Raw genomic sequence first — 57,671 nt, 5'->3', positions numbered from 1 at the left:
CAGGTTAGAATCGCTGGCACGCAGGCTGCATGGTCAGTCTGCGCCTCGCCTTAATTCCGGAGTACTGCCTTTGAATGCGACGACCATCAACAGCCTGTTCTTGATCGGCGCGTTGCTGGTAAGTGCGAGCATTCTGGTGAGTTCTCTTTCGTCCCGCCTGGGGATCCCGATCCTGGTGATTATCCTGGCCGTGGGCATGATTGCCGGCGTCGATGGCGGCGGGATTATTTTCGATAACTACCCTACCGCGTACCTGGTGGGCAACCTGGCATTGGCAGTGATCCTGCTCGATGGCGGCTTGCGGACCCGGGTCGCGAGTTTTCGCGTGGCACTGTGGCCGGCCCTGTCGCTGGCGACCGTGGGGGTGTTGATAACCACCGGCCTCACCGGTATGGCGGCGGCCTGGCTGTTTGACCTCAATATCATCCAGGGCCTGCTGATCGGCGCCATCGTCGGCTCCACCGACGCCGCCGCCGTGTTCTCGCTGCTGGGCGGCAAGGGCCTGAACGAACGGGTCAGCGCCAGCCTGGAAATCGAATCCGGCAGCAACGACCCGATGGCGGTGTTCCTCACCGTAACCCTGATCGACATGCTCGCCAGCGGCCAGACTGGCCTGCACTGGAGCCTGTTGACCCACCTGATCCGCGAATTCGGGATCGGCGGCATTATCGGCCTGGGCGGCGGTTGGTTGATGCTGCAACTGGTCAACCGGATCAACCTGGCAAACGGCCTGTACCCGATCCTGGTGATCGCCGGCGGCCTGTTCGTCTTCGCCTTGACCAACGCCCTGCACGGCAGCGGCTTCCTCGCCGTGTACCTGTGCGGCCTGGTGATCGGCAACCGTCCGGTGCGCAGCCGCCACGGCATCCTGCATATGCTCGACGGCATGGCCTGGCTGGCGCAGATCGGCATGTTCCTGGTGCTGGGGCTGCTGGTCACGCCCCATGACCTGCTGCCCATCGCCCTGCCGGCCCTGGGCCTGGCGCTGTGGATGATCCTGTTTGCGCGGCCGCTGTCGGTGGCGGTTGGCCTGCTGCCGTTCAAGGCGTTTCATGGCCGCGAAAAAGTGTTTATCGCCTGGGTCGGCCTGCGCGGCGCGGTGCCGATCATTCTTGCGGTGTTCCCGCTGATGGCCGGTTTGCCCCATGCCCAGCTGTATTTCAACCTGGCGTTCTTCATCGTGCTGGTGTCGTTGCTGGTGCAGGGCACCAGCCTGCCGTGGGTAGCCAAGCTCTTGAAAGTAACGGTACCGCCCGAGCCCGCGCCGATTTCCCGGGCGGCCCTGGAAGTACACGTCACCAGCGAGTGGGAGTTGTTCGTCTACCGCCTGGGGGCCGAGAAATGGTGCATCGGCGCCGCCCTGCGCGAGCTGAAAATGCCCGAAGGCACGCGGATCGCCGCCCTGTTTCGCGGCCAGCAACTGCTCCATCCGTCGGGTAGTACGGTGCTCGAAGCCGATGATTTGCTGTGCGTGATCGGCCATGAACACAACCTCGCCGCCCTCGGCAAGCTGTTCAGCCAGGCGCCGCAACGGGGCCTGGACCTGCGCTTCTTCGGCGACTTCGTGCTCGAAGGCGACGCCCAGCTGGGCGCGGTGTCGGCGCTGTACGGGCTCAAGCTCGACGGCATCGATCCGGACATGCCGCTGGGCCAGTTCATCACGCAGAAGGTCGGTGGCGCCCCCATCGTCGGCGACCAGGTGGAGTGGAACAACACCATTTGGACAGTCGCCGTGATGGACGGGAACAAGATCGGCAAAGTCGGCGTCAGATTCCCCGAAGGAAGTCGCCCGGCCCCCGGACTCTTCCTCTAAACTGCGGGGCGACGGTGTGCCATTGGCCATCAACACGCCCCCTATTCTTCATCTTGTTCGACCGGTCTCTATGACAATCCTGCGCACTTTTTTAGCCACTGCCCTGCTGGGCCTGAGTCTCTGCGTCAGCCCGGTATTCGCCGCCGACCCGCCAAGCATCGAAAGTGTGCAACAGACCCTGGACAAGCTGCCGGACCGCAAACTGCCTGACGCCGACATGAAGGCGCTGCAAAATGTGTTGCAGCAGACCCTGACGTTGCTGGGCAACAAGCAGGACTACGAGCAACGCCTGAGCGATCTCAAGCGCCAATTGCAAGACGCGCCACGCCAGACCACGGAAAACGCCCGTGAACTGGCCCGGCTCAAGGCCACCAAGGTGGTCCCGGTCGCCCAGCGCTACGCCAGCCTGCCAGTGCCGCAGCTCGAACAACTGCTGGTGCAGCGCAGCACCCAGCAAGGCGACCTACAAAAGGAGTTGGCCGACGCCAACAGCCTGAGCATCGCCGCCCAAACCCGCCCCGAGCGTGCCCAGACCGAAATCAGCAACAGCCAGACGCGCATCCAGCAGATCAACGGCATCCTCAAGGCCGGCAAGGACAATGGCAAACCGCTAAATGGCGACCAGCGCAACCTGCTGAACGCCGAACTGGCGGCGCTCAACGCCTTGATCCCGCTGCGCCGCCAGGAGCTGGCGGGCAACAGCCAACTGCAAGACCTGGGTAACAGCCAACATGACCTGGCGGTGGAAAAAACCGCGCGCCTGGAGCAGGAAATCCAGGACCTGCAAACCCTGATCAACCAGAAACGCCTGGCCCAGTCCCAGGAAACCGTGACCCAGCAGTCCATCGAAGCGCAGAAAGCCGGTGGCAGCAGCCTGCTGGCTACGGAAAGCGCAGCCAACCTGAAACTCTCTGACTACCTGCTCAAAAGCACCGACCGGCTCAATGAGCTGACCCAGCAGAACCTGCAAACCAAACAGCTGCTGGACAACGTGACCCAGAGCGATTCGGCCCTGGACGAGCAGATCAACGTGCTCAAGGGCAGCCTGCTGCTATCGAAGATCCTCTATAAACAGAAACAGGCCTTGCCGCGCCTGAAGGTCGACCGCGACCTGGCCGACGATATCGCCAACATTCGCCTGTACCAGTTCGAGGTCAACCAGCAGCGCGAACTGATCAGTTCGCCCAGCACCTACGTCGACAACCTGCTGGCCAACCAGCCCGAGGACCAGGTCACGCCACAGTTGCGCCGCACCCTGCTGGAGCTGGCCGTGACCCGCAGCGACCTGCTCGAACGCCTGAGCCGGGAGTTGAGCGCGCTGCTCAACGAATCCATCACCCTGCAACTGAACCAGAAACAACTGCTCAGCACCGCCGCCAGCCTGCGCGCGACCCTCGACGAACAGATGTTCTGGATCCCCAGCAACAAGCCGCTGGACGTCGAATGGCTCGAAGGCGTGCCCAACCGCCTGAGCAAACAGGTCGACACCCTGCCCTGGGCCTCCAGCCTCAGCGAACTGTATGACGGCCTGGCCCAGCGCCCGCTGCTGTTCCTGCCCCTGCTGCTATTGATCGGCGCGCTGTTGTGGCGGCGCAACAGCCTCTACGAGCGCCTGAAAAAAATCCATATGGATATCGGGCACTTCAAGCGGGACAGCCAGTGGCACACCCCGGTCGCGATCCTGGTGAATATCCTGCTGGCCTTGCCGGTAACCCTCGGCCTGGCGCTGTGCGGCTACGCCCTGCAGATCGATGCACGCGGGCAGAACGCCAACCTGGGCATGGCCCTGGTGCAAATTTCCCAGGCGTGGCTGGTGTTCTACACCGCCTATCGCATCCTCGCGCCGGGTGGCGTGGCCGAATTGCATTTCCGCTGGGAAAAACCCCAGGTCGAGTTTCTCCAGGGCTGGATCCGCAAGCTGGGGCTGGTGGTGCTGGCGCTGGTGGCCGTGGTGTCCATCGCCGAACACCAGCCGGCAGCCCTGGCCGATGATGTGCTGGGCATCGCCGTAGTCCTCACCTGTTATGGGCTGATGGCCTGGCTGCTCAGCCGCCTGCTGCTCAACAGCCCGACCCATGAAAAGGCCTCGCTGTTTCGCAAGGTCGTCGGCGTGGCGTTTACCGCGCTGCCCATCGCGCTGTTTATCGCCGTGTGTTTTGGCTACTACTACACCGCGCTCAAACTCAGCGACCGCCTGATCAACACCCTGTACCTGCTGATGTTCTGGCTGGTGATCGAAGCCACCTTCGTCCGTGGCCTGGGTGTTGCCGCGCGGCGCCTGGCCTATGCCCGGGCACTGGCCAAACGCCAGGCCGCCAAGGAAGCCGGCGACGGCGAAGTGGTGATCGAGGAACCGACCCTGGATATCGAGCAGGTCAACGAACAATCCATGCGCCTGATCCGCCTGGCCCTGCTCGGCGGCTTTATTGCGGCGCTGTACTGGGTCTGGTCGGACCTGATCTCGGTGTTCTCCTACCTGGACAACGTCACGCTCTACGAATACACCAGCGGCACCGGCGCCAATATCAGCATGGTGCCCATCAGCATCGGCGACATGCTGGGCGCGCTGATCATCATCGGCATTACCTTTGCCCTGGCGCGCAACCTGCCGGGCCTGCTGGAAGTACTGGTGCTGTCGAAGCTGGACCTGGCCCAGGGCAGTGCCTATGCCACCACCACCCTGCTGTCGTATGTGATCGCCGGCGTGGGCTTTGTGTCGACCCTGTCGACCCTCGGGGTGAGCTGGGACAAGTTGCAATGGCTGGTGGCCGCACTGTCGGTGGGCCTGGGCTTCGGCATGCAGGAGATCTTCGCCAACTTTATCTCCGGCATCATGATCCTGTTCGAGCGCCCAGTGCGCATCGGCGACACCATTACCATCGGCAACCTGTCGGGCACGGTGAGCAAGATCCGCATCCGCGCCACCACCATCACCGACTTCGACCGCAAGGACATCATTGTCCCGAACAAAACCTTCATCACTGGGCAACTGATCAACTGGTCGCTGACCGACACCATCACCCGGGTGACCCTCAAGCTCGGCGTGGACTACGGCTCCGACCTGGACCTGGTGAAGGAATTGTTGCTCAAGGCCGCCAGGGATAACCCACGGGTATTGAAAGACCCGGAACCCCACGTGTACTTCCTCAACTTTGGCGAAAGCACCCTGGACCACGAACTGCGCATGCATGTGCGCGACCTCGGCGACCGCAACCCGGTCATCGATGAGGTCAACCGCTTCATCAACCGCGAGTTCAAGAAGCAGAGCATCAACATTTCGTTCCGCCAGATGGAGGTTTACCTGAAGAACCTGCACGGCCAGGAATACAAACTGGTGGAAATCGAGCCCTTGAGCAAGCCGGCCAATGACGGCTCGCCGCAACCCACGCCGCCGGCCAAACTCGACTAACTGCGCTATCCCCAGCAGAATGCTCGGACATTCTGCTGGAGATGGCCGGTGAAAGCCCTCGACGACCTGACCTTCGACAACCGCTTCGCCCGCCTGGGCGACGGTTTCTCAACCCACGTATTGCCCGAGCCCATCGACGAGCCGCGGCTGGTGGTGGCGAGCAACGCCGCCATGGCCCTGCTGGACCTCGATCCAGCCGTCGCCCAGACGCCAGTGTTTGCCGAACTGTTCGGCGGCCACAAGCTGTGGGCCGAGGCCGAACCGCGGGCGATGGTCTATTCCGGGCATCAGTTTGGCTCCTATAACCCGCAACTGGGGGATGGTCGCGGCTTGCTGCTGGGCGAGGTGTATAACGCGGCGGGCGAACACTGGGACTTGCACCTCAAGGGCGCCGGGCAAACGCCGTACTCACGCATGGGCGATGGCCGCGCGGTGCTGCGTTCGTCGATCCGCGAGTTTCTCGCCTCCGAAGCCTTGCACGCCCTGGGCATCCCCAGCAGCCGCGCCCTGTGCGTGATCGGCTCGGACACCCCGGTATGGCGCGAGAAGCAGGAACGCGCGGCCATGGTCCTGCGCCTGGCGCCGAGCCATATCCGCTTTGGGCACTTCGAATACTTCTACTACACCCAGAAAACCGAGCTGCACCAGCAACTGGCCGAGCATGTGCTGAAGTTGCACTTCGCCCACTGCCAGGAGCAACCCGAGCCGTACCTGGCGATGTTCCGCGAGATCGTCGAGCGCAATGCCGAGTTGATCGCCAAATGGCAGGCCTACGGCTTTTGTCACGGGGTGATGAACACCGACAACATGTCGATCCTGGGCATTACCTTCGACTTCGGGCCGTTTGCCTTCCTCGATGACTTCGACGCCCACTTCATCTGCAACCACTCCGATCACGAAGGCCGCTACTCCTTCAGCAACCAGGTGCCCATCGGCCAATGGAACCTCAGCGCCCTGGCCCAGGCGCTGACGCCGTACATCAGCGTTGACGCCCTGCGCGAGACCCTGGGCCTGTACCTGCCGCTGTACCAGGCCCACTACCTGGACCTGATGCGCCGCCGCCTGGGCCTGACCACCGCCGAAGACGATGACCAGAAACTGCTGGAGCGCCTGCTGCAACTGATGCAAAACAGTGGCGTGGACTACACCTTGTTCTTCCGCCATCTGGGCGACGAATCCGCCGCACTGGCCGTAGCGCACCTGCGCGATGACTTTGTCGACCGCGCGGGCTTCGATGCCTGGGCCGACGAGTACAAGGCCCGGGTTGAACGCGACGGCACCGGCAGCGAGGCAGAACGCCGCGAGCGCATGCACGCGGTCAACCCGCTGTACATCCTGCGCAACTACCTGGCGCAAAACGCCATCACCGCCGCCGAATCAGGTGACTACAGTGAAGTGCGACGGCTGCATGAGGTATTGAGCCAGCCATTTGAAGAACAGGCCGGGATGGAGCAGTACGCGCAACGGCCGCCCGATTGGGGCAAGCATTTGGAGATCAGTTGTTCGTCCTAGGATCAAAAGCGCAGCGTGCTCACGCCACGTTAGTCTTCACTGTCGCCTATTCATCTGGCCTTGATAATCCCCGTGACGGGCGCCAGATTGAGCCCATAGGCCACACCCAAGGAGCCCATCATGTCCGATTCTCTTGTAATCCCCTGCCCACACTGCAACGCCCTCAACCGCATCCCCCACGAACGCCTGGGCGATGCCCCAAAGTGCGGGCGCTGCAAGCAGCCGGTGTTGCTCGGCAAACCGTTTGAATTAAGCCAGGGCGATTATTCCAGCCAGATCAAGGGCGATTTACCGCTCCTGGTGGATGTGTGGGCCGAATGGTGCGGGCCGTGCAAGTCGTTTGCGCCGGTGTTTGAACAGGCGGCCGGGCAGTTGGCCGGCAAGTGCCGGCTGGCCAAGCTCGATAGCGAGGCCAACCAGCAGCTTTCGGCGCAATTGGGCATTCGCTCGATTCCCAGCCTGATCCTGTTCAAGAACGGCCGGGAAGTGGCGCGCCAGAGCGGGGCATTTGCGTTACCGCAACTGATGAGCTGGTTGCGTAGCCAAGGGGTGTAACCCTGTAGGAGCGGGCTTGCCCGCGATGGCGAGGGGCAGCTTGATGGATATGCAAGCTGGCACACCGTCATCGCAGGCAAGCCAGCTCCCACATCGAGCGTGCTCATCCTTGATGATCAGGCGTTTTCCAGCAGGTTATGCAACTCCACAAACTGCTGGGTCAGCTTGTGGCGCGGGTCGAGGTGGATCAGCGGTTTGCTCTCCTGGTGGGATTCGCGCATGCGCACCGAACTGGCCAGGTACACCGGCAGTACCGGCAGGCCCTCGGCGATCAACTCGTCCAGCATCTTCTGCGGCAGGCTCGCCCGGGCCTGGAACTGGTTGACCACGATGCCTTCCACTTCAAGGCCTTCGTTGTGGTCCTCCTTGAGCTCTTCGATTTCCGCCAGCAGGCCGTACAGCGCCTGGCGCGAAAAGCTGTCGCAATCGAAAGGGATCAGTACCCGATCAGCCGCGATCAACGCCGAAACCGCATAGAAGTTCAGGGCCGGCGGGGTATCCAGGTAAATCCGGTCGTAATCCTCGGCCAGTTCATCCAGCAGCTTTCGCAGCTTGTTGATCTTGTGCTTGGCCTCGAGCTTGGGCTGCAGGTCCGCCAGTTCTGCGGTGGCGGTGATGACGTGCAGGTTGTCGAACGGGGTTTCGTAGATATCCACCTGGTTTTTCTTCGAAAACGGCCCGGATGACAGGGTCTGCTTGAAGAAATCGGCAATGCCCATGGGAATATCGTCACCCGTCAGCCCTGTCAGGTACTGGGTCGAGTTGGCCTGTGCATCGAGGTCCACCAACAGGGTTCGATAGCCTTCGCTGGCGCTGACCGCCGCCAGGTTGCAGGCGATGCTGGACTTGCCAACGCCACCTTTTTGATTGAACACCACGCGCCGCATGGAAAAACCTCCGTGTATCAATGAATGCCCGAGTGTAGAGGGCAAAAGCGCCCGCTCGCTACCTTGATCAAGCTTGTACTACAGCATCTGAAGACAGATCCCGCATAACTATCTCGTAATACGCCAACCAATAAAGAGTTGCCTGACACCAGCCCCCCGTAGCCATTGGCGGACAATCACTGATTCTTTTCGGCGAATTTGTAATTTCTCGTGAACAATTCTTTACCAAAGTTTGCTAGAACCCCACCGCACCGGGATAATGCGCGCCACTCGGCCATCGCGCCATGCCCCGGTTTTATGGGCAATTTGCAGCACAAGGAAGCCCGCAGGGGCGGGAAATCTTCTCAGTGATCAACTTCAACATCGCCCAATGGCGCGCCTGGGCCCCTGGGCTCGACAGCGTGGATGCCTGGCGCGACTGGTGCCAGGCCCCAGTGTTGGTGGCCCAAAGCGATGCCGCGCCCGATGTGTCGTTCCTGCCGGCCATGCAGCGCCGGCGCCTGAGCCGCCTGGCCCGGATGGCCTTCAGTGTCGGCTGGCCCTTGGCCGACGGCCTGCAGGACCTGCCGCTGGTATTTGTCTCGCGTCATGGCGAAACCCCACGCACCCTGGACATTCTCAGCGACCTGGCCAACGACCAGCCGCTGTCGCCCACCCAATTCAGCCTGTCGGTACACAATGCGGTGATTGGCCTGTGGTCGATCCTGCGTAACGAAACCAGCGAAATGACCGCCCTGGCAGCCGCGGGCGACGGCCTGGAGCACGGCATGCTCGAAGCCGCAGCCCTGCTCAACGAAGGCGCGCCGGTCGTTCTGCTGGTGATTACCGAAGAGCAGCCACCCCTGGCCTACGCGCGGTGGATCGATGATGTGCCGTTCCCCTACGCCCTGGGCCTGCTGCTGACCCCAGGCGACGAATGGCAACTGGCGCTGCACACCACAACGGTCCAACCCACCGAGACCCAGTGGCCCCACGCCCTGAACCTGCTGCGCACCCTGCTCACCGAGCAAGGTGCCTGCCAACATGCCTGGAAGAACCGAGTATGGAACTGGCAACGCAAACCCTGACCGACAAGCCCCGGGACGCCTACTACTGGCGCCTGTTCGCCACGGCAGCCAGCTTCGTGCTGTTCGGCGTGGGCGGCTTGTGCCTGCGCTTGCTGGTGTTCCCGCTGCTCAGTTGCCTGCCGGGGGACGCCCGGCAGCACCAGCGCCGTGCGCGCCTGACCGTCGGGCGGTTGTTCTGGTTCTTTATCAACATGATGTACCGCGCCGGCATTCTCACCTACAGCGTCGAAGGCGCCGAAAAACTCGGGCGCCCCGGGCAGATGATCATCGCCAACCACCCGTCGCTGATCGACGTCGTGGTGCTGATCGGCCTGGTACGCCAGGCCAATTGCGTGGTCAAGCAGAGCCTGTGGCAGAACCCCTTCACCCGTGGCCCCGTGAATGATGCCGGCTATATCAGCAACGATGGCAGCATCGACATGCTCGATGCCGCCGCCAGTGCCCTGCGAGGCGGCCAGACCCTGATTATCTTTCCCGAAGGCACCCGCACCGTGCCGGGCAAAGCCCCGGCCTTTCATCGCGGGGCCGCCGCCATCGCCCTGCGCGGTGCGACAATCATCACCCCCGTGGTGCTCAAGGTCAGCCCGACCACGCTGACCAAGGCCGAGCCCTGGTATCGCATCCCCAACCGCCGCTTTCACTTCAGTTTGCGGGTGGGTGCCGATATAGACCCACAGGTGTTTGCCTCACAAGGGCCACCACCTCAGGCCTCACGCAAGCTCAACGATTATCTGCATCACTATTTCATTAAGGAGCTCGCCGAAGATGAGCAACCCCAACAGCCTTGAACACGAAATCAAAACCCTGATCATCGAGGCCCTGGGCCTGGAAGACATCGACGCCTGCGACATCGGCAGCGAGCAAACCCTGTTCGGCGAAGGCCTGGGCCTGGATTCGGTAGATGCCCTGGAATTGGGCCTGGCGATCCAGAAAAAGTACGGCATCAAGATCGATGCCGACGCCAAGGACACCCGCAATCACTTTATCAACGTGGCCAGCCTCGCGGCGTTCGTCACGGCCCGACAGGCAGCTTGAGACCCGACCATGCAAACTCGTGACGATATCTTCAACACCCTGCGCGACGCCCTGGTGGAACTGTTTGAACTGGAGCCTACGCGGGTCACCCTCGACGCCAACCTGTACCAGGACCTGGAAATCGACAGCATCGATGCGGTGGACCTGATCGACCATATCAAGCGCCAGACCGGCAAGAAAATCGCCGCCGAAGAGTTCAAGGCCGTGCGTACGGTCAATGATGTGGTCGAGGCGGTCTACCGTCTGGTCCAACCGGCCGCATGAGCCGGCTGATCGGCCTTGGCCTGTTGCTGGTAGGGCTGCTGTACCCTTTCGCGGTGTATTACGGCACGGAGCATTTCGCCCCGTGGCAATTCGGCCTGCTGCTGGCGAGCCTCTGGCTGCTGCGCGCGCTGACCGGCCCGCGGCGTCCCGGCAGCGGCTGGATGGCCGGCGTGGCGCTTGTGTTTTGCCTGCTGCTGGCCTGGTTCGACAACCCGCAGTTGCTGCGCTGGTACCCAAGCCTGGTCAGCATCTTCATGCTGGCGCTGTTCGGCCTGAGCCTGAAGTACGGCCCGCCGATGGTCGAGCGCCTGGCGCGCCTGAGCGATCCGCATCTGCCTGAAAAGGCCATTGCGTACACGCGCCAGGTCACCGTGGTGTGGAGTGGGTTTTTCTTGTGTAACGGCCTGCTCGCCGCCGCGCTCACCTTGTGGGCACCGTTGAGCTGGTGGACGTTGTACAACGGCCTGATCGCCTATGGGCTGATGGGGTTGTTGTTTGCCGTGGAATGGCTGATACGACAAAGGGTTCGAGGCCGCGTATGAATTGGGTCAATCTTGAGCATCTGTTGCTTGAGCCTGTGCAACTGCGTTCGGTCACCACTGAACCTGCAATGAACCACGCACAACTGTGCGAACGGGCCCTGAGCCTGGCGGCCGGGCTCAAAGCCCGTGGCATCCAGCGCCTGGCCGTGCACCTGAGCGACGCCGGCGAGCTGGCGATTGCCCTGCTGGGCGCCTGGCGCGCCGGGGCCAGTGTGCTGCTGCCCGCCGACCTGCAACCCCAGACCCGCCAACGCTGGGCCACTGCGGTCGACGCCTGGCTGACCGAAGCGGGCGACCTGGAGGCGCTCTACCACCCGCCGCTCGCCGCCGCAGCCCTGGACCTGGACGCCTGCCAATTGGGCCTGTGCACCTCCGGCTCCAGCGGCGCGCCCAAGCGCATCGACAAGACCCTGCGCCAACTGGCCAACGAGGTACAGGCCCTGGAAGCCTTGTGGGGCGCCGACCTGGGCCGCGCGTGCATCGTCGGCAGCGTCGCTACCCAGCACATCTATGGCCTATTGTTCCGCGTGCTGTGGCCGCTGTGCGCCGGTCGCAGCTTTGTGCGCCAGCAACTGCCGTTCCCCGAAGACTTGCAGCGCGTCAGCCGCCAGCACCCGCATTTCGCCTGGGTGGCCAGCCCGGCCCTGCTCAAGCGCATGGGCGATAACCTCGACTGGACGGCCTTGAGCACGGTCAAGCGCGTGTTCTCCTCCGGAGGCGCGCTGCCCGCCGAGGCTGCCGACAGCCTGCACCAACGCCTGCAGCAGTGGCCGACCGAGATCCTCGGCAGCTCGGAAACCGGCGGCATTGCCTGGCGCCAGGGCCACACGCCCTGGCAGCCGTTTGCCGATGTACGCCTGACTCAGAATGCCGATGGCGCCTTGTGCATTGCCTCGCCGTACCTGCCGGCCGGGCATGTCGAGCAGACGGCCGATGCCGCGCAGATCCACGCAGATGGGCGCTTCGAACTGCTCGGGCGCCTGGACCGGATCGTCAAGCTGGAAGAAAAACGCATCTCCCTGCCGATGCTCGAACAGGCCCTGGCCGACCACGCCTGGGTCGCGGAAGCGCGCCTGGGAGTGGTCCAGGAAAACCGCGCGTCCCTCGGTGCCCTGGTGGTACTCAGTGGCGACGGCCTGCACGCCCTGCGCAACCAAGGCCGGCGCGGCGTCACCCAAGCCCTGCGCCAGCACCTGGGCCAGCACTGCGAAGCCCTGGCCCTGCCCCGCCGCTGGCGCTTGTTGCGCCAGTTGCCGCTCACCCCCCAGGACAAGCTGCCCCAGGCCGATGTCGAAGCCCTGCTGCTGGCGCCGCGCCCCAAGGCGCCGGAATTGCTGGCGCAAGTCGAGACCGACGGCGAATGGACCCTGCAACTGAGCATCCCGCCGGACCTGGCCTACTTCAGCGGCCACTTCCCTCACACCCCGGTGTTGCCAGGGGTGGTGCAGGTGGAATGGGCGTTCAACCTGGGCCAGCAACTGCTCGATCTACCGCCGACCTTTGCCGGCATGGAAGTGCTCAAGTTCCAGCAACTGGTGCGCCCTGGCGACGTGATCGAGTTGCACCTGCGTTTTGATCGCGAGCGGGGCAAGTTGTATTTCGCTTATCGCAATGACAGTGCGGCGTGTTCCAGCGGGCGGGTTTTGCTGGAGAATTCTCATGCATAGGTTGGGTAAGCGCACATCCCAAATGTGGGAGCTGGCTTGCCTGCGATGCAGGCAACTCGGTCCATCAGGTGCCCACCACCATGCATAACCCCTGCGCCCTGATCCCGGTCTACAACCATGAAGCCGCCGTGCCCGCCGTGGTCCGCAGCCTGCTGGACCATGGCCTACCCTGCCTGCTGGTGGACGATGGCAGCAGCCCGGCCTGCGCCGCCGTGCTGGCGCAACTGGCAAGCCTGGATAACGTGTCGCTGCTGACCCTGCCCGTCAATCAAGGCAAGGGCGCGGCAGTGATGGCCGGCTTTCGCGAAGCTGCGCGCCTGGGCTTTACCCACGCCCTGCAAGTGGACGCCGACGGCCAGCACGACCTGCGCGAAGTCGCGCTGTTTCTCGACGCCTCGCGCACCCACCCCGACGCGGTGATCTGCGGCTACCCCGAATACGACGACAGCGTGCCCAAGGGCCGCCTCTATGCGCGCTACCTGACCCATGTCTGGGTGTGGATCAACAGCCTGTCGCTGCAGATCCGCGATTCGATGTGCGGCTTTCGCATCTACCCCCTGGCACCGGTGCTGGCCTTGATGGACTCGGCACGGATCGGCAAGCGCATGGATTTCGACTCCGACATCCTCGTGCGCCTGTCATGGCGCAACCAGCCGATGCGCTGGCTGCCGACCCAAGTGCATTACCCGGCCGACGGCCTGTCGCACTTTCGCCTGGTCCACGACAACCTGCTGATTTCATCCATGCACACCCGGCTGTTTTTCGGCATGTTGCTGCGTGCGCCAATGATCCTCTGGCGACGGTGGCAGGCATGAGCGACAACCCCCGGCACTGGGCCGACCGCCAGGAACGCGGCAGTTTCTGGCTGATGAAACTCACCGCATTCGCCGCCAAGGTCCTCGGGCGCCGGGTGCTGAGCCCGCTGCTGTATGGCATCGTCCTGTACTTTTTCGTGTTTGGCCGTGCCGCGCGCCAGAGCATCTGGCAGTACCAGCAGCGCCTGGCCGACTGGAGCGGGCGCGACGACCTGCGCCCCAGCCACACAAGGGTGTTCGGCCAGTTCATGGCTTTCGCCGACGCCTTGCTGGACAAGCTCGACGTATGGAACGGCAAGCTGCGCCTGGAACAGATCGAAATCATCGACCCGGCCCAATTGCGCGGGCAACTGCGCGGCGAACGCGGGCAGATGCTGGTGGGCGCCCACCTGGGCAACCTGGAAGTGTGCCGGGCCCTTGCGGAGCTGGGTGAGAAAGTCACCATGAACGTGCTGGTGCACACCAAGCACGCCGAACAGTTCAACCGCCTGCTGGGCGAAGCCGGGGCGAGCAACCTGCGGCTGATCCAGGTCAGCGAGCTGGACCCGGCGGTGATGCTGCTGCTCAGCCAGCGCCTGGACGACGGTGAGTGGCTGGCGATTGCCGGCGACCGCATCCCGCTGCACGGCGGGCGCACGGTGCGCGTGGATTTTCTCGGCCATAGCGCCGCCTTCCCCCAGGGCCCATGGCTGCTGGCCGGCCTGCTCAAATGCCCGGTCAACCTGCTGATGTGCCTCAAGCACCAGGGGCGCTATCGGCTGATCATCGAGCCCTTTGCCCCATTGATCGAATGGAAACGCAGCGACCGCCAGCAGGTGATCGCCCACTGGGCCGCCCGCTACGCCGAACGCCTGGGCCAGTTCTGCCTGCAAGCGCCCCAACAATGGTTCAACTTTTACCCTTTCTGGAAGACCGATGACGACGCATCTGCTTGAGCCGGTAACCTTCGGCGAACTCCCTTTGCGCATCGAAGACGTGCTGGCCCTGGCCAACCGTCAGGCGCCCACCCGCCTGCAAGACGATGCCGGGTATCGCCAGCGCATCGCCAAGGGCGCGCAGTTCCTCGATTCGCTGCTGGACAAGGAAGGCGTGATCTACGGCGTCACCACCGGCTACGGCGACTCGTGCGTGGTGGCGGTGCCGTTGCAGCATGTCGAGGCATTGCCGCGTCACCTGTACACCTTCCACGGCTGCGGCCTGGGCAAGTTGCTCGACGCCCAGGCCACCCGTGCGGTGCTGGCGGCGCGTTTGCAGTCGCTGTGCCACGGCGTGTCCGGGGTGCGGGTTGAACTGCTGGAGCGCCTGCATGCGTTCCTTGAACACGACATCCTGCCGCTGATCCCGGAGGAAGGCTCGGTGGGCGCCAGCGGCGATCTGACGCCGCTGTCGTACGTGGCCGCGACCTTGTCCGGCGAGCGTGAAGTGCTGTTTCGTGGCGAGCGCCGCCTGGCCGCCGACGTACACCGTGAGCTGGGCTGGACGCCATTGGTGCTGCGGCCCAAGGAAGCCCTGGCGCTGATGAACGGCACCGCCGTGATGACCGGCCTGGCTTGCCTTGCCTTCGCCCGCGCCGACTACCTGCTGCAACTGGCCACGCGCATCACCGCGTTGAACGTGGTGGCGCTGCAAGGCAACCCGGAGCACTTTGACGAACGCCTGTTCGCCGCCAAGCCGCACCCCGGGCAGATGCAGGTTGCGGCGTGGCTGCGCAAGGACCTGGCCATCGACGCCCCGACCGCGCCGCTGCACCGTTTGCAGGACCGCTACTCGCTGCGCTGCGCGCCCCACGTCCTCGGCGTGCTGGCCGACAGCCTGAACTGGCTGCGTTCGTTTATCGAGATCGAGCTCAACAGCGCCAACGACAACCCGATCATCGACGCCGAGGCCGAGCGCGTGTTGCACGGCGGGCACTTCTACGGCGGGCATATCGCCTTTGCCATGGACAGCCTGAAAAACCTGGTGGCCAACGTCGCCGACCTGCTCGACCGGCAACTGGCGCTGCTGGTGGACGAGCGCTACAACCATGGCTTGCCGAGCAACCTGTCGGGCGCCCCGGCGGACCGCGCGATGATCAACCACGGCTTCAAGGCGGTGCAGATCGGCACCAGCGCCTGGACCGCCGAAGCGTTGAAAAATACGATGCCGGCCAGCGTGTTTTCGCGCTCCACCGAGTGCCACAACCAGGACAAGGTCAGCATGGGTACGATCGCCGCCCGCGATGCAATCCGCGTGCTGGAGCTGACCGAACAGGTGGCCGCCGCCACCTTGCTTGCCGCCAACCAGGGCGTGTGGTTGCGCGCCCAGGTCACGGATGCCAGGCCGTTGCCGCCGGCCCTGGCCGCGATGCACATCGAGCTGGCCAAGGACTTCCCGCCGGTGATCGAAGACCGTGCCCTGGAGGGCGAACTGCGCCTGTGCCTGCAACGCATCGCCGCGCAACACTGGAGGCTGCATGCGTAGCCCCGGCGTGTTGCATTGCGACACTGAAGTCCTCGTGCCCTTCTTCGACATCGACACGATGAACGTGGTCTGGCACGGCCACTACGTGAAATACCTGGAAATCGCCCGCTGCGCGCTGCTCGACAAGCTCGGCCACAACTACACGGCGATGCTCGAATCCGGCTATGCGTGGCCGGTAATCGATCTGCAACTGCGCTACGTGCGTGGCGCCACCTTTGGCCAGACCCTCAACGTGCGCGCCAGCCTGGTGGAGTGGGAGAACCGCTTGAAGGTCAACTACCTGATCACCGACCTTGCCAGCGGCGAACGCCTGACCCGCGCCAGCACCGTGCAAGTGGCCGTCGAGATTGCCAGCCGCGAGATGCAACTGGCCTCGCCCACCGTGTTCATCACCGCCGTCGAAAGGGCCTTGGAATGCTGAGCTTGCCCGCGATGGTCGCCAACAATAACGCGGGGTGCCTGACACTGCGCGGCGCCCTCCGGTTTTTCGCGAGCAAGCTCGCTCCTACAGAGGGGCGTCGAAAGGACTTCCCTGTGGGAGCGGGCTTGCCCGCGATGGTCGTCAACGATAACGCGGGGGGCCTGACACTGCGCGGCGTCCTCGGGTTTTTCGCGAGCAAGCTCGCTCCTACAGAGGGGCGTCGAAAGGACTTCCCTGTGGGAGCGGGCTTGCCCGCGATGGTCGCCAACAATAACGCGGGGGGCCTGACACTGCGCAGCGCCCTCCGGTTTTTCGCGAGCAAGCTCGCTCCTACAGGGGTTGGGTTGCTGCTGAGCGTTGGGGCTTATGCCTTCGACTTGCAACAACTGAGCGATCAGTTGGCCAAGCCCTCGGTGATCCACGGCAGCTTCATCCAGGAAAAGCACCTGCGCGCCCTGCCCCAGCCGCTGACCAGCAAAGGCACCTTCGTATTGGCCCGGGACCACGGCCTGCTCTGGCTGCTGAAAACCCCACTGCAACAGGACTATCGCATCAACGCCCAAGGCATAGCCCGGCGTGATGCCAACGGTTGGCAACCGCTGCCGAACAAAAGCGCCGGCGCCGAGCAGAACCGTTTGTTCCTGGCCGTGCTGCAAGGCGACAGCAGCGGCTTGCAGCGCGACTTCGAGTTGCAGCTGCAAGGCGAGGCCAAGGCCTGGAAACTCAAGCTGATCCCCCGCTCGCTGCTGCTCAAGCAAGTGTTCACCCAGATCAATATCGACGGCGGCGAGTTGGTGCACACCATCGAACTGCTGGAAACCCAGGGCGACAGCACCCTGTTACGCATGCAAGACAGCACCAGCACGCAACCCTTGAGCGACGCGGAGCAACACGACTTTGCCCAGTGAGCGTTGGTTGCCGCGCCTGTTCCTGATCCTGCTGGTGGCCGTGCTGGCCCTGGCCGGCTGGCAATGGCGCGAGGGCGCGCCGTTGTCGGCCAACCTGATGGATCTGGTGCCGGGCAACACCCCGGACGCGCTGGAACTGGCGGCCGAGCAACGCATGCAAGAGCCGCTGAACCGCGAGATGCTGGTGCTGGTCGGACATGCCGATCGCCAGCACGCACTGGCCATGGCCCAACAGCTCGGTGAACAGTGGCAAGCCAGCGGCCTGTTTGAAAAGGTCACCTGGACCCTGCAAGCCGACCTGCCAGCCCTGCGCCAACAATTGCTGCAAGGGCGCCTGGCGATGCTGTCGGCCAAGGACCGCGAGCAGTTGGTCAGCGAGCCCGAGGCGTTTATCGCGCAGCGGGTGCAGGCGCTGTTCGACCCCTTTACCGGCTTCAGCCTGGTGCCGAGCCAGGACGATTGGCTGGGCCTGACCGGACGCATCCAGAACAGCCAGCCGCAACACGGTGCGGTGCAGCTGGATATCGGCAGCGGCGCGTTGATTGCCGATGCCGACGGCAAAAGCTGGGTGCTGCTGCGCGCGCGTACCCAGGGCAATGCCTTTGATATGAAACTGCCGCTGCAAGTCGCCGACCTGCTGCAAGCCAGCCGCGACCTGGCCAGCGAGCAAGGCGTGCAACTGCTCGCCGCCAGCGGCCTGCTGTACGCGGCCAACGGCCAACAACAGGCCAGCCGCGAGATGACCTGGGTCGGCGGCGGCGCAACGGTAGGGATTCTGTTGCTGTTGCTGCTGGCGTTTCGTCGCTGGCGGGTGTTGCTGGCGTTTGTCCCGGTGCTGGTGGGCATGCTGTTTGGCGCGGCGGCCTGTGTGGCGCTCTTCGGCCATATGCATGTGATGACCCTGGTGCTGGGCGCGAGCCTGATCGGCGTGGCCGTCGACTACCCGCTGCATTACCTGTCCAAGAGCTGGAGCCTGCAACCCTGGCGCAGCTGGCCGGCCTTGCGCCTGACCCTGCCGGGCCTGAGCCTGAGCCTGGCCACCAGTTGCATCGGCTACCTGGCCCTGGCCTGGACGCCATTCCCGGCGCTGACGCAGATCGCCGTATTCTCCGCCGCCGGCCTGGTGGGCGCCTACCTGTCGGCGGTGTGCCTGTTGCCGGCGCTGCTCAACGGCCTGGACCTGCGCCCGGCGCAATGGCCGCTGCGGGTCGCCGAGTTCCTGCTGGGGGTACGTGAATCCTTGCTCAAGCGCCTGCCGAGCCAGGCGCTGCTGGTGCTGGCCCTGCTGTTCTGCGCCGGCGGCCTGTGGCAGTTGAACAGCAAGAACGATATTCGCCAGTGGATCGGCGCACCGCCGCAGTTGCTGCAAGAAGCCCAGGCCATTGCGCGCATTACCGGCTACCAACCCACCAGCCAGTTCTTCCTGGTGCGTGCGGACAATCAACAACAGTTACTGGAGCGCCAGGCGGCGTTGAGCCAGCGCCTGGATCAACTGGTGCACATGGACAAGCTGCAGGGCTACCTGGCACTCAATCAACTGGTCAGTACGCCCGGCGAACAGCAACACGTGCGCGAGGCCCTGAATCAACTGCCGGCGCTGTGGCAACCACTGCTCGACCTCGGCATCCCCGCCAGCGCCCTGCAAGCGGAGGTGGCGCAGTTGCAGGCGCTGCCCACCGCCGACATCGACGCCGCCCTCGCCGGCCCGCTGGCCGAGCCGTGGCGCCTGTTGTGGCTGGGCAATGTCGACGGCGGCGTGGCGGCGATGGTCAGCCTGCAAGGCCTGAACAACCCGGCGCTGCTGCGTATCCAGGCCCTGGACCTGCCGGGCGTGCAACTGGTGGATCGCCTCGGCGACTTGAACCAGGTATTTGCCGCGACCCAGGTCAGCGCCGCCGAACTGAAATTATTGTCCTGTGTACTGATCGTCTTGCTGCTGATCCTGCCCTTTGGCCTGGGCGGCGCGCTGCGCATTGTCGCCCTGCCGCTGTTGGCTGCGCTGTGCAGCCTGGCCAGCCTCGGGTGGCTGGGGCAGCCGTTGACCCTGTTCAGCCTGTTCGGCCTGTTGCTGGTGACAGCGATCAGCGTCGATTATGCGATCCTCATGCGCGAACAGATCGGCGGGGCCGCGGTCAGCTTGCTGGGGACGCTGCTGGCCGCGGTCACCACCTGGCTGTCCTTTGGCCTGCTGGCGGTGTCCAGCACCCCGGCGGTGAGTAACTTCGGCCTGTCGGTCAGCCTGGGCCTGGCCTTCAGCTTTATGCTGGCGCCATGGGCCGGCCGCCAGGAACATGCGCAATGATGCCGACTAATTTTTTTTGTTGAATGTGATGATCGCCAACCCGGCAAGGAGCCACAGTGCCCACAGTTGAAATGGAACGTCGCCAGGTCGTGGTGATCGGGGCCGGCCCGTCCGGTGCCATTGCGGCCGCGTTGCTCAAGCGCAACGGGCATGATGTGTTGATCATTGAGCGCGAACACTTCCCGCGTTTTTCCATCGGCGAAAGCCTGTTGTCCCATTGCATCGACTTTATCGAAGAAGCCGGCATGCTCGAGGCGGTCAACGCCGCCGGCTTCCAGCTGAAAACCGGCGCCGCGTTTGCCTGGGGCGAGCGCTACAGTGCTTTCGATTTCGGTGACACCTTCAGCGAAGGCAAACCCACAACCTTCCAGGTCCAGCGCGCCGACTTCGACAAGTTGCTGGCCGATCAGGCGGCGTTGCAAGGCGTGGAGATCCGTTACGGCCAGACCCTGGTCGGGGTGGATTTCGCCGCGGGCCACCGCTACCTGCATGTACGCCGCGAAAACGGCCGCGAATACCACATCAAGGCCGGCTTTGTGCTCGACGCCAGCGGCTACGGCCGCGTGCTGCCAAGCCTGCTGAACCTTGAGGCGCCATCGAACTTCCCGTTGCGCCAGGCGGTGTTCACCCACGTCGAGGACCGTATCGAACATCCGGGCTTCGACCGCAGCAAGATCCTCATCACCACCCACCCGACCCAGCGCGATATCTGGTTCTGGACCATCCCGTTCAGCAACGGCCGCTGCTCGGTAGGCGTGGTCGCGGCCAAGGAGCATTTCGACGGTTGCGATGGGGATCTGGACGCCTGCCTGCGCGGCTTTATCGAGCAAACCCCGAGCCTGTCCAAGGTGCTGGCGAACGCGGTCTGGGATACCCCGGCGCGGACTATCGGCGGCTACTCGGCAAACGTCACCACCTTGCATGGCCCGGGCTTCGCGCTGCTGGGCAATGCCGCAGAGTTCCTCGACCCGGTGTTCTCTTCAGGCGTGACCATCGCCATGCGCTCGGCCAGCATGGCCGCAGGTCTCCTGCACCGCCAACTCAAGGGCGAAAGCGTGGACTGGCAAACCGAGTTCGCCGCGCCACTCAAACGCGGGGTCGATACCTTCCGTTGCTACGTCGAAGGCTGGTACGCCGGCACCTTCCAGGATGTGATCTACCACCCTGGCAGCTCGCCGGAAATCCGCCGCATGATCAGCTCGATCCTCGCCGGTTATGCCTGGGACGAGCGCAATCCCTTTGTCAGCGAACCCAAGCGCCGCTTGCGGATGCTCTCGGAAATCTGTGCGGGGGAAAACCTATGAGCAGCCCACCTGTGTCTAAAGAGTACTTGAGCAAAAACTACGTCGAAGAAACCAAGTTCGGCTTCTGGTTCCTGCGCAGCCACACCTGGCAACATCACGTACTGCGCGTGGCAATCAACGACCTGCGCAACCTGTTCAGCACGCCGTTGCCGGAAGCACCAGTGCTGCTGGATGCCGGTTGTGGCCAGGGCAAGTCGTTTAGCTATTTACAGCAGGTGTTCGCTCCCAAGCGCCTGATCGGCCTTGACGCCGACCCGCACAGCCTCGACCTGAGCCGTGCCGAAGCGGCGCGCCAGGGCATTGAGATCGAGTTGATTGGCAGCGATTGCGCCACCCTCAAGGTGGCCGATGAAAGTGTCGACATCCTGTTCTGCCACCAGACTTTCCACCACCTGGTGGAGCAACAACGGGCGCTCACCGAGTTTTATCGAGTGCTCAAGCCCGGCGGCTACCTGCTGTTTGCCGAGTCCACCGAAGCCTATATCGACACCTGGGTAATTCGCTGGCTGTTCCGTCACCCGATGCATGTGCAGAAAAGTGCCGATGAGTACCTGGAGATGATCCGCGAGCAGGGTTTCGAATTTGGCCCGCAGAACGTGTCGTACCCGTACCTGTGGTGGAGCCGCTCGGCAGACTTCGGCCTGCTGGAGCGTTGGGGCCTGCGCCAGCCCAAGCCGTTTGGCGAGCGTGAAGAGACGTTGGTGAATGTGGTTGCACGCAAGCCACTCACAGGCCCGCCAGCATGATCCGCGCGCTGTTGATCGGCTGCCTGTTGCTGCTGGCCGCATGCGCCAGCCAGCCGCCGCTGCCGGTGCATACACCGAGCCTGGCCTTGCCCCTGCAATTGCATATCGAGCGCGAGCAGGACGGCCAGCGCCAGGACTGGTTGCTGGTGATCCAGCGCGAAGGCGAGGCCTTGCGCTGGTCGCTGATGGACCCGCTGGGCATCCCCCTGGCCCGGCAAAAGCTGGTGGCCGGCCGTTGGCAGGCAGATGGCCTGCTACCACCCAACCCCCAGGCCCGCGAGCTGTTTGCGGCGCTGCTGTTTGCCCTGACCCCGGCCGCTGAAATACCCGGCAACTACCCCCAAGCCCGTGAAGACGATGGCGTACGGGTACTCAAGCCGCACTGGCAGGTGATCTACCGCGCCCCCTTGACCTTCAGCGTGAACATGCCGGGCCAGCACCTGAACTACCGCGTCACCGCGCTTGAGAGCAGCCCATGACCGCTTATCTCAATGCCCTGGGGATCATCTGCGCCCTGGGCCGTGGCCAGCAGCAAGTGCGGCGCAATCTGTTTGCCGGGGATTGCTCGGGCATGCGCGCCGAGAGCGGCTGGGTGCCCGAGCGAGTACTGCCGGTGGGCAGCGTGCCTGGCGAACTGGCGCCACTGCCGCCGCACCTGGCGCAACAGAGCAGTCGCAACAACCAGCTGTTGCTGGAGGCCGCCTTGCAGATAGAAGGCCCGATCCGGCAGGCGATCCACACCTTTGGCGCCTCGCGTATCGGGGTGGTGCTGGGTACCAGCACCTCGGGCATCGATGAGGCCAGTCGCGGCATCGCCCATTACCTGCGCGAAGGGCAGTTCCCCCAGACCTATGACTACCGCCAACAAGAGCTCGGCGCCCCGGCCAACTTCCTCGCCGACTGGCTGCAACTGAGCGGCCCGGCCTATGTGATTTCCACCGCCTGCACCTCCAGCGCCCGCGCAATGATGAGCGCACGCCGCCTGCTGGACCTGGGCCTGTGCGATGCGGTGCTGTGCGGCGGGGTCGATAGCCTGTGCAAGCTGACCCTCAATGGCTTCACCTCGCTGGAGGCGGTGTCTTCCGAGCGCTGCAACCCGTTTTCGCTGAACCGCAACGGCATCAATATCGGCGAGGCGGCGGTGCTGTTCCTGATGAGCAAAACACCGGCGCCCATCGCCCTGCTGGGCAGCGGCGCCAGTTGCGATGCGCACCATATTTCTGCGCCGGAGCCCAGCGGCAAGGGCGCATTGCAAGCGATGAGCAAGGCCCTGGCCAGTGCAAAATTGGCACCGGCGCAGATCGGTTACCTGAACCTGCACGGCACCGCGACCCAGCATAACGACGCCATGGAAAGCCTGGCCGTGGCCTCCCTGTTTCCGGCTGGCGTGGCCTGTTCCTCGACCAAGCCGCTGACCGGCCATACCCTCGGCGCTGCCGGGGCACTGGAGGCTGCGTTCTGTTGGCTGAGCCTGGTCGAGGGCACACTGGCGCCGCATATCTGGGACGGTCAAGCCGACCCGGCGTTGCCCGCCCTGCGCTGGGCCAAGGTCGGCGACACCCTGGAAAAACGCTGCCTGATGAGCAACTCGTTTGCCTTCGGCGGCAACAACGTCAGCCTGATTATCGGAGACGCCCCATGAGCCATTGGCCACTCGCCGAACTGCTGCCCCACGCCGGGGACATGATCCTGATCGACCAGGTGTTGGCGTTCGATGAAGAACAGATCCACACCCGCGTCACCGTCAAGCCCGGCGGCCTGTTCAATCGCCCCGACGGCAGCCTGCCGGCCTGGGTCGGCATCGAGTTGATGGCGCAAAGCGTGGCCGCCTATGCCGGCTGCCGCGCGCGCCAGAACGGCGAAGCGGTGGAGTTGGGCTTCCTGCTGGGCACGCGCAAGTTCGAATGCAATGTCGAGCACTTTCCCCTAGGTGCCGAACTGACCATCCACGGCCTGCGCTCCCTGGAAGACGACAACGGCATGGGTGTGTTCGAATGCCACCTGACCGGCGACGGGATCCAGGCCAGCGCACGCCTGAACGTATTTCGACCGCCCCAGGCGGCCAACTATTTAGCTGAATCGAAGGACACGTGTCATGACTGAATCCGTACTGGTCACCGGCTCCAGCCGGGGTATCGGCCGCGCTATCGCCCTGCGCCTGGCCCAGGCCGGCCATGACCTGGTGCTGCATTGCCGCAGTGGCCGTGCCGAGGCGGATGCCGTACAGGCCGAAGTCGAGGCCCTGGGCCGCAAGGCGCGGGTGCTGCAATTCGATGTGGCGGACCGTGCCACCTGCAAGCAGATCCTTGAAGCCGACGTAGAAACCCACGGTGCCTATTACGGCGTGGTGCTCAATGCCGGGCTGACCCGCGATGGCGCGTTCCCGGCGCTGTCGGAGGACGACTGGGACGTGGTGATGCGCACCAATCTCGATGGTTTCTATAACGTGCTGCACCCGGTGATGATGCCGATGATCCGGCGGCGCGCGGCCGGGCGCATTGTGTGCATTACTTCGGTCTCGGGGCTGATCGGCAATCGTGGCCAGGTCAATTACAGCGCGTCCAAGGCCGGCCTGATCGGCGCCGCCAAGGCCCTGGCCATTGAGCTGGGCAAGCGCAAGATCACCGTCAACTGTGTGGCTCCGGGCCTGATCGACACGGCAATGCTCGATGAAAACGTGCCGGTGGAAGAACTGATGAAGATGATCCCCGCGCAGCGCATGGGCACCCCCGAAGAAGTCGCCGGTGCGGTGAACTTCCTGATGTCGGCGGAAGCCGGCTACATCACCCGCCAGGTCCTGGCCGTGAACGGGGGCCTGTGCTGATGAAACGTGTGGTAGTCACCGGCATGGCCGGCATGACCTCCCTGGGCTGCGATTGGGACACCATCGTCGCCAACTTCCGTGCCCAGCGCAGCGGTATCCGGCGCATGGACGAGTGGGATCGCTTCAGCGAACTGAACACCCGTTTGGCCGGGCCGATTGACGACTTTGTCGTGCCGGCCCACTGGACCCGCAAGCAACTGCGCAGCATGGGCCGGGTTTCGCGCCTGGCGGTGTGGGCTGCCGAACAGGCGTTGCACGACGCCGGCCTGCTGGGCGATGCGTCGATCAAGGATGGACGCATGGGTGTGGCCTGCGGCTCATCCACCGGCAGCACCGATGAGATCAAGGCGTTCGGCAATATGCTGCTCAACTCGGTGGCCGAGGGCCTGAACGCCAACTCCTATGTGCGCATGATGCCGCACACCACGGCGGCCAATATCAGCATCTTCTTTGGCCTCACCGGGCGCCTGATCCCCACCTCCAGCGCGTGCACCAGCGGCAGCCAGGGCATCGGCTACGCCTATGAAGCGATCAAGTTCGGCCGCCTGCCGCTGATGCTCGCCGGCGGCGCCGAAGAGCTGTGCCCCACCGAAGCCATGGTGTTTGACGCGCTCTACGCCACCAGTCTGAAAAACGACGCCCCGCAGACCAGCCCACGGCCCTACGACAGTGGTCGCGACGGCCTGGTGATTGGCGAGGGCGGCGGCATGCTGGTGCTTGAGGAGCTGGAGCATGCCCTGGCCCGGGGCGCGCATATCCATGCCGAGATCGTCGGTTTTGGCAGCAACGCCGACGGCCAGCACACCACGCGCCCCGAGCAGGCCACCATGCGCCGGGCCATGGAGCTGGCCCTGGAAGATGCCGGCCTGGCGCCGGATGCCATCGGCTATGTCAACGGCCACGGTACCGCCACCGAACAAGGCGACATTGCCGAAACCCTGGCCACCAGCAGCCTGTTCGGCAGCCGCATGCCCATCAGCTCGCAAAAGAGTTTCCTGGGCCATACCCTGGGCGCCTGCGGGGCGCTGGAGTCGTGGTTCAGCATCGAGATGATGAACCGCGACCAATACGTGCCGACGTTCAACCTCGATCAAGTCGACCCACGCTGCGGCGAACTGGATTACCTGCGCGGCGAGTTCCGCCAGATGCACAACGATTACGTGATGAACAACAACTTTGCCTTTGGCGGCGTCAACACGTCGCTGATCTTTCGCCGCTGGCAGTAAGCCTTTTATCTGATTGGAGAGAACGCAATGTCTTCGTTGCTACGCGCCACCCTTATCGCCCTGACCCTGCTGACCGCTGCCGGCTGTACCAGCAAGCCGGTGCTCAACACCCAGCACGCACTCGCCGCCAACGAGCAGGTCAGCGAAGCGAAAATGAAACAGAGCATCCTCACCGCGCTGGACAAGCGCAACTGGACCGTACAACGCGCCGACCCACGCCTGATCCAGGCCCAGATCAACGTGCGCAACCGCTACTACGCCGAAATCGACATCCGCTACACCGGCACCAGCTACGCCATCACCTACCGCGACAGCCAGGAACTGGGCTACAAGGACGGCAAGATCCATCGCAACTACAACCGCTGGGTGAGCATGCTCGACCGCGACATCATGGCCGGGCTGCGCTCCAATGGCGCAGCTGAAGCGGGCACGGCTGCGCAGTTATTCAAGGAGACGGGGACGTCGAAGCAGAACTGATCGGCGCCTGAAAAACCGGCACCTACCTAGCACCAGAAACAACAAAGGGCGCCTTTCGGCGCCCTCTTCACAAGCAGGCTGGCTTGTCATCGCCTTGACAGCCAAAAACTGCTCACTGGAAAGTTCAGCGATTTTGTCAAATCAACACGCTGCCTTCTTTGGGCTGATAGAGAAGTGTCATCCATGTCACTCAGCGAAAAAGAAACGATTCTGCGCAACGCCAAGGTAAATCACTAAATCGGTTCCGTTACCTGATATGTGACCGCGGTTACACCAACGCCTTACGCGTCAGCAGCTCGACAAACGCCTTGGCCATGGGTGACTGCTGGTCCTTGCGCTGCACCAGCCACACCGCCGTTACCGCCTCCGGGTCGAGCAAGGTGCGGTAGACCACGCCATCGATGCGGATGCGCTGGTACGACGCCGGCAACACCGACACCCCCAACCCCGCCGCCACCAGGCCGATGATGGTCATGGCCTCGCCGGCCTCCTGGGCGAAGTGCGGGCTGAAGCCGGCGTCGCGGGCCAGGCTGAGTAACTGGGCGTACAAACCGCTGCCATAGGCCCGTGGGAAAAACACAAAAGGTTCGTCGGCCAACTGCGTCAGATGCAAACCCCGCTCACTACCCTGCGCCAACGGATGGCCGGCACTGAGCACCGCCACCAGGGGCTCACGCATCAACTCCACGACACTCAGTGAGTCCGGCAACGGCAACGGGCGCATCAAGCCGACCTGGATCGACTCATCCACCAGCGCACCCGCCACTTCGGTACTGCTCATTTCCTGCAGGTTCAGGTGCACCGCCGGGAAGGCCTGGCGAAAAGCAAAAATCGCTTGTGGGATGCTGGAGTTGAACGGCGCCGAAGAGGTGAAGCCAATCTTCAGTTCACCCAGTTCCCCCAACTGCGCACGGCGCGCCACATCCGCAGCCTTGTCGACCTGCGCCAGCACCAGGCGGGCTTCCACGAGGAACAGGCGCCCAGCCTCGCTCAGCTCGACCCGACGATTGGTGCGCTCGAACAGCCGCGCGCCGACCTGCTGTTCCAGCGCCTGGATCTGCTGGCTCAAGGGCGGCTGGGAGATCCCCAAAACCTGGGCGGCCCGGCCGAAATGCAGCTCTTCAGCCACGGCGATGAAGTAGCGCAAGTGGCGCAATTCCATGAAAACCTCATTAGGTCGTAAAAGCTATCAAACAGGTCGAACAATATATTGGAAAGAATCATTAGCCAGCTATATTCTTTTTTGCATGGCCAGTCCTGGCTGCCTTTGCTTGCCGAGGTCCCGCGTGAAAGCTGCTGTCGCTCCACTTGCCCAAGAACGTCCGCCCACTGCCCTGGATGAGGTGGTGGCGCAGCTCAACGACGTGTACATCGAAAAAGGTACGCCGATGTTTATGCGTACAGTGCTGGCGCTGTTTTCCGGCGGCTTTGCCACCTTTGCCCTGCTGTATTGCGTACAACCGATGATGCCGGCGCTGTCCCACGAGTTTTCCATCAATGCCGCGCAGAGCAGCCTGATCCTTTCTGTCTCCACCGCGATGCTCGCCTTTGGCCTACTGATCACCGGGCCAGTTTCCGATCGCCTGGGGCGCAAGCCGGTGATGGTCACCTCGCTGTTCTGCGCTGCGGTGTGCACCATCGCCAGCGGCCTGATGCCGACCTGGGAAGGCATCCTGTGGATGCGCGCGCTGCTGGGCCTGTCCCTCAGTGGCCTGGCTGCCGTGGCCATGACCTACCTCAGCGAAGAGATCCACCCGCAGCACATCGGCCTGGCCATGGGCTTGTATATCGGCGGCAATGCGATTGGTGGCATGAGCGGGCGCCTGATCACTGGCGTGTTGATCGACTTTGTTAGCTGGCATACCGCAATGCTGGTCATCGGCGCGCTGGCGCTGATTGCGGCGACGGTGTTCTGGAAAATCCTGCCGCCCTCGCGCAACTTCCGCGCCAGCAGCCTCAAGCCGCGCAATTTGCTCAATGGTTTCGTCATGCACTTCAAGGATGCCGGCCTGCCCTGGTTGTTCCTCGAAGCCTTCTTGCTGATGGGCGCCTTTGTCACGCTGTTCAACTACATCGGCTACCGCTTGCTGGCCGATCCCTATGACCTGAGCCAGGCGGTGGTGGGCTTGCTGTCGGTGGTGTACCTGTCGGGCATCTACAGCTCGGCGAAGATTGGCTCGCTGGCCGACCGCCTGGGCCGCCGCCGCGTGCTGTGGGCCACCATCGTGCTGATGCTCGCCGGCATCACCCTGACCTTGTTCGGCCCGCTGGCACTGATCATCATCGGCATGCTGATCTTCACCTTCGGCTTCTTCGGCGCCCACTCGGTGGCCAGCAGCTGGATTGGCCGCCGCGCAGTCAAAGCCAAGGGCCAGGCTTCGTCGCTGTACCTGTTCAGCTATTACGCGGGGTCGAGCATTGCCGGGACGGCCGGTGGGTTTTTCTGGCACTACGCCGGCTGGAACGGGATTGGCGGGTTTATCGTCGCGCTGCTGATCGTTGCGCTGCTGGTGGCGTTGAAGCTGGCCAAGTTGCCACCGCTCAAACTGTAGGAGCTGGCTTGCCAGCGATGTGGCCCGAAGAATCACCGCAGGGCTCAGGCATGTCATCGCCGGCAAGCCGGCTCCTACAACAATCGTCAGCTAATAAAAAACCGGCCTGAGCCGGTTTTTTATTAGCTGATGCTTACTCGTGATACTGCGCCGACAACTCATGCACCGCCCGCAGGAACGCGCCTGCATGCTCCGGGTTCACTTCCGGGGTGATGCCGTGGCCGAGGTTGAACACGTGGCCGCTGCCCTTGCCGTAGCTGGCGAGGATGCGGCCCACTTCGGTGCGGATCGCTTCCGGCTTGGCGTAGAGCACGGTTGGGTCCATGTTGCCTTGCAGGGCCACCTGGTTGCCGACGCGGCGACGGGCTTCGCCCAGGTCGCAGGTCCAGTCCAGGCCCAGTGCATCGGCGCCCGCATCGGCGATGCTTTCCAGCCACAGGCCGCCGCCCTTGGTGAACAGGATCACCGGCACTTTGCGGCCTTCGTGTTCGCGGATCAGGCCGCTGACGATTTTGCGCATGTAGGCCAGGGAGAACTCCTGGTACGCCGCCGCCGACAGGTTGCCACCCCAGGTGTCGAAGATCTGTACCGCTTGCGCGCCGGCCATGATCTGGCCGTTGAGGTAGGACACGACCGACTGCGCCAACTTGTCCAGCAGCAAGTGCATGACTTGTGGATTGTCGTAGAGCATGGCCTTGGTCTTGCGAAAGTCTTTCGACGAGCCGCCTTCGACCATGTAGGTGGCCAGGGTCCACGGGCTGCCGGAGAAGCCGATCAGCGGTACGCGGCCGTTGAGTTCACGGCGGATGGTGCTGACAGCGTCCATCACGTAGCCGAGGTCTTTGTGCGGATCGGGGATCGGCAGGGCTTCGATATCGGCCAGGGTGCTGATCACTTTCTTGAAACGTGGACCTTCGCCGGTTTCAAAGTACAGGCCTTGGCCCATGGCATCGGGGATGGTCAGGATATCGGAGAAGAGGATGGCCGCATCCAACTGTGGATAGCGGTCCAGCGGCTGCATCGTGACTTCACAGGCGAACTCCGGGTTCATGCACAGGCTCATGAAATCGCCCGCGTTGGCGCGGCTGGCGCGGTATTCCGGCAGGTAGCGACCGGCTTGACGCATCATCCACACGGGGGTGACGTCTACGGGTTGCTTGAGCAGGGCACGAAGGAAACGGTCGTTCTTGAGGGCAGTCATGTCGGCATCCGCAAAAAAAGTGCGGGCATTTTCTCAGAGCCGGACGCAAAAGGCACGGTTACAGGTCAGCCTTTTGTCTATCGGGTCAATTTGTCGCAATGGCTGGCAGCACAAACCTCAATAGGCAATGGGGTTTGTGTAGGAGCTGGCTTGCCTGCGATGGCATCAACTGGGCCTGGCTGACAGACCGAGTTGCCTGCATCGCAGGCAAGCCAGCTCCCACATTTTGATCCCGTTTCAACTCGGGATCAGATCAGACCTGCAGGTAGTCCAGGATGCCTTCGGCGGCGTTGCGGCCTTCGAAGATCGCCGTCACCACCAGGTCAGAGCCGCGCACCATATCGCCACCGGCGAAGATTTTCGGGTTGCTGGTCTGGTGCTTGTACTGGCCCTGTTCCGGGGCCACGACGCGGCCCTGGCTGTCAGTCTGGATCTGGAACTGCTCGAACCACGGCGCCGGGCTTGGGCGGAAGCCGAAAGCGATGACCACGGCGTCGGCCGGGATGATCTCTTCGGAACCCGGGATCGGCTCGGGGCTGCGGCGGCCACGGGCGTCCGGTTCGCCGAGACGGGTCTCGACCACCTTCACGCCTTCGACACGGTCTTCACCGACGATAGCGATCGGCTGGCGGTTGTAGAGGAACTTCACGCCTTCTTCCTTGGCGTTCTTCACCTCTTTGCGCGAGCCGGGCATGTTGGCTTCGTCGCGGCGATAGGCACAGGTCACCGACTTGGCACCCTGGCGAATCGACGTGCGGTTGCAGTCCATCGCGGTGTCACCACCGCCGAGCACCACGACCTTCTTGCCTTTCATGTCGACGAAATCTTCCGGCGACTTTTCAAAGCCCAGGTTGCGGTTGACGTTGGCGATCAGGAAGTCGAGCGCGTCGTACACGCCCGGCAGGTCCTCACCGGCAAAGCCGCCCTTCATGTAGGTGTAGGTGCCCATGCCCATGAATACCGCATCGTATTCTTCGAGCAGTTGCTCCATGGTCACGTCTTTGCCGATCTCGGTGTTCAGGCGGAACTCGATGCCCATGCCGGTGAAGACTTCGCGGCGATTGCTCAGCACGGTCTTTTCCAGCTTGAACTCGGGGATGCCGAAGGTCAGCAGGCCGCCGATTTCCGGGTTCTTGTCGAACACCACCGGGGTCACGCCGCCACGTACCAGCACGTCGGCACAACCCAGGCCCGCCGGGCCCGCGCCGATAATCGCCACGCGCTTGCCGGTGGGCTTGACCTTGGACATGTCCGGGCGCCAGCCCATGGCGAATGCGGTGTCGGTGATGTACTTCTCCACCGAACCGATGGTCACCGCGCCGAAACCGTCGTTGAGGGTGCACGCACCCTCGCACAGACGGTCCTGGGGACAAACCCTGCCGCAGACTTCCGGCAGGGTGTTGGTCTGGTGCGACAGTTCGGCGGCGGCGAGGATGTTGCCCTCGGCCACCAGCTTGAGCCAGTTGGGAATGAAGTTGTGCACCGGGCACTTCCATTCGCAATACGGGTTACCGCACCCCAGGCAGCGGTGGGCCTGGTCGGCCGAGTGCTGGGGTTTGAAGGGCTCGTAGATTTCCACGAACTCTTTCTTGCGTTGACGCAACAGTTTCTTCTTCGGATCTTTGCGCCCGACATCGATGAACTGGAAGTCGTTATTCAGACGTTCAGCCATGTTAAAACCTCATCAAACTCTTCAGGCGCATATCACTGCGGGTTGGCACGGATGCTGGAAAGCAACGATTTCAAGTTGGCAGCCTTGGGCTTGACCAGCCAGAAACGACGCAGGTAATCATCGAGGTTCTCGGCGAGGTTACGGCCCCATTCGCTGCCGGTTTCCTCGACGTACTCGTCCAGCACGTGCTGCAAGTGGTTCCGGTAGGACTCCATGGCTTCGCCGCTGATCCGCTGGATCTCGACCAACTCGTGGTTGACCTTGTCGACGAAGGTGTTGTCCTGGTCCAGCACGTAGGCGAAACCGCCAGTCATGCCCGAACCAAAGTTGTAACCGGTCTTGCCCAACACGCAGACAAAACCACCGGTCATGTACTCGCAGCAGTGATCGCCAGTGCCTTCGACCACGGTGTGGGCACCGGAGTTACGCACGGCGAAACGCTCACCGGCGGTCCCTGCGGCGAACAGCTTGCCACCGGTGGCGCCGTACAAGCAGGTGTTGCCGATGATGGCACTGTCCTGGGTCTTGTAGATGCTACCCACGGGCGGGACGATCACCAGCTTGCCGCCGGTCATGCCCTTGCCCACGTAGTCGTTGGCGTCGCCTTCAAGGTACATGTGCAGGCCGCCGGCGTTCCACACGCCAAAGCTCTGGCCCGCGGTGCCCTTGAAGCGGAAGGTGATCGGCGCCTTGGCCATGCCCTGGTTGCCGTGCTTGCGCGCGATTTCGCCAGAGATCCGCGCACCGATGGAACGGTCGCAGTTGCAGATATCCAGGGTGAATTCGCCACCGCTGGCGTCGTTGATCGAGGAGCCGGCCATATCGACCATCTTCTCGGCCAACAGGCCTTTGTCGAACGGTGGGTTGCGGTCGACCTGGCAGAACTGTGGCTTGTCTGCCGGGATGTGATCGCTGCCCAACAGCGGCGTCAGGTCCAGATGGTGCTGCTTGGCGGTCTGGCCCTGGAGGATGTCCAGCAGATCGGTACGCCCGATCAGCTCTTGCAGGGAGCGCACGCCCAGCTTGGCCAGCCACTCACGGGTTTCTTCGGCGACGTAGGTGAAGAAATTCACCACCATGTCGACGGTGCCGATGTAGTGATCCTTGCGCAGCTTCTCGTTCTGCGTGGCCACGCCGGTGGCGCAGTTGTTCAGGTGGCAGATGCGCAGGTATTTGCAGCCCAGGGCAATCATCGGCGCGGTGCCGAAGCCGAAGCTTTCGGCGCCGAGGATCGCGGCCTTGATCACGTCGAGGCCGGTTTTCAGGCCGCCGTCGGTCTGTACCCGGACTTTGCCGCGCAGGTCGTTGCCGCGCAGGGTCTGGTGAGTCTCGGCCAGGCCCAGCTCCCACGGTGCACCGGCGTACTTGATGGAGGTCAGCGGCGATGCGCCGGTGCCGCCGTCATAGCCGGAGATGGTGATCAGGTCGGCATAGGCCTTGGCCACGCCAGCGGCGATGGTGCCCACGCCGGCTTCCGCCACCAGTTTCACCGAGACCAGGGCCTGCGGGTTGACTTGTTTCAGGTCGAAAATCAGCTGCGACAAGTCTTCAATCGAGTAGATGTCGTGGTGCGGCGGTGGCGAAATCAGCGTGACGCCCGGCACTGCGTAACGCAGCTTGGCGATCAAACCATTGACCTTACCGCCTGGCAGTTGGCCGCCCTCACCGGGCTTGGCGCCCTGAGCCACCTTGATCTGCAGCACTTCGGCGTTGACCAGGTATTCCGGCGTCACCCCGAAACGGCCAGTCGCGACCTGCTTGATTTTCGAGCTCTTGATGGTGCCGTAGCGCGCCGGGTCTTCACCGCCTTCGCCGGAGTTGGAACGCGCACCCAGGCGGTTCATGGCTTCGGCCAGGGCTTCGTGGGCCTCGGGCGACAAGGCGCCCAGGGAGATACCGGCGGAGTCGAAGCGCTTGAGGATCGACTCCAGCGGTTCGATTTCGCTGATAGCCAACGGCGTGTCCAGGGTTTTCACCTGGAACAGGTCGCGGATCATCGACACCGGGCGGTTATCCACCAGCGCGGTGTATTCCTTGAACTTGGCGTAGTCGCCCTGCTGCACAGCGGCTTGCAGGGTGCTGACCACATCCGGGTTGTAGGCGTGGTATTCGCCACCGTGCACGAACTTGAGCAGGCCACCTTGCTGGATCGGCTTGCGCGCGCTCCAGGCCTCCAAAGCCAGGGCTTTCTGTTCGGCTTCGATATCGACGAAACGCGCGCCCTTGATGCGGCTTGGCACACCACGGAAGCTCAGCTCGCAGACTTCTTCCGACAGGCCGATAGCCTCGAACAACTGCGCACCACGGTACGAAGTGACGGTGGAGATGCCCATCTTCGACAGGATCTTCAACAGGCCTTTGGTGATGCCTTTGCGGTAGTTCTTGAACACTTCGTACAGGTCGCCCAGCACTTCGCCGGTGCGGATCAGGTCGCCCAGCACTTCGTAGGCCAGGAACGGATACACCGCCGAGGCGCCAAAGCCGATCAGCACCGCAAAGTGGTGCGGGTCGCGGGCGGTGGCGGTTTCGACGAGGATGTTGGAGTCGCAGCGCAGGCCTTTTTCGGTCAGGCGGTGGTGGACCGCGCCGGTGGCCAGCGAAGCGTGGATCGGCAGCTTGCCCGGGGCGATATGGCGGTCGGTCAGCACGATCTGGGTACGACCGGCGCGCACGGCTTCCTCAGCCTGATCGGCGACGTTGCGCACAGCAGCTTCCAGGCCGAGGCTCTCGTCGTAGTTCAGGTCGATGATCTGCCGCTCGAAGCCTGGACGCTCCAGGGTCATCAACGAGCGCCACTTGGCCGGGGAAATCACCGGCGAGCTGAGGATCACGCGCGAAGCGTGCTCTGGCGATTCCTGGAAGATGTTGCGCTCGGCACCGAGGCACACTTCCAGGGACATGACGATGGCTTCACGCAGCGGGTCGATCGGTGGGTTGGTCACCTGGGCGAACTGCTGGCGGAAATAGTCGTACGGCGTGCGCACGCGCTGGGACAGCACGGCCATCGGCGTGTCATCGCCCATGGAGCCGACGGCCTCGTAGCCTTGCTCGCCGAGTGGGCGCAGCACCTGGTCGCGCTCCTCGAACGTGACCTGGTACATCTTCATGTACTGCTTGAGCTGGTCGACGTCATAGAAAGCCGAACCGTGGTCGTTGTCTTCCATGGTCGCCTGGATGCGCAGGGCGTTCTTGCGCAGCCATTGCTTGTACGGGTGACGCGACTTCAAGCGGTTATCGATGGCATCGGTGTCGAGGATCTGCCCGGTTTCGGTGTCCACGGCAAGGATCTGGCCAGGGCCGACGCGGCCTTTGGCAATCACGTCCTGCGGCTGGTAGTTCCACACGCCGACTTCCGACGCCAGGGTGATGAAGCCGTTGGTGGTGGTCACCCAACGCGCCGGGCGCAGGCCGTTACGGTCGAGCAGGCACACCGCGTAGCGACCATCGGTCATGACCACGCCGGCCGGGCCGTCCCACGGTTCCATGTGCATCGAGTTGTACTCATAGAACGCCCGCAGATCGGGGTCCATGGTCTCGACGTTCTGCCACGCTGGCGGAATGATCATGCGCACGCCACGGAACAGGTCGATGCCGCCGGTGACCATCAGTTCCAGCATGTTGTCCATGCTCGAGGAGTCGGAACCCACGCGGTTGACCAGCGGGCCGAGCTCTTCGAGGTCCATCAGGTCGTTGGCGAACTTGGTGCGACGGGCCACGGCCCAGTTGCGGTTGCCGGTGATGGTGTTGATCTCGCCGTTGTGGGCGAGGAAGCGGAATGGCTGGGCCAGCGGCCATTTCGGCAGGGTGTTGGTGGAGAAGCGCTGGTGGAACACGCAGATCGCGGTTTGCAGGCGCTCATCGCTCAGGTCTGGATAGAAGGCGGTCAAATCCGCCGGCATCATCAGGCCTTTATAAATGATGGTCTTGTGGGAAAAGCTGCAGATGTAGTGGTCGGTGTCCAGGGCGTTGGCCACGGACGAGCGGCGACGCGAGGTGAACAGCTTGATCGCCATGTCCTGGTCGCTCAGGCCGTCGCCTGCGATAAACACTTGTTCGATCTGCGGCAGGCGCTCATGGGCCAGGCGGCCGAGCACGCTGGTGTCGATCGGCACTTTGCGCCAGCCGACGAGTTGCAGGCCGGCGGCGAGGATCTCGCGGTTCATGTTCTCGCGAGCGGCCTGGGCTTTGACCGGGTCCTGATTGAAGAACACCATGCCCACCGCGTATTGCTTGGGCAAATCGGCGCCGAAGGTTTCCTTGGCGACAGCGCGCAGGAACAGGTCGGGCTTTTGAATCAGCAAGCCACAACCGTCACCGGTCTTGCCGTCGGCGTTGATCCCACCGCGGTGGGTCATGCAGGTCAGGGCCTCGATGGCCGTTTGCAGAAGGGTATGACTGGGTTCGCCCTGCATATGGGCTATCAGGCCGAAACCACAGTTATCCTTGAATTCATCGGGTTGGTACAGACCTGCTTTCATAGACACTTTCTCACCAGGCTGCCTCTTATTTCGAGGCAAATTTCTTTTCAATTCAACCGGTTACCTTCCACGCCGAACGTACGCCGGCTTAGCGGGGGCAAAAGGGAGGTCATTGTACACACCGACACAGACGCCCACAAATTTGGCGACGAACTGTCGCAAATCTATGTCGCATTTATGAAAGGTTTAAAGCGATATGCTGTGCTAGTCAAAACTTTTTTAATTTTGACTGCTACTACTCAAAAGCTACTGTGAGGCAGACACCACAAAGCGCGCGGCCTTCAGGGCTGCACGCTTTGTTGTTTTTTTTGAGGTGCTGGGAGGGCGACCTGGGTAAGGTCGCCGGACTTCAGCGAGTTGTTGCGAGTTCTTGTTGAACGCTGGCAACAGTGCGAGGCCAAGGTTTACCAGCCTGAACCTTCGCTGGCAAGGCTTTGATAGCGGAATCGGCTGCCGCACGGCTCGGGAAACTGCCGTAGGTGATCACGTAGAGAGGCTTGCCGTTGAGCACTTTCTTGAAATAACGGTACTCGCCGCCCTGCTCTTTGACGAACGCCTGGGCGTTGGCTTCGGAGCTGGTGCCGAGGATCTGCACCACGTAGTTCTTCGCCGGTTGGCTGCCGTACCAGCCGCTGCCGGCAGCGGCCTTGGCCACGGTCACCGGTTTTTCAGCAGGCTTGGCGACGGGTGCAGGCTTGGCCGCCGGGGCTGGCGTCGGCTTGACCACTGGCGCCGGGGTTGGCTTGGCGGTGGCAACCTGGGTCGGCGCAGGCGTCGGCTTGGCCGCAGGCACCGGTGCCGGGCTGGCTGTTGCACCAGGCGGCGGAGCCACGGTGGTGACGGTCGGTGGCGTGGCGCTGGAGCCTTCTACCGGCACGCCGTCGTCGCCTTCGGAAATGGCACCGGCCTCTTCTGCCAACGGGCCACGCATGACCGGCTGGCCAACCATCGGCAGGTTGGTAGGCTGGCCAGAGCCGGCAAACTCAACGGCTGGTGCGCCATTGGTAGTGGGCTTGCCCAGTGGCAGCTGCGCCTGCTCGGTCGGTGCACCTGGAGCAGTCGGGGCCTTGCTACGGCCGGGAATCAGCCAGGCGGCGGCAACGGCAACCACGACAACAGCAGAAATCGCCAGTACGTGTTTCTTCGGCATGGTGAACCCCATCTTTGGACGCTTAACCGCAGAGCGGCTGGCAATCATTGCTTCGATCATCGCATCCCGGGCCACCTGGTTGATGGTGCCAGGCCAGCCGTCGGAGCTTTCGTGAATATCAGAGATCTGCTGGGCAGAGAAAAGTTCGATGCCCTGGCCGGCACCTTCAAGGCGCTGGGCCAGGTACTCGCGGGTTTCTTCTTCTTCGTAGGGCTGCAATTCGATGACGTGAAACAGCTCTTGCTCGCCACTGAGCTGCTCCAGGTCGGCAATCAGCGACGCCTCACCGAACAGGAAGACATGCGGGCGCCCTTCCGGCGTACCCGCCGCCAGGGCGAGCAACGCTTCCAGGGCGGACTCGTCGAGCTGCTCGGCATCGTCCACCAGCAGGTAGACTTCCTGGCCGGTCAGGCCCAGTTGCACTACTTGCTTGAGAATTGCAGTCGGCTCGGCATTGGCCACGTCCAGCGCCTGGGCAACCTGGCGCAACACACCTGCCGCGTCGCCGGCACCACGGGCGGAAACCACCACGCTTTGCACCGATTGCTTGTTGGTGCTGGCCACCAGGGCCTGGCGCAGCAGGGTCTTGCCGCTGCCCAAGGGGCCAGTGACCACCAACAGCAACTGGCTGTAGCGCGCCAGGTGGTGCAACTGCCCCAGCACCGGCTTGCGCTGTGCAGGGAAAAACTTGAAACCGGGGACCCGTGGCGCAAAAGGGTCATGGCTCAACTGGTAATGGCCGAGGAAAGCCTCGTCGGCATGCAAACTAGTCATCGGGATCTGGTTAACCTTTCAGCTGGGCCAGGGCGCGGTAATCCGCTCCCAGCGTGGCCTGTAGAATCTCTTTCGGATAATCGTCGGTCACTACCGCTTCGCCCATTCGGCGCAACAGCACCAGACGCAAACGACCATCGATCACTTTCTTGTCTATCGCCATATGTTCAAGGAAATCGGCTTCAGTCATCTCCTCGGGAGGAATGACCGGCAACCCGGCGCGCTGGAACAGGCGGATACCACGATCACGCTCTTGGACACTGATCCAGCCCAGGCGTTGCGACATCTCCAACGCCATCACTGTGCCAGCCGCCACGGCCTCACCATGCAGCCAGACACCATAGCCCATGTGGGTTTCAATCGCATGGCCGAAGGTGTGGCCCAGGTTCAGGGTGGCGCGCACGCCAGACTCACGCTCGTCGGCATTGACCACCAGCGCCTTGGCCGCACAGGAGCGGGAGATAGCCTCGGTCAGCGCCACCTGGTCCAGGTTGCGCAAGGCATCGACGTGCTCTTCAAGCCAGGTCAGGAACGGCTCATCGCAGATCAACCCGTACTTGATGACTTCCGCCAGCCCCGCCGACAGCTCGCGGGGCGGCAGGGTATTGAGGGTGGCGGTGTCGATCAGCACGGCATTGGGCTGGTAGAACGCGCCGACCATGTTCTTGCCCAGGGGATGGTTGATCCCGGTCTTGCCGCCCACCGACGAATCGACCTGGGACAGCAGGGTGGTCGGCACCTGGATAAAGTCCACGCCACGCTGGTAACAGGCCGCGGCAAAACCGGCCATGTCGCCGATCACGCCGCCGCCAAGGGCCACCACCGTGGTACGCCGGTCATGACGCGCGGTGAGCAGCCCGTCAAAGATCAATTGCAGGGTTTCCCAGTTCTTGAAGGCTTCGCCGTCGGGCAGAATCACCGAGATCACCGAATACGCCGCAAGACTGCGACTCAGACGCTCAAGGTAGAGCGGCGCGACGGTCTCGTTGGAGATGATTGCCACTTGTCGCCCGGCAATATGCGGCGCGAGCAACTCGGGCTGGTCCAACAAGCCTTCGCCAATATGGATCGGGTAGCTACGCTCGCCAAGATCGACCTTAAGTGTCTGCATGTGTCCCCGCGCTGAAGATGGAAGCAGGCGTCCTGCCCTGTATTAACGTTGTCGGCACCGTCGAGATCGGACGCTGCCTGATGGCTCTACGCCACACCTCGGACGGTTGCAACGCGCTGCCGAGGATAGCGCATTTCGGCCCTGGCTTTAACGGGGTGGCAACTGCTGCAAGCGTTCGAGAATGTCGATTACGACCATGCGCGGTGGCCGTTCATCGGTTTCCACCACCAGATCGGCGATTTCCCGATAAAGCGGATCGCGCAGGGTCAGCAAGTCCCGCAGGGTTTTCTCGGGGTTGGCGGTACGCAACAATGGCCGGTTGCGATCACGTGCGGTGCGCCCTACCTGCTGCTCGACCGACGCATGCAAATAGACCACCCGACCGCCATCCCGCAGCGCCCGTCGGTTTTCCTCGCGCATCACCGCACCGCCGCCGGTGGCCAATACCACGCCATCGCAGCCGCACAACTCGGCAATCATCGCCTGTTCGCGGTCACGAAAGCCCAGTTCGCCTTCCTTATCGAAGATCCACGGGATATTGGCGCCCGTGCGCAATTCAATTTCCTTATCGGAGTCTTTGAATGGCAGGCGCAGCTCTTTGGCCAGCAAACGGCCGATGGTGCTTTTTCCAGCCCCCATCGGCCCTACAAGAATCAAATTTCGCACAGAATCAACGACTCACAGCAATCGCCTGGTTATTCATAATACGCGGAGTCAGGAATACCAGCAGCTCGGATTTTCTTTGGGCAACGACATCACGCCGGAAAAGGCGGCCAAGATACGGCACATCGCCCAAAAATGGCACTTTATCTACCACCTTGCTCTGGTTTTTGGAGAAAACCCCGCCAAGGACGATGGTCTCGCCGTCCCTGACCAGCACCTTGGCGTTGACCTCGTTCTTCTTGATCGGCGGCACATCGTTGAGTTTGTTCAGGTAGTCCGGTTCATCCTTGGTCACCCGAACCTCCATGATTACCTGGTCGTCCGGAGTGATTTGCGGCGTCACCTCCAAAGAAAGCGAGGCTTCCTTGAACGAGACCGAGGTCGCCCCCTCGGACGTAGCTTCCTGGTAAGGAATCTCGGTACCCTTGAGAATCCGTGCGGTTTCCTTGTTGGACGTGACCACCTTGGGCTGGGAAATCACCTCGCCATTGCCGCCCTTCTCCATGGCGGTGAGCTCCAGGTCCAGCAGCACGTTATCGGTGATAAACGCGATGCCAAGGCCGGAGCTTGCATTGACGACGCCCAAGTCCACGAAGGGCGAGCTATCGGGAGACTCGCCATCCCCTGTCGGGCTTTTATCCACCCCGCCACCACTCCAGTTACCTTTATTGCGCAGCAACCCGCCCCAGCGCACCCCCACACTTTTGTCATAATCGACATTGGCTTCGACTATCCGCGCCTCGATCATCACCTGGCGCACCGGGATATCCAATTGATTGACGATGCGCCGCAGCTCCTCCAGACGCTCTCCCGTCTGGTAGGCAATGATGTTGTTGGTGCGATCGTCTACCGTCACCGAGCCACGCTCATCGGCCACCCCCTCAGGCCCGCTTACCGACTGGAACAGCTTGGCCAGCTCAGACGCCTTGGCGTAATTGACTTGCAGCAGCTCCCGGCGCAGGGGCGCCAGCTCGGTCATCAATTTGCGCGATTCCAGGGCCAGCAGCTCGCGGGCGGCCAGTTCTTCGGCCGGCGCCACCAGCAGCACATTGGCCGTCACACGCTTGTCGAGGCCCTTGGCTTGCAGCACCAGGTCCAGGGCCTGATCCCACGGCACGTCCTTGAGGCGCAGGGTAATCGAGCCGTGCACATCATCACCGGCCACCAGGTTAAGCCCGGCCACGTCGGCAATCTGCTGCAGTACTGCGCGGACCTCGATGTCCTGGAAGTTGAGGGAGAGCTTGTCGCCGCTAAACGGGCCACGCCCGCTACCCTGGGGCGAAGCACCGGGTGGTGGCAGGTGAATCAGGTCGATCCGATTGGGCACAGCCTCAGTCATCGGTGCCGTGAACGCTATCCATAGCGCCACACCGAAGGACGAAATAATCCTTTTCATTTTTTGCTTCCGTTATGAGTTCACGTTCAACACCAAGGTGCGCGGGCGCTCAAGCCAAGCGCCCTCGCCATCGGGGAAAAGTTCGACCAGCTCCAACTGACCTTCATGGATCCTCACGACGCGCCCATGATCGGCACCCAGGTAATCCCCCACCGCCAGGCGATGAACCCCTGACGCGCCGCGCAGCAGGGCAAATGTCTGCGCGCCCAGGGACAAGGTGCCGACCATCTGGAACTGGTCCACAGCAAACCCTTCGAGAAACTGCCGGGGGCGGTCGAGATCCGGGGCAGGCCCGGGCTTGCCGGTGGGACGACTGGCGGGTTGGTCCGGCGGCTGGAAAGGGTCACGCAAGGGAGTCGGGCTGGAGACAAAGCGTAGTCCCGCCAGTGTTGCAGGCGTTTCGTCAGCCAACGGCACTGCCTGCTGGCGAATCGCTTGCAACTCGGCGTTCAGCGCCTGCAATTGCGGATCACTGTCGCATCCAGCAAGCAAGACCAGGCCCAGGCCCGCAACCTTGAAGCGGCTCATGGTAATGCTCCCTGGTTGCCGTACCGGTAGGTCTTGGCGAGCATCGTCAGGCTCAGCAATGCGCCAGCCTGGGAATCCACAGGGCGAATGACAAAGTCATGCAGGGTCACGATCTGCGGCAACCCGGCCACGCCACTGATGAAGGCCAGCAGGTCGTGATAGGTGCCCACCAGCTTGAGCTGCATCGGCCGCTCGACGAACACCGGTTGCACCTGCTCGTCCAGCACACTGAGCTGTTCGACCAGCACCCCACTGACCTGACCCAGCCGGGCGAAGTCTTCCAGTAGGCCGGGCATTTGCGTGAGTGTCGGCATTTGGCGCAACTGTTCGGCAAAGGCAGTGCGCAGGGTTTCAAGCTCACGTACCACGCCCTCATGCTCGGCGGCTTGCCGGGCTTTGGCAGCAAACTGCTGGCGCAGCGTTATTTCTCCCGCCTCCTGGCGCTGCAAGACCTCACGGGCACCGCCCAGGTAGATAGCATCCCCCGCCGCCAGCACTAGCAAGGCAAGTACCGCGCCCAGCAGAATCCTGCCAGCCAAGGGCCAGTGGGCGATGTTGCGGTACAGCGTGGACAGTTGCAGGAGTGCCAGCCCTGACGGGCTGGACACAAGGCTCACCGCTGCGTCTCCTGGTGCTCCCCATGGTCCACCATCAACTGGAAGGCACTGCCGGCTGCGCCCTCCTCGGCCCTCACATGACGCAGATTGGGCGCCCGCAGGCTGTTGGAAGCCTCAAGGCTACGCATCAACCGCGCGACATCATCGTTGGACACCGCCGTGCCGGTGACTTGCACCGATGTGCCGCTGACGCTGACCTCGCTCAGTTGGATACCATCGGGCATCGCGCGGGCCAACTGCTCGAACAATTCCTGGCCCGATGCACGATGACCCTGGAGATCTTCGACCACCTTCATCCGCTCCATCAGTTGCTGGCGCTGTTCGCGCAGCTCGTCGATGGTCTTGATGCGCGAATCCAACACCGTGACTTGCTTGCTCAAGTGGTTGTTGCGGGCCACTTGTCGATCAATCGCCCGGTCAATGACCCGGTCGGCCAGCCATACGGCGGCCAATGCAATAGTGGTGATCACCAACAGGAAAATCAGGAAGAACTTGCGACGGCGCTCAGCGCGTTCTTCACGCCAGGGTAAAAGGTTGATTCTTGTCATCAATCGAAACTCCTGAGGGCCAAACCGCAGGCGACCCGCAATCCCTGGGCATCGGCAGCCCATTGTGCACTATTGATCCCACTCCCCGGCGCTATCCGGGCAACCACCTGGTCGGTCATCCGCGCCAGGGCAAACGCCTCTACATCCACCACTCGCGCAACCAGGCCGGCCAGGGCCAACACTGCTTCGCGCGCCTCCACCTGCTCCTTGAGGCACGCCACAAGCAGCACATCAACATAACCGGGTTCACGACCCGATGGGCCCTGGACCTGAAAATCAATTGCAACCTCATCTAACGGATAAGGAATGTACTGGTCGGCTTCACAGCGCAGGCGCTGCTCCATCTCGTCGGCCTCAAGCCCCGCCTCCAGCGCCACCACCCGGCTGATCACCGATGGCCCCGCCACGGCAACTGCCGCATGGGTGACCTGGGTCCGGGCCCGGAACAATGCCTTGGAAAGGGTCTGCGCGACAACCTCCAGATCAACGATATTACTGTCGAGCACCGCATGGCCAGGCAGAGGCTGGCTCGCATACGCGCGCACCGCATAGCCATCGCCGGCGCGGGCCAGCTCCAATATCTTCACGTTGCTGTCCTGGATGTCCACGCCCAGTACGGTATCGGCTTTTCGCCTGAAAAATCCCTTTTTCATAAAACTCCCTAAAGCTTTGCCTGTCTCAGGGCTGGTCAGTTCCGGGTTTGATGCATTCGGTCGGCTCGGTTGAGCGGCGCCCATGACGCTCCGAGGCGAAAAATGCTTTAATGCCCAGCGTTTTTTCCCGCTTTTTATCTGCAGGTCGGGTCGATACATCTTTAGTCATGCCTATCCCGACACCTAACTCATTCTTTTCTCTGGAAATCCAAAAGCCTTGATTCGTCTGCTGAAGTTTTTCGGGTACTCCTTCGTCGCTATCGTTTGCGGGCTGCTGCTCGTGTTCAGCGGCGCCTATCTCTACCTTAGTCCGGGATTGCCCTCGGTAGAGGCCCTGAGAAGTATCCAGTTGCAGATTCCTTTGCGGGTCTACAGCAGCGATGAAAAACTGATCGCGGAGTTCGGCGAAATGCGCCGCACCCCGATCCGTTTCGCCGACATTCCACCCAATTTCATCAATGCCCTGCTGTCGGCTGAAGACGATAATTTTGCCAACCACTATGGCGTGGACCCCAGCAGCCTGGTGCGCGCAGCCACGCAGCTGGTAAAAAGCGGACACATTCAATCGGGCGGCAGCACCATCACCATGCAGGTGGCGAAGAACTTCTTCCTCACCAGCGAGCGCAGCTTCTCGCGCAAGGCCACGGAAATCCTCCTGGCGCTGCAGATCGAACGCCAACTGACCAAGGATGAAATCCTTGAGCTGTACGTCAACAAGATCTACCTGGGCAACCGCGCCTATGGGATCGAGGCGGCGTCCCAGGTGTACTACGGCAAGTCGATTCGCGACGCCAGCCTGGCACAAATGGCCATGATTGCCGGCCTACCCAAGGCCCCGTCGCGCTTCAACCCGCTGGCCAACCCGGCCCGCAGCAAGGAGCGTCGCGACTGGATCCTGGGGCGCATGTACAAGCTGGGCAAGATCGACCAGAACGCCTATGAGACGGCGGTGGCCGAGCCGCTGAACGCCAGCTACCACGTGCCGACGCCAGAAGTCAGCGCACCGTACATCGCCGAGATGGCCCGCGCCGAAATGGTTGGCCGCTATGGCAGCGATGCCTACACCGAAGGTTTCCGCGTTACCACGACCATTCCGAGCAACTTGCAGGAAATCGCCAACCACGCGGTGCATGAAGGCCTGATCACCTATGACCAGCGCCACGGCTACCGTGGACCGGAATCGCGCCTGCCGGGCAAGACCCTGAGCGCCTGGACCGTCGAACTGGGCAAGCAGCGCTCCATCAGCGGCCTGGATCCAGCCATCGTCACCCAGGTAAAAAAGGATGGCGTGCAGGTCCTGACCCGCAGCGGCGAAGAACATGTGGCGTGGGACAGCATGAAGTGGGCGCGCCCCTTCCTGAACACCAACAGCATGGGGCCGATGCCCAAGCAGCCATCTGATGTGGCCCAGGTCGGTGACCTGATCCGCGTGCAGCGCCAGAAGGACGACAGCCTGAAATTCAGCCAAGTCCCGGTCGCCCAGGGCGCACTGGTCTCCCTGGACCCGCAGAACGGTGCAATCCGCGCCCTGGTCGGGGGCTTCGCCTTCGAGCAGAGCAACTACAACCGCGCCACCCAGGCCAAGCGCCAGCCGGGCTCCAGTTTCAAGCCATTTGTCTACAGTGCCGCGCTGGATAACGGCTACACCGCCGCCAGCCTGGTCAACGACGCGCCTATCGTGTTTGTCGACGAGTACCTGGACAAGGTCTGGCGCCCGAAGAACGACACCAACACTTTCCTCGGCCCGATCCGCGTGCGCGAGGCGCTGTACAAGTCGCGCAACCTGGTATCGATCCGCCTGCTGCAAGCGATGGGCGTGGGCAAGACCATCGACTACATGACCCGCTTCGGCTTCAACAAGCAGGACCTGCCGCCCAACCTGTCCCTGGCCCTGGGCACCGCGACCCTCACGCCAATGGAGATCGCCACCGGCTGGAGCGTATTCGCCAACGGCGGCTACAAGGTCACGCCGTACCTGATCGACAAGATCGAAAGCCGCAACGGCGACACGCTGTTTGTCGCCAACCCGCCGAGCGTGCCCAACGGCGTTGCCGCCAGCGATGGCCTGGCCGCGCCCGCCAATGGTGGCATCACCGTCGAGCCTGCGCCTGGCACGGCACCTACCGATGCCGCTTCTGCCCCGCAGGCACCGGCGGTGGCAGAGCGCGTGGTTGATGGGCGGACCACCTACATTCTTACCAGCATGCTGCAGGACGTGATCAAGCGCGGCACCGGCCGTCGCGCCCTGGCCCTGGGTCGCACGGACCTGGCAGGCAAGACCGGTACCACCAACGAATCCAAGGATGCGTGGTTCTCCGGCTACAACGCCGATTACATCACCACCGTCTGGACGGGTTACGACCAGCCAGAAAGCCTCGGTCGCCGCGAATACGGCGGCACCGTCGCCTTGCCGATCTGGATGAGTTACATGGGCGCCGCCCTCAAGGACAAGCCGGCTCACACCCAGGCCGAGCCGGAAGGCATCCTCAGCCTGCGCATCGACCCGATCAGCGGCCGCGCTGCAGCACCGGGCACGCCGAATGCGTACTTTGAACTGTTCAAGAGCGAAGACACGCCGCCGTCGATGAATGAACTGGGCAATGGCGTGGCACCGGGCAGCCCGCTGCCAGCGGATGAGTCGGCGCCAATCGATCTGTTCTGACAAACACAGATCCAATTGTGGCAGCGGGCCCGCTCCCACATTTTGACGGTGTACCCTCCCCCCGTTTTGCACAGCCACAAAAAAGCCCCGACTCGCAAGAGCCGGGGCTTTTTGTTGGTGCGCTACAACGGCTTAGCCGTTGAACACATCATCCACGCTTTGCAGCGGGTAGTTCTTCGGATACGGCAGGGTTGCCACACCTGTCTCGATGGCGGCCTTGGCCACGGCATCGGAGATCACGGTGATCAGGCGTTTGTCCATTGGCTTGGGAATGATGTACTCACGGCCAAATTCCAGCTTGGCGCCACCGTAGGCGTCGCATACGTCCTGAGGTACCGGCAGCTTGGCCAGTTCACGCAGGGCGTTGGCGGCAGCTACTTTCATCTCTTCGTTGATGCGCTTGGCGCGAACGTCCAGGGCGCCACGGAAGATGAACGGGAAGCCCAGTACGTTGTTGACCTGGTTCGGGTAGTCCGAACGGCCAGTGGCCATGATCACGTCGTTACGGGTGGCGTGCGCCAGTTCCGGGGCAATTTCCGGATCAGGGTTCGAGCAGGCGAACACGATCGGGTTGGCCGCCATGGACTTCAGGCCTTCGGCGCTCAGCAGGTTCGGGCCGGACAGGCCGACGAACACGTCAGCACCGTCAAGTGCGTCAGCCAGCGTGCGCTTGGAGGACGGGTGGGCAAACATCGCCTTGTACTGGTTCAGGTCGGTACGCTCGGACTGGATCACGCCCTTGCTGTCGACCATGTAGATGTTTTCAAGCCGGGCACCCATGCTCACGATCAGCTTCATGCACGAGATGGCCGCGGCACCGGCGCCCAGGCAGACGATTTTCGCGTCGGACAGGGTTTTGCCAGCGATTTCCAGGGCGTTGATCATGCCGGCCGCAGTAACGATCGCGGTGCCGTGCTGGTCATCGTGGAATACCGGGATGTCGCACTGTTCGATCAGGGCCTTTTCGATCTCGAAGCACTCAGGTGCCTTGATGTCTTCCAGGTTGATGCCACCGAAGGTGATGGAGATGCGCTTGACGGTGTCGATGAAGGCTTGCGGGCTTTCGGAGTCGACTTCGATGTCGAATACGTCGATGCCGGCAAAGCGCTTGAACAGCACGCCCTTGCCTTCCATCACTGGCTTGGAAGCCAATGGGCCGAGGTTACCCAGGCCGAGAATCGCGGTGCCATCAGAAATCACTGCAACCAGATTGCCCTTGCCGGTGTATTTGTAGGCCAGTTCAGGATCGCGGGCGATTTCACGCACGGGCTCGGCTACACCGGGGCTGTACGCCAGCGACAGGTCGCGTGCGGTAGCAGTGGCTTTGGTGAGCTCGACACTCAGCTTTCCTGGACGAGGATGGGCATGATATTCGAGAGCGGCAGTTTTCAAATCAGACATATCGGCATTCCGCTTTTTACTGTTGGACGACGGACCGCCGAGGATACTCGTGTCGCAAAGTCCCTACAAGACTGGGCAGTCACCGGTGTCAAGGGCCCTGCCCTACGACTTTCGGCCAAGAGCCACGGGATACAAGGCCTACAACTGTTCACAATCGACTGAAAAAATGTCTACAATTTTTTCTTATTGTGCCAATTGCAGCATGCCGGGATCGGTCAAGGGGAGCAGCCAGCGTGCCTGGCCACTTTTCAGGCCACCACGTCGGGAACGGTCCAGCACCCAGCCACGAGCCTCGACCTCCTGGCCTTGCAGGCGCTTGAGCAGGGCGTTATCAAATTGCCCGACCAGATTGGGTGCAACCCGTAATACCAGTGAGTCCTGCAATTCGATCCAGATCCCGCCGCGATTGCGTTCGACCTTGCTCACGCGCCCGCTGACCACGGCGAAGCCCGACTGCTGGATTTGCCCGGCTTTCTGCACAGGCGACTGGCGCCACAGACCCAACCTGGCCGCCCGCGCACTGCGCTCGGCGGCTTGCTGGCAGGCGACCAGATCGACATTGGGCGCCACCGCCACCAGGAACCCGAGGCCCTCGGCGAGCAGTTGCGCCTCCAGATTCGCACCGTTGGCCCCATAAAGGTGCGCCAGGGTTCGCCCATAACGGTCCTTGCCCTCGCGACCCGACACCAAGCCGACCCGACCACCACTGGCATCCACCAGCCCTTGCAGGCGTTGGCGCGCGGCCACGGCGAATGGCTCGTCCGGGCGGCCTTTCTTGCCGGTCTCCGGGGCGTTGACGCCGATCATGCGCACACTGCGCCCGTCCTTGAGACGGACGGTGTCGCCATCCACCACGCGCTGCACCTCGACGGCGCTGACCGAGGCCGGCGCTGGGCAAAACACCTCGGCCTGGGCGGCCGACAGCCAAATCGCGGGCACAAAAAAGGCGCCCACAAGGGACGCCTTCTTCATAAGCAGGTAAAAGCCCATCAGGCTTTCGAACCTTACTCTGCAGCAGCTGGAGCTTTCTTGCCGAAAGCGCCGAAACGGTCGGCGAAGCGCTGTACACGGCCGCCAGTATCCAGAGTCTTCTGCTTACCGGTGTAGAACGGGTGGCACTCGTTGCATACGTCAGTACCCAGTGGCTTGCACAGGTTCGAACGAGTTTCGAACTTGTTGCCGCAGCTGCAAGTAACTTGGATGGTTTCGTACGCTGGATGGATATCGGCTTTCATGGTGTCTTCCTCAGGCTAGCGTGCCGCCACTCGACACTATTGTCGAATACCGCACGTAATTAGGCCGCGGATTCTACCAGAGCTTTTTAATCACGCAAGCGCCGCCATGCCCCCTTTCATCAGAAACTGTGGCAGGACACTCCCCTGCGGGTCTGCTAGGCTCGCGCCCTTCTTCACCGTCTGCCATATGAGAACCTCCCGCGTGCCCGACGCCATTTTGCGCCTCGCCCTGCCCTCGCCCCTGCGCCGCCTCTTCGACTATCGGGCGCCTGCGGGTGTCGTAAGGTCGCAGTTGCAGCCGGGGATGCGCGTGCGCGTACCGTTTGGCCGGCGGGAGATGATCGGGATTCTGATCGAAGTGGCGGACCACAGCGAAGTGCCGGCAGAAAAGCTCAAGCCGGCCCTGGCCATCCTGGACGCCACGCCGCCACTGCCGGCGTCGCTGTTCAAGCTGTGCCTGTGGACTTCCCAGTATTACCAGCACAGCCTGGGCGACACCTTGAGCTGGGCGTTGCCAGTGCTGTTGCGCCAGGGCGAGCTGGCCGAGACCCGCCAGGAGCGCTTCTGGTCGATAACGCCCGGCGCGCGCCTGGACGACCCGCGCATCGCCCGCGCCCCGCGCCAGCGCGAGGCCCTGGCCACCCTGGCGCAGCATCCACATGGCGTGGCGCACCAATTGCTGAGCAAACTGATGCTGAGCAAGGACAGCCTCGACCTGCTGCTGGCCAAGGACCTGGTGCAGGTGGAAATCCGCCGCCACGCCCCCGGCGAGCGCCACGAGCACTGGCTGGCCCAACCGGAACTGCCACTGAACCCGGAGCAGCGCGCCGCGTTTGAGGCCATCAGCGCCGGCACCGACAGCTTCCACGCGTTCCTGCTGGCCGGCGTCACCGGCAGCGGCAAGACCGAAGTCTATTTGCAACTGATCCGCGAAACCCTGGAAGCCGGCAAGCAGGCCCTGGTGCTGATCCCCGAGATCAACCTCGGCCCCCAGACCCTGGCGCGCTTCGAGCAGCGTTTCAATGCGCGGATCGCCCTGGTGCACTCGGCCGTCAACGACCGCGAGCGCCTGGAATCCTGGCTGGCCGCCCGGGACGGCGAGGCCGACATTATTATCGGCACCCGTTCGGCGCTGTTCACGCCGATGAAAAATCCCGGCCTGATCATCATCGACGAAGAACACGACGGCTCTTATAAACAGCAGGAAGGCCTGCGCTACCACGCCCGCGACCTGGCCCTGGTGCGCGCCCGCCAGGAAAACATCCCGATTGTGCTGGGCTCGGCCACGCCCTCCCTGGAGAGCCTGCACAACGCCTACACCGGGCGCTACGGCCTGCTGCGCCTCAACGAGCGCGCGGGCGGCGCCAAGCAACCGCGCTTCCTGCGCCTGGATGTGAAAAGCCGGCCACTGGACAGCGGCATCTCCGGGCCGATGCAGCAAGCCATCGGCCAGACCCTGGCGGCCGGCCAGCAAGTGCTGGTGTTCCTCAATCGCCGGGGCTTTGCGCCGACCCTGCTGTGCCACGACTGCGGCTGGATGTCCGAGTGCAACCGCTGCGATGCGCGCATGACCGTGCACCAGCGCTCCGGCGAGCTGCGCTGCCATCACTGCGGCCATGTGGAGCGGGTCCCGCGCCACTGCCCGCAATGCGGAAAAGTCGACCTGCGGCCCGTGGGCGCAGGCACCGAGCGCGCCGAGGAACGCCTGGGGATTCTGTTTCCGGACTTCCCGGTACTGCGGGTGGACCGCGACAGTACGTCGCGCAAGGATGCGATGAACCAGCTGTTCGCCACCATCCAGAAAGGCCAGCCGTGCATCCTGGTCGGCACGCAGATGCTTGCTAAAGGCCATCACTTCCCACGGGTGACCCTGGTCTCGATCCTGGATGCCGACGGCGGGCTGTTCTCCGGGGACTTCCGCGCCAGCGAACGCATGGCGCAACTGATCGTGCAGGTCGCAGGCCGCGCCGGGCGCGCCGAAGAGCCTGGCAAAGTGATCATCCAGACCCACCTGGCCGACCACCCCCTGCTGATTCAACTGACAGAACAAGGCTATTTCGCCTTCGCCGAGCAGGCGTTGAGCGAGCGTCGCTCCGCCGGCTTGCCGCCCTTTGCGCACCTTGCGCTGTTGCGCGCCGAGGCCCATAAACCGGGGCAGGCCGAAGGTTTCCTGGACGAGGCATGCAGCGCCGCTGAACGTTTGCTCGGTGAGCTGGGTCTGAGCGGCATCGAGTTGCTGGGCCCTGTGCCAGCACCGATGGAGCGCCGCGCCGGACGTTATCGCGCTCAGCTCCTGTTGCAAGCCACCGCCCGCGCACCGCTGCATCGGCTATTAAGTAGCTGGTTACTTGCGCTGGAGCAAATGCCCAGCGGGCGACAGGTGCGATGGTCGTTGGATGTCGATCCGGTGGATTTGTACTGATATATAAATTGCTATCGCAGGCAGGCCGGCTCCCACATTTGACGGTATTCACACATCAAAATGTGGGAACGGGCTTGCCCGCGATGAGGCCCGCAGGTCCAGTAACGGACCTTGAAGGTTGGCAAGCCCGCCCTCGCACCGGATAATGTCCAGTTTTTCCACCTGCGCATCGCGCACCGCCGCTTGCGGTCGAAAGAGAACACCATGAAAGACACAATTCGCCAGTTGATCCAACAAGCCCTCACCCAACTCGTCAACGAAGGTGTGTTGCCTGAAGGCCTGACGCCGGCGATCCAGGTGGAAAACTCTCGAGACAAGACCCACGGCGACTTCGCCAGCAACATCGCAATGATGCTGGCCAAGCCTGCGGGCATGAAACCACGCGACCTCGCGGAAAAAATCATTGCCGCGCTGCCGGCCGACCCACAGGTCAGCAAGGCCGAAATCGCCGGCCCAGGCTTTATCAATATTTTCCAGAACACCCAGGCCCTGGCTTCACGCCTGGACGCCGCCCTGGCCGACGCCAAGATCGGCGTGCGCAAGGCCGGCCCGCTGCAGCGCGTGGCCATCGACCTGTCGGCCCCCAACCTGGCCAAGGAAATGCACGTCGGCCACCTGCGCTCGACCATCATTGGCGACGGCGTGGCGCGGGTCCTGGAGTTTCTTGGCGACACCGTGATCCGCCAGAACCACGTGGGCGACTGGGGCACCCAGTTCGGCATGCTGATGGCGTACCTGCAAGAGAACCCCATCACCAGCAACGAGCTGTCGGACCTGGAAAACTTCTACCGCGCCGCCAAGAAGCGCTTTGACGAATCCGAAGAGTTCGCCAACCGCGCCCGTGGCCTGGTGGTCAAGCTGCAGGCCGGCGACCCGGAATGCCTGGAGCTGTGGGCACGTTTCCGCGATATTTCCCTGTCCCACTGCCAGAAAATCTACGAACTGCTGAACGTCAAGCTGACCATGGCCGACGTGATGGGCGAAAGTGCCTACAACGACGACCTGATCAACGTAGTCAACGACCTCAAGGCCAAGGGCCTGCTGGTCGAGAGCAACGGCGCCCAGTGTGTGTTCCTCGACGAATTCAAGACCGCCGACGGCGAGCCGCTGCCGGTGATCATCGTCAAGGCCGACGGCGGCTATCTGTACGCCACCACCGACCTGGCGGCCGTGCGCTACCGCAGCGGCGTGCTCAAGGCCGACCGTGCGCTGTATTTCGTCGACCAGCGCCAGGCCCTGCACTTCCAGCAAGTGTTCGAAGTGGCGCGCCGCGCCGGTTTCGTCACCCACCCGATGCACATGGAACACATGGGCTTTGGCACCATGAACGGCGCCGATGGCCGCCCGTTCAAGACCCGCGACGGCGGCACCGTGAAGCTGATCGACCTGCTGAACGAAGCCCAGGAGCGTGCCTACAACCTGGTGAAGGAAAAGAACCCGGAACTGGCGGAAGCCGAGCTGCGCAATATCGCCCGGGTGGTGGGCATCGGCGCGGTGAAATACGCCGACCTGTCCAAGCATCGCACCAGCGACTACAGCTTCAACTTCGAGCTGATGCTCAACTTCGAAGGCAACACCGCGCCGTACCTGCTGTATGCCTACACCCGTGTGGCGGGCGTGTTCCGCAAGCTGGGCAAGGATTTCAGCGAAGTCGACGGCCAGATCATCCTGCAAGCGCCGCAAGAGCACGACCTGGCCGCCAAGCTGGCGCAGTTCGGCGAAGTGCTCAACAGCGTGGGCGAGAAAGGTACGCCGCACATTTTGTGCACCTACCTGTATGAAGTCGCCGGGTTGTTCTCCAGCTTCTACGAGAACTGCCCGATCCTGAGCGCCGACGACGAAACGCAAAAGCAAAGCCGCCTGCGCCTCGCCGCACTGGCTGGACGGACCCTCAAGCAAGGCCTGGAACTGTTGGGCCTGGAAACTCTGGAGCGTATGTAAGTTGGCAGCCAAGAAAAAACCTGCACCCAAGCGCGGCGCCAGCCGCTACCAGGCACCGGCCAAACAACCGATCCCGGGCTGGATGTGGCTGGCCATCGGCCTGTCGGTCGGTGCGTTTATCGTGTTCCTGATGAAACTGGAGCCGGGCCAGGGCGAAGACGTCAAGCGGGTCAAGCAGGAGCAGCAGAAGGCCAGCAAGATCGCCGAAGCGAACAAGACACCGCCGAGCCCAACCGCGCCTGTGAAGCCGAAATACGACTTCTATACGCTGCTGCCGGAATCGGAAGTGATCGTGCCGCAAGACGCCGTGCCGGAGAAAACCCTGCCGACGCCGCAAGTGCCGACCACCCCGGTAACCCCGGCGGAAGCAGCCAAGATCGACACCGCACGAGCCCAGGCGGCGTTGGCCGGGATTACCCCGCCGCCGGCACCACCGGTTGCCACTACCAAGGCGGCACCGGTCACCAAGTTCTTCCTGCAGGCAGGCTCGTTCCCCAAGCAGGCGGATGCGGACCGGGTGCGGGCGCAGATTATCCTGCTCGGGCAGACGGTGACTGTGGAATCCGGGACGGTGAAGGAAGCGACCTGGTATCGCGTGCTGGTGGGACCGTTCAGCAATCGTGAACAGCTGACCGTGGCCCAGAAGCAACTGGCGGGCGCGGGCTTTAGCAACCTGTTGTTACAACAACGCCAGAGCCGTTGAGCCACAGGCAACATGGATCAGATGTGGGAGCTGGCTTGCCTGCGATGACGGTGTATCAGTCAATATTTTCAGTGACGGGTGCACCGCGATCGCAGGCAAGCCAGCTCCCACATTGGTTTTATAGTGCTCTTGAGCTTGTGCCGGCCCGCTAGACACCACTCGTCCGCGCACCCTTCCTACGGTTGAAATCTCCCCCGCCACCCCCATATGAGTTCCATCAGGGCATTTTCGCCCCGCAGCGTGGAGACTCTCCCCTTGACCACCATCGTTTCAGTTCGTCGCCACGGCAAAGTCGTCATGGGCGGCGACGGCCAGGTTTCCCTTGGTAATACCGTGATGAAAGGCAACGCCAAAAAAGTGCGCCGCCTGTACCACGGCCAGGTCCTCGCCGGTTTTGCAGGTGCCACCGCTGACGCCTTTACCTTATTCGAACGCTTTGAAGGCCAACTGGAAAAACACCAGGGCCATCTGGTGCGTGCCGCCGTCGAACTGGCCAAGGAGTGGCGCACCGATCGCTCCCTCAGCCGCCTCGAAGCCATGCTCGCCGTCGCCAACAAAGACGCCTCCTTGATCATCACCGGCAACGGTGACGTGGTGGAGCCCGAGAACGGCCTGATCGCCATGGGTTCCGGCGGTGGCTATGCCCAGGCCGCAGCCAGCGCCCTGCTGAAAAAAACCGACCTGTCGGCCCGGGAAATCGTCGAGACCGCCCTCGGTATCGCCGGCGATATCTGCGTGTTCACCAACCACAACCTGACCATTGAGGAGCAGGACCTCGCGGAATAAGCCGTCGGCTTGTTCCTGCTTGAGGACCACACACCACTATGTCCATGACTCCCCGCGAAATCGTCCACGAACTCAATCGCCATATCATCGGCCAGGACGATGCCAAGCGCGCCGTTGCCATCGCCCTGCGTAACCGCTGGCGCCGGATGCAACTGCCCGAAGAATTGCGCGTTGAAGTAACCCCCAAGAACATCCTGATGATCGGCCCGACCGGTGTCGGCAAGACCGAGATCGCCCGGCGCCTGGCCAAGCTGGCCAACGCACCGTTCATCAAGGTCGAAGCGACCAAGTTCACCGAAGTCGGCTATGTGGGCCGCGACGTCGAGTCGATCATCCGTGATCTGGCCGACGCCGCCCTGAAACTTTTGCGCGAACAGGAAATGACCAAGGTCAGCCACCGCGCCGAAGACGCCGCCGAAGAACGCATCCTCGACGCCCTGCTGCCACCGGCACGCACGGGCTTCAATGAAGACGCCGCCCCCGCCTCGGATTCCAACACGCGCCAGCTGTTCCGCAAGCGCCTGCGTGAAGGCCAGTTGGACGACAAGGAAATCGAGATCGAAGTCGCCGAAAGCGCCGGCGTCGACATCTCTGCACCGCCCGGCATGGAAGAAATGACCAGCCAGCTGCAGAACCTGTTCGCCAACATGGGCAAGGGCAAGAAGAAAAACCGCAAGCTCAAGGTCAAGGACGCGCTCAAGCTGGTGCGTGACGAAGAAGCCGGGCGCCTGGTCAACGAGGAAGAGCTCAAGGCCAAGGCCCTGGAAGCGGTCGAGCAGCACGGCATCGTGTTTATCGACGAGATCGACAAGGTGGCCAAGCGCGGCAATTCCGGTGGCGTCGATGTATCCCGCGAAGGCGTGCAGCGCGACCTGCTGCCGCTGATCGAAGGCTGCACGGTCAATACCAAGCTGGGCATGGTCAAGACTGACCACATCCTGTTTATCGCTTCCGGTGCGTTCCACCTGAGCAAGCCCAGCGACCTGGTGCCCGAGCTGCAAGGCCGCCTGCCGATTCGCGTGGAGCTCAAGGCCCTGACGCCGGGCGACTTCGAACGCATCCTCAGCGAACCGCATGCTTCGCTGACCGAGCAATACCGCGAGCTGCTCAAAACCGAAGGCCTGGGGATCGAGTTCCTGCCGGATGGCATCAAGCGCCTGGCGGAAATTGCCTGGCAGGTCAACGAGAAGACCGAGAACATCGGCGCCCGTCGCCTGCACACCCTGCTTGAGCGCCTGCTTGAGGAAGTGTCCTTCAGCGCCGGCGACATGGCGGGCGCGCAGAATGGCGTGGCAATCAGGATCGACGCCGACTACGTCAACAGCCACCTGGGCGAATTGGCGCAGAACGAAGACCTGTCTCGTTATATCCTGTAAGCCTTACGCAGGAACCGCTCTGCTTTAATGTGGGAGCGGGCTTGCTCGCGAATGCGGTGGGTCAGTTTATGCAACGGTGACTGACCCACCGCATTCGCGAGCAAGCCCGCTCCCACATTTTAAAGCCGGTTCCTTCAGGATCATCTCTGAGCGGTTCCCCAAATGACCAAACTGCCTACCGCCATCAACCTGCACAAAGCCTCCAAGACCCTCTCGCTGACCTACGGCCCCGACGAGGTCTATCACCTGAGCGCCGAACTGCTGCGGGTCCACTCCCCTTCCGCCGAGGTCCAGGGCCACGGCAAACCGATCCTGCAATTTGGCAAGCTGAATGTCGGCCTGACCAAGATCGAACCTGCCGGGCAGTACGCACTGAAATTGACCTTCGACGACGGTCATGACAGCGGACTGTTCACTTGGGACTACCTCTACCAACTCGCCGTACGTCAGGACGAGCTGTGGGCCGATTATCTTGCCGAGCTCAAGGCGGCCGGAAAAACCCGCGACCCGAGCCAGTCCGTCGTCAAGCTGATGCTCTAACTCAAGCCTCTTGCTCATTAGTGGGCATTTTCTAATTTCATCTGCTTGAATGCCCCTCCGTGTGGCCAAAGATTGGCCCGCTTGCGAAAAAAATTAAACTCGGGTAACCAATGGAATTGGCAAGTTCCCTGCATTTGACGATGCGGTATTTACGGTCACCCGAGCAGCAGTACCAGGCTTGTGTTGTGCCTCGATAATTGGGAGCACAGCGGTACCCGGTACTCGTCTTTCGGACAATGGAGCGTCGTAGATGAGTAACAAGAATAACGATGACTTGAAACGCCAGGCCTCGGAAAACACCCTGGGGCTCAACCCGATCATCGCATTACGGAAAAAGGATTTACTGGCTTCTGCGCGCATGGTGCTGACCCAGGCCATCAAGCAACCGCTGCACAGCGTCAAGCACGTCGCCCACTTTGGCGTCGAATTGAAGAATGTGGTGTTCGGCAAGTCCGAGCTTGCCCCCGAGAGCGATGACCGTCGCTTCAATGACCCGGCGTGGAGCCAGAACCCGCTCTACAAACGCTACCTGCAAACCTATCTGGCGTGGCGCAAGGAGCTGCACGACTGGATCGGCGACAGCAACCTGTCGGAGCAGGACATCAGCCGCGGCCACTTCGTCATCAACCTGATGACCGAGGCCATGGCACCGACCAACAGCGCCGCTAACCCGGCCGCCGTCAAACGCTTCTTTGAAACCGGTGGCAAGAGCCTGCTCGATGGCCTCTCGCACCTGGCCAAGGACCTGGTGCACAACGGCGGCATGCCGAGCCAGGTGAACATGGGCGCCTTTGAAGTGGGCAAGAGCCTGGGCACCAGCGAAGGCGCGGTGGTGTTTCGCAATGACGTGCTGGAGCTGATCCAGTACAAGCCGATCACCGAACAGGTGTACGAGCGCCCGCTGCTGGTGGTGCCGCCGCAGATCAACAAGTTTTATGTGTTCGACCTGAGCCCGGACAAGAGCCTGGCGCGTTTCTGTCTGCGCAATAATCAGCAAACCTTTATCGTCAGTTGGCGCAACCCCACCA

At 62.7% G+C, this 57,671-nt stretch carries 49 protein-coding genes and 1 pseudogene (1 of these 50 only partly in view); 33 read left to right on the top strand and 17 right to left on the bottom strand.

Annotated features, from left to right (window positions below; translation table 11 throughout):
• The first annotated feature begins 70 nt into the window (after positions 1-70).
• The 4 genes from HBO12_RS13945 (at position 71) to trxC (ending at position 7,289) form a co-directional block, all read left to right on the top strand.
• Positions 71-1,813, top strand: coding sequence for a potassium/proton antiporter (locus tag HBO12_RS13945; protein WP_029299228.1), 1,743 nt, complete (start codon positions 71-73; stop codon positions 1,811-1,813).
• A gap of 70 nt (positions 1,814-1,883) precedes the next feature.
• Positions 1,884-5,222, top strand: coding sequence for a mechanosensitive channel MscK (mscK, locus tag HBO12_RS13940; RefSeq protein WP_169952326.1), 3,339 nt, complete (start codon positions 1,884-1,886; stop codon positions 5,220-5,222).
• A gap of 48 nt (positions 5,223-5,270) precedes the next feature.
• Positions 5,271-6,734 carry a protein adenylyltransferase SelO gene (gene selO / locus HBO12_RS13935; RefSeq protein WP_170042409.1) on the top strand — a complete coding sequence of 488 codons (1,464 nt, stop codon included), beginning with the start codon at positions 5,271-5,273 and terminating at the stop codon, positions 6,732-6,734.
• Positions 6,735-6,854: 120 nt separating this feature from the next.
• The gene (gene trxC, locus HBO12_RS13930; protein ID WP_170042407.1) at positions 6,855-7,289 is read left to right on the top strand and encodes a thioredoxin TrxC; all 435 of its coding nucleotides are present in this window, start codon (positions 6,855-6,857) and stop codon (positions 7,287-7,289) included.
• Between the two features lie 116 nt (positions 7,290-7,405).
• Here the strand turns inward: trxC and HBO12_RS13925 are convergent, their stop codons facing one another.
• On the bottom strand, positions 7,406-8,176 hold the full coding sequence (locus HBO12_RS13925) for a ParA family protein (RefSeq protein ID WP_169952333.1): 771 nt from the start codon (positions 8,174-8,176) through the stop codon (positions 7,406-7,408).
• 347 nt (positions 8,177-8,523) lie between these two features.
• On the opposite strand from HBO12_RS13925, the gene HBO12_RS13920 reads away from it, so the two are divergent.
• The 20 genes from HBO12_RS13920 (at position 8,524) to HBO12_RS13825 (ending at position 26,234) form a co-directional block, all read left to right on the top strand.
• Positions 8,524-9,243 (top strand): beta-ketoacyl synthase chain length factor, encoded by a 720-nt coding sequence (locus tag HBO12_RS13920; RefSeq protein ID WP_170042405.1) that lies wholly within the window; start codon positions 8,524-8,526, stop codon positions 9,241-9,243.
• On the top strand, positions 9,219-10,031 hold the full coding sequence (locus HBO12_RS13915; protein WP_169952337.1) for a lysophospholipid acyltransferase family protein: 813 nt from the start codon (positions 9,219-9,221) through the stop codon (positions 10,029-10,031). Before HBO12_RS13920 ends, HBO12_RS13915 begins: the two co-directional genes overlap by 25 nt.
• Positions 10,009-10,278: a phosphopantetheine-binding protein gene (locus HBO12_RS13910; RefSeq protein ID WP_032862152.1), complete on the top strand. Its 270-nt coding sequence runs from the start codon at positions 10,009-10,011 to the stop codon at positions 10,276-10,278. Before HBO12_RS13915 ends, HBO12_RS13910 begins: the two co-directional genes overlap by 23 nt.
• 9 nt (positions 10,279-10,287) lie before the next feature.
• Positions 10,288-10,542 (top strand): acyl carrier protein, encoded by a 255-nt coding sequence (locus HBO12_RS13905; RefSeq protein WP_169952339.1) that lies wholly within the window; start codon positions 10,288-10,290, stop codon positions 10,540-10,542.
• Entirely contained in the window at positions 10,539-11,084 is a 546-nt protein-coding gene (locus HBO12_RS13900; RefSeq protein ID WP_169952341.1) for a COG4648 family protein, read from the top strand. The genes HBO12_RS13905 and HBO12_RS13900 overlap by 4 nt, the downstream gene beginning before the upstream one ends.
• On the top strand, positions 11,081-12,751 hold the full coding sequence (locus HBO12_RS13895) for an acyl-CoA synthetase family protein (protein ID WP_170042403.1): 1,671 nt from the start codon (positions 11,081-11,083) through the stop codon (positions 12,749-12,751). Before HBO12_RS13900 ends, HBO12_RS13895 begins: the two co-directional genes overlap by 4 nt.
• Before the next feature lie 80 nt (positions 12,752-12,831).
• Positions 12,832-13,566, top strand: a complete 735-nt coding sequence (locus HBO12_RS13890; protein ID WP_170042401.1) for a glycosyltransferase family 2 protein — start codon at positions 12,832-12,834, stop codon at positions 13,564-13,566.
• Positions 13,563-14,501, top strand: a complete 939-nt coding sequence (locus tag HBO12_RS13885; RefSeq protein WP_169952347.1) for an LpxL/LpxP family acyltransferase — start codon at positions 13,563-13,565, stop codon at positions 14,499-14,501. The genes HBO12_RS13890 and HBO12_RS13885 overlap by 4 nt, the downstream gene beginning before the upstream one ends.
• Positions 14,482-16,026 carry an HAL/PAL/TAL family ammonia-lyase gene (locus HBO12_RS13880; protein WP_169952349.1) on the top strand — a complete coding sequence of 515 codons (1,545 nt, stop codon included), beginning with the start codon at positions 14,482-14,484 and terminating at the stop codon, positions 16,024-16,026. Before HBO12_RS13885 ends, HBO12_RS13880 begins: the two co-directional genes overlap by 20 nt.
• Positions 16,019-16,447: an acyl-CoA thioesterase gene (locus HBO12_RS13875; RefSeq protein ID WP_170042399.1), complete on the top strand. Its 429-nt coding sequence runs from the start codon at positions 16,019-16,021 to the stop codon at positions 16,445-16,447. Before HBO12_RS13880 ends, HBO12_RS13875 begins: the two co-directional genes overlap by 8 nt.
• Positions 16,448-16,704: 257 nt before the next feature.
• Positions 16,705-17,355, top strand: a complete 651-nt coding sequence (locus HBO12_RS13870) for an outer membrane lipoprotein carrier protein LolA (RefSeq protein WP_170042562.1) — start codon at positions 16,705-16,707, stop codon at positions 17,353-17,355.
• Positions 17,345-19,657 (top strand): MMPL family transporter, encoded by a 2,313-nt coding sequence (locus HBO12_RS13865; RefSeq protein ID WP_170042397.1) that lies wholly within the window; start codon positions 17,345-17,347, stop codon positions 19,655-19,657. The genes HBO12_RS13870 and HBO12_RS13865 overlap by 11 nt, the downstream gene beginning before the upstream one ends.
• Positions 19,658-19,713: 56 nt before the next feature.
• Complete coding sequence (locus HBO12_RS13860; RefSeq protein ID WP_346343184.1) at positions 19,714-20,961, top strand: NAD(P)/FAD-dependent oxidoreductase; 1,248 nt, start codon at positions 19,714-19,716, stop codon at positions 20,959-20,961.
• 11 nt (positions 20,962-20,972) lie between these two features.
• Positions 20,973-21,707, top strand: coding sequence for a class I SAM-dependent methyltransferase (locus tag HBO12_RS13855; RefSeq protein ID WP_463671613.1), 735 nt, complete (start codon positions 20,973-20,975; stop codon positions 21,705-21,707).
• Positions 21,704-22,186 (top strand): DUF3261 domain-containing protein, encoded by a 483-nt coding sequence (locus tag HBO12_RS13850; protein WP_170042393.1) that lies wholly within the window; start codon positions 21,704-21,706, stop codon positions 22,184-22,186. The genes HBO12_RS13855 and HBO12_RS13850 overlap by 4 nt, the downstream gene beginning before the upstream one ends.
• Positions 22,183-23,349 (top strand): beta-ketoacyl-[acyl-carrier-protein] synthase family protein, encoded by a 1,167-nt coding sequence (locus HBO12_RS13845; RefSeq protein WP_170042392.1) that lies wholly within the window; start codon positions 22,183-22,185, stop codon positions 23,347-23,349. The genes HBO12_RS13850 and HBO12_RS13845 overlap by 4 nt, the downstream gene beginning before the upstream one ends.
• Positions 23,346-23,810, top strand: coding sequence for a hotdog family protein (locus HBO12_RS13840; RefSeq protein ID WP_170042391.1), 465 nt, complete (start codon positions 23,346-23,348; stop codon positions 23,808-23,810). Before HBO12_RS13845 ends, HBO12_RS13840 begins: the two co-directional genes overlap by 4 nt.
• Positions 23,803-24,531 (top strand): 3-oxoacyl-ACP reductase FabG, encoded by a 729-nt coding sequence (gene fabG / locus HBO12_RS13835; protein WP_170042390.1) that lies wholly within the window; start codon positions 23,803-23,805, stop codon positions 24,529-24,531. The genes HBO12_RS13840 and fabG overlap by 8 nt, the downstream gene beginning before the upstream one ends.
• Entirely contained in the window at positions 24,531-25,757 is a 1,227-nt protein-coding gene (locus HBO12_RS13830) for a beta-ketoacyl-ACP synthase (RefSeq protein ID WP_169952363.1), read from the top strand. Before fabG ends, HBO12_RS13830 begins: the two co-directional genes overlap by 1 nt.
• 27 nt (positions 25,758-25,784) lie before the next feature.
• Positions 25,785-26,234, top strand: coding sequence for a hypothetical protein (locus tag HBO12_RS13825; RefSeq protein WP_169952365.1), 450 nt, complete (start codon positions 25,785-25,787; stop codon positions 26,232-26,234).
• A 268-nt stretch (positions 26,235-26,502) separates the two neighbouring features.
• On the opposite strand, the gene HBO12_RS13820 is transcribed toward HBO12_RS13825, so the two are convergent.
• Complete coding sequence (locus tag HBO12_RS13820; protein WP_169952367.1) at positions 26,503-27,396, bottom strand: LysR family transcriptional regulator; 894 nt, start codon at positions 27,394-27,396, stop codon at positions 26,503-26,505.
• A 172-nt stretch (positions 27,397-27,568) separates the two neighbouring features.
• Here HBO12_RS13820 and HBO12_RS13815 point away from each other — a divergent pair, with 172 nt between their 5' ends.
• Positions 27,569-28,786 (top strand): MFS transporter, encoded by a 1,218-nt coding sequence (locus HBO12_RS13815; RefSeq protein WP_262376990.1) that lies wholly within the window; start codon positions 27,569-27,571, stop codon positions 28,784-28,786.
• A gap of 133 nt (positions 28,787-28,919) precedes the next feature.
• On the opposite strand, the gene hemE is transcribed toward HBO12_RS13815, so the two are convergent.
• From hemE to HBO12_RS13755, 12 genes and pseudogenes are all read right to left on the bottom strand, one after another.
• On the bottom strand, positions 28,920-29,987 hold the full coding sequence (hemE, locus tag HBO12_RS13810) for a uroporphyrinogen decarboxylase (protein WP_170042388.1): 1,068 nt from the start codon (positions 29,985-29,987) through the stop codon (positions 28,920-28,922).
• Positions 29,988-30,240: 253 nt separating this feature from the next.
• Positions 30,241-31,659, bottom strand: a complete 1,419-nt coding sequence (locus HBO12_RS13805) for an FAD-dependent oxidoreductase (RefSeq protein ID WP_010213750.1) — start codon at positions 31,657-31,659, stop codon at positions 30,241-30,243.
• 32 nt (positions 31,660-31,691) lie between these two features.
• Positions 31,692-36,137, bottom strand: a complete 4,446-nt coding sequence (gene gltB / locus HBO12_RS13800) for a glutamate synthase large subunit (RefSeq protein ID WP_169952374.1) — start codon at positions 36,135-36,137, stop codon at positions 31,692-31,694.
• 349 nt (positions 36,138-36,486) lie between these two features.
• Positions 36,487-38,061, bottom strand: a complete 1,575-nt coding sequence (locus tag HBO12_RS13795) for an SPOR domain-containing protein (RefSeq protein ID WP_169952376.1) — start codon at positions 38,059-38,061, stop codon at positions 36,487-36,489.
• Positions 38,062-38,071: 10 nt separating this feature from the next.
• Positions 38,072-39,172, bottom strand: coding sequence for a 3-dehydroquinate synthase (gene aroB, locus HBO12_RS13790; RefSeq protein WP_057958082.1), 1,101 nt, complete (start codon positions 39,170-39,172; stop codon positions 38,072-38,074).
• Between the two features lie 147 nt (positions 39,173-39,319).
• Positions 39,320-39,838 (bottom strand): shikimate kinase AroK, encoded by a 519-nt coding sequence (aroK, locus tag HBO12_RS13785; RefSeq protein WP_169952380.1) that lies wholly within the window; start codon positions 39,836-39,838, stop codon positions 39,320-39,322.
• A 4-nt stretch (positions 39,839-39,842) separates the two neighbouring features.
• A complete protein-coding gene (locus HBO12_RS13780) occupies positions 39,843-41,174 on the bottom strand; it encodes a type IV pilus secretin PilQ (protein ID WP_170042560.1) in 1,332 nt (443 codons plus the stop codon).
• Positions 41,175-41,243: 69 nt separating this feature from the next.
• Positions 41,244-41,669, bottom strand: a pseudogene (locus HBO12_RS13775) (pilus assembly protein PilP); the annotation flags it as partial.
• An 86-nt stretch (positions 41,670-41,755) separates the two neighbouring features.
• A complete protein-coding gene (locus tag HBO12_RS13770) occupies positions 41,756-42,376 on the bottom strand; it encodes a type 4a pilus biogenesis protein PilO (protein WP_169952385.1) in 621 nt (206 codons plus the stop codon).
• The gene (locus HBO12_RS13765) at positions 42,373-42,924 is read right to left on the bottom strand and encodes a PilN domain-containing protein (protein WP_169952387.1); all 552 of its coding nucleotides are present in this window, start codon (positions 42,922-42,924) and stop codon (positions 42,373-42,375) included. Before HBO12_RS13765 ends, HBO12_RS13770 begins: the two co-directional genes overlap by 4 nt.
• On the bottom strand, positions 42,924-43,577 hold the full coding sequence (pilM, locus tag HBO12_RS13760) for a type IV pilus biogenesis protein PilM (protein ID WP_170042387.1): 654 nt from the start codon (positions 43,575-43,577) through the stop codon (positions 42,924-42,926). Before pilM ends, HBO12_RS13765 begins: the two co-directional genes overlap by 1 nt.
• 25 nt (positions 43,578-43,602) lie before the next feature.
• Entirely contained in the window at positions 43,603-43,746 is a 144-nt protein-coding gene (locus HBO12_RS13755; protein ID WP_169952392.1) for a hypothetical protein, read from the bottom strand.
• A gap of 51 nt (positions 43,747-43,797) precedes the next feature.
• On the opposite strand from HBO12_RS13755, the gene HBO12_RS13750 reads away from it, so the two are divergent.
• On the top strand, positions 43,798-46,239 hold the full coding sequence (locus HBO12_RS13750; RefSeq protein WP_407073411.1) for a penicillin-binding protein 1A: 2,442 nt from the start codon (positions 43,798-43,800) through the stop codon (positions 46,237-46,239).
• Positions 46,240-46,371: 132 nt separating this feature from the next.
• On the opposite strand, the gene HBO12_RS13745 is transcribed toward HBO12_RS13750, so the two are convergent.
• From HBO12_RS13745 to rpmE, 3 genes are all read right to left on the bottom strand, one after another.
• A complete protein-coding gene (locus tag HBO12_RS13745) occupies positions 46,372-47,640 on the bottom strand; it encodes a malic enzyme-like NAD(P)-binding protein (RefSeq protein WP_057958076.1) in 1,269 nt (422 codons plus the stop codon).
• 183 nt (positions 47,641-47,823) lie between these two features.
• The gene (locus HBO12_RS13740) at positions 47,824-48,630 is read right to left on the bottom strand and encodes a thermonuclease family protein (protein ID WP_169952395.1); all 807 of its coding nucleotides are present in this window, start codon (positions 48,628-48,630) and stop codon (positions 47,824-47,826) included.
• Positions 48,631-48,644: 14 nt separating this feature from the next.
• On the bottom strand, positions 48,645-48,875 hold the full coding sequence (gene rpmE, locus HBO12_RS13735) for a 50S ribosomal protein L31 (RefSeq protein ID WP_029296053.1): 231 nt from the start codon (positions 48,873-48,875) through the stop codon (positions 48,645-48,647).
• Between the two features lie 202 nt (positions 48,876-49,077).
• On the opposite strand from rpmE, the gene HBO12_RS13730 reads away from it, so the two are divergent.
• From HBO12_RS13730 to phaC, 7 genes are all read left to right on the top strand, one after another.
• Positions 49,078-51,297, top strand: coding sequence for a primosomal protein N' (locus tag HBO12_RS13730; protein ID WP_170042386.1), 2,220 nt, complete (start codon positions 49,078-49,080; stop codon positions 51,295-51,297).
• A gap of 204 nt (positions 51,298-51,501) precedes the next feature.
• Complete coding sequence (argS, locus tag HBO12_RS13725; protein WP_169952399.1) at positions 51,502-53,238, top strand: arginine--tRNA ligase; 1,737 nt, start codon at positions 51,502-51,504, stop codon at positions 53,236-53,238.
• A 1-nt stretch (position 53,239) separates the two neighbouring features.
• Positions 53,240-53,941, top strand: coding sequence for an SPOR domain-containing protein (locus HBO12_RS13720; protein WP_029296044.1), 702 nt, complete (start codon positions 53,240-53,242; stop codon positions 53,939-53,941).
• Positions 53,942-54,196: 255 nt separating this feature from the next.
• Complete coding sequence (gene hslV, locus HBO12_RS13715; RefSeq protein WP_017738857.1) at positions 54,197-54,727, top strand: ATP-dependent protease subunit HslV; 531 nt, start codon at positions 54,197-54,199, stop codon at positions 54,725-54,727.
• Between the two features lie 38 nt (positions 54,728-54,765).
• Positions 54,766-56,103, top strand: a complete 1,338-nt coding sequence (gene hslU, locus HBO12_RS13710) for an ATP-dependent protease ATPase subunit HslU (protein ID WP_169952401.1) — start codon at positions 54,766-54,768, stop codon at positions 56,101-56,103.
• Between the two features lie 162 nt (positions 56,104-56,265).
• Positions 56,266-56,643, top strand: coding sequence for a gamma-butyrobetaine hydroxylase family protein (locus HBO12_RS13705; protein ID WP_169952404.1), 378 nt, complete (start codon positions 56,266-56,268; stop codon positions 56,641-56,643).
• Between the two features lie 250 nt (positions 56,644-56,893).
• A protein-coding gene (gene phaC / locus HBO12_RS13700) for a class II poly(R)-hydroxyalkanoic acid synthase (RefSeq protein ID WP_169952406.1) crosses the window boundary here: on the top strand, positions 56,894-57,671 show its 5' end (the start). Its footprint extends 902 nt past the window's final position; only the first 778 of its 1,680 coding nucleotides appear in the window; it begins with the start codon at positions 56,894-56,896; its stop codon lies off the right edge, out of view.

It is taken from the genome of Pseudomonas sp. WS 5059 (assembly GCF_012985525.1).
In the GTDB taxonomy this organism is placed as follows: Bacteria; Pseudomonadota; Gammaproteobacteria; order Pseudomonadales; family Pseudomonadaceae; genus Aquipseudomonas.
This window is presented reverse-complemented; position numbering and strand designations above follow the sequence as displayed.

What these genes read in the sequence shown, in the direction of transcription:
- mscK (WP_169952326.1), top strand. Translation starts at nt 1,884, where the DNA reads ATGACAATCCTGCGCACTTTTTTAGCCACTGCCCTGCTGGGCCTGAGT.
- trxC (WP_170042407.1), top strand. Translation starts at nt 6,855, where the DNA reads ATGTCCGATTCTCTTGTAATCCCCTGCCCACACTGCAACGCCCTCAAC.
- HBO12_RS13925 (WP_169952333.1), bottom strand. Translation starts at nt 8,176, where the DNA reads ATGCGGCGCGTGGTGTTCAATCAAAAAGGTGGCGTTGGCAAGTCCAGC.
- HBO12_RS13915 (WP_169952337.1), top strand. Translation starts at nt 9,219, where the DNA reads ATGGAACTGGCAACGCAAACCCTGACCGACAAGCCCCGGGACGCCTAC.
- HBO12_RS13910 (WP_032862152.1), top strand. Translation starts at nt 10,009, where the DNA reads ATGAGCAACCCCAACAGCCTTGAACACGAAATCAAAACCCTGATCATC.
- HBO12_RS13905 (WP_169952339.1), top strand. Translation starts at nt 10,288, where the DNA reads ATGCAAACTCGTGACGATATCTTCAACACCCTGCGCGACGCCCTGGTG.
- HBO12_RS13900 (WP_169952341.1), top strand. Translation starts at nt 10,539, where the DNA reads ATGAGCCGGCTGATCGGCCTTGGCCTGTTGCTGGTAGGGCTGCTGTAC.
- HBO12_RS13895 (WP_170042403.1), top strand. Translation starts at nt 11,081, where the DNA reads ATGAATTGGGTCAATCTTGAGCATCTGTTGCTTGAGCCTGTGCAACTG.
- HBO12_RS13890 (WP_170042401.1), top strand. Translation starts at nt 12,832, where the DNA reads ATGCATAACCCCTGCGCCCTGATCCCGGTCTACAACCATGAAGCCGCC.
- HBO12_RS13885 (WP_169952347.1), top strand. Translation starts at nt 13,563, where the DNA reads ATGAGCGACAACCCCCGGCACTGGGCCGACCGCCAGGAACGCGGCAGT.
- HBO12_RS13880 (WP_169952349.1), top strand. Translation starts at nt 14,482, where the DNA reads ATGACGACGCATCTGCTTGAGCCGGTAACCTTCGGCGAACTCCCTTTG.
- HBO12_RS13875 (WP_170042399.1), top strand. Translation starts at nt 16,019, where the DNA reads ATGCGTAGCCCCGGCGTGTTGCATTGCGACACTGAAGTCCTCGTGCCC.
- HBO12_RS13870 (WP_170042562.1), top strand. Translation starts at nt 16,705, where the DNA reads ATGGTCGCCAACAATAACGCGGGGGGCCTGACACTGCGCAGCGCCCTC.
- HBO12_RS13850 (WP_170042393.1), top strand. Translation starts at nt 21,704, where the DNA reads ATGATCCGCGCGCTGTTGATCGGCTGCCTGTTGCTGCTGGCCGCATGC.
- HBO12_RS13845 (WP_170042392.1), top strand. Translation starts at nt 22,183, where the DNA reads ATGACCGCTTATCTCAATGCCCTGGGGATCATCTGCGCCCTGGGCCGT.
- HBO12_RS13840 (WP_170042391.1), top strand. Translation starts at nt 23,346, where the DNA reads ATGAGCCATTGGCCACTCGCCGAACTGCTGCCCCACGCCGGGGACATG.
- fabG (WP_170042390.1), top strand. Translation starts at nt 23,803, where the DNA reads ATGACTGAATCCGTACTGGTCACCGGCTCCAGCCGGGGTATCGGCCGC.
- HBO12_RS13830 (WP_169952363.1), top strand. Translation starts at nt 24,531, where the DNA reads ATGAAACGTGTGGTAGTCACCGGCATGGCCGGCATGACCTCCCTGGGC.
- HBO12_RS13825 (WP_169952365.1), top strand. Translation starts at nt 25,785, where the DNA reads ATGTCTTCGTTGCTACGCGCCACCCTTATCGCCCTGACCCTGCTGACC.
- HBO12_RS13820 (WP_169952367.1), bottom strand. Translation starts at nt 27,396, where the DNA reads ATGGAATTGCGCCACTTGCGCTACTTCATCGCCGTGGCTGAAGAGCTG.
- hemE (WP_170042388.1), bottom strand. Translation starts at nt 29,987, where the DNA reads ATGACTGCCCTCAAGAACGACCGTTTCCTTCGTGCCCTGCTCAAGCAA.
- HBO12_RS13805 (WP_010213750.1), bottom strand. Translation starts at nt 31,659, where the DNA reads ATGGCTGAACGTCTGAATAACGACTTCCAGTTCATCGATGTCGGGCGC.
- gltB (WP_169952374.1), bottom strand. Translation starts at nt 36,137, where the DNA reads ATGAAAGCAGGTCTGTACCAACCCGATGAATTCAAGGATAACTGTGGT.
- HBO12_RS13795 (WP_169952376.1), bottom strand. Translation starts at nt 38,061, where the DNA reads ATGACTAGTTTGCATGCCGACGAGGCTTTCCTCGGCCATTACCAGTTG.
- aroB (WP_057958082.1), bottom strand. Translation starts at nt 39,172, where the DNA reads ATGCAGACACTTAAGGTCGATCTTGGCGAGCGTAGCTACCCGATCCAT.
- HBO12_RS13780 (WP_170042560.1), bottom strand. Translation starts at nt 41,174, where the DNA reads ATGACTGAGGCTGTGCCCAATCGGATCGACCTGATTCACCTGCCACCA.
- HBO12_RS13765 (WP_169952387.1), bottom strand. Translation starts at nt 42,924, where the DNA reads ATGACAAGAATCAACCTTTTACCCTGGCGTGAAGAACGCGCTGAGCGC.
- pilM (WP_170042387.1), bottom strand. Translation starts at nt 43,577, where the DNA reads ATGAAAAAGGGATTTTTCAGGCGAAAAGCCGATACCGTACTGGGCGTG.
- HBO12_RS13755 (WP_169952392.1), bottom strand. Translation starts at nt 43,746, where the DNA reads ATGACTAAAGATGTATCGACCCGACCTGCAGATAAAAAGCGGGAAAAA.
- HBO12_RS13745 (WP_057958076.1), bottom strand. Translation starts at nt 47,640, where the DNA reads ATGTCTGATTTGAAAACTGCCGCTCTCGAATATCATGCCCATCCTCGT.
- HBO12_RS13740 (WP_169952395.1), bottom strand. Translation starts at nt 48,630, where the DNA reads ATGGGCTTTTACCTGCTTATGAAGAAGGCGTCCCTTGTGGGCGCCTTT.
- rpmE (WP_029296053.1), bottom strand. Translation starts at nt 48,875, where the DNA reads ATGAAAGCCGATATCCATCCAGCGTACGAAACCATCCAAGTTACTTGC.
- argS (WP_169952399.1), top strand. Translation starts at nt 51,502, where the DNA reads ATGAAAGACACAATTCGCCAGTTGATCCAACAAGCCCTCACCCAACTC.
- hslU (WP_169952401.1), top strand. Translation starts at nt 54,766, where the DNA reads ATGTCCATGACTCCCCGCGAAATCGTCCACGAACTCAATCGCCATATC.
- HBO12_RS13705 (WP_169952404.1), top strand. Translation starts at nt 56,266, where the DNA reads ATGACCAAACTGCCTACCGCCATCAACCTGCACAAAGCCTCCAAGACC.